Source organism: Saccharospirillum sp. (assembly GCF_040881935.1).
Classification (GTDB): Bacteria; Pseudomonadota; Gammaproteobacteria; order Pseudomonadales; family Natronospirillaceae; genus Saccharospirillum.
Map to the genome: position 1 here is coordinate 22,018 of NZ_JBBECH010000078.1, position 49,294 is coordinate 71,311.

The following is a 49,294-nucleotide window of genomic DNA, read 5'->3' on the forward strand; positions in this document are numbered from 1 at the left end:
CGACGGTGGCCAATGCCCTGTTGCCCGGCTATCCTCTGCGATTCACTCTGCTTTTCAGGATCGGACTCATGCGAATTTTATTCACTGGCGGCAGTGGCAAGGCTGGTCGCCACGCAATCGCCCACTTGATTGAACAGGGTCACCGCGTGACCAATGCTGACTTGGTGCCGCTGAACATGCCCGGGGTTGATTCACTGCAGGTTGATTTAACCGATGCAGGCCAGGTGTTCAATGCCCTGCATGCCTACGCCGGTTTTGATGAGCTCGAGCCAGGCACCGGAGTACCGGCCTACGACGCCGTGGTGCACTTTGCGGCCATTCCCTGCATTCTGTTGCGGCCAGACAATGAAACCTTCCGCATCAATACCATGAGCACTTACAACGTGCTGGATGCGGCCACCAAACTCGGCATTCGCAAGGTTATTTTTGCTTCTTCGGAAACCACCTACGGCATTTGCTTTGCCGATGGCGAAATGAAACCCGAGTACATTCCCATCGATGAAGACCACCCGACTGTTCCCCAGGACAGCTATGCCATGTCTAAGGTGGTCAACGAAGCTACCGCCCGTTCCTTTCAGGCTCGTAGCGGTTTCGATATATACGGCTTGCGCATCAACAACGTGATTGAACCGCACGAGTATGCCACGAATTTTCCGGCCTTTATGGACAACCCGGCACTGCGTCGCCGCAACATTTTCGCCTACATCGACGCGCGCGACCTCGGCCATATGGTCGACTGCTGCCTGAAAACCGACGGCCTGGGTTATGAAGTCTTTAACGTCGCCAACGACGATCTCTCGGTCGGCATAAGCAGCCAGGAAGTGATCGATCGCTTTTACCAGGGCGTGCCGCAAAAGCGGGAAATGGAACCGAATGAGACCTTCTTCGCTAACAATAAAGCTAAGCGTCTGGTTGGGTTTGCACCCCGGCATTCATGGCGCGAAGTACTGAAGAGCTGAGGATGGCTGCCGCACACTGAAGCAAAGTTGAAGTCCGTGCTGCCAGAAAATCATAATATGCCCGGTACTCCTGCTTAGTGTTGAGTGGTAACCAACCACCGCCGTAGCGTCTTTAAACGGTGATGTCGCCGCGGATCACATCAACCACCTCACCGCCAACCCAGACATCGCCTGCTTGCTCGCGCAACGTAACCCGCCCTGCGCGCTCCAGCCGGGTGCCCTGGGCTGCGACATAAGGCGACGACACCAACCCGGTGGGAATCAGCCATTGCGCCAGGCTGGCATTCAGGCTGCCCGTTACCGGGTCTTCATAGCCGCCGTCACCGATTAACGAGCGGACTTCAACCGTCGCCTCTGCGCCCGCTTCATGCAAGCCGATAACGCCAAGATTAAGCGGGGCCAACGCCGCCCACTCGGGTTCGAGCGCCAGGACATCTCGGGCTGAGTGCAACATGATCGCGCACCAGCCTGGTCCGTTATCCACCCATTGGTGATGGGCAATGTCCGATGGCACCAGACTAAGCGCTGCCATAATTTGACTCAGGACCTCGTCTTCGAGCGGGCCCGTTCGCATCAGCGCAGGCGCCGCAAACTCAAGCTGTGCGCCATCCTTGCGGATGTTAACCAGGCCTACCTCACACTGCTGCACCACTCGGTCTGCGTTTTTGGGCGTCCCGCCCGCCGCAAGCCAGGCATGGCAGGAGCCCAGCGTCGGATGCCCGGCAAATGGTAATTCAACCTGGGGCGAAAATATGCGTACGGCATAATCTGCAGCCGGGTTTGTTGGTGTTATTAAAAATACGGTCTCAGACAGATTCGTCCACCGTGCAATAGCCGCCATCTGGTCAGTGCTGAGATCGTCTGCCGCATGCACCACGGCGAGTGGGTTGCCAAGAAACGGATCGGCTGAAAAGACGTTAACCTGCGAGAACTTAAAACAGGGCATTAAAATTTTCCCTTCTAGTTAGAATCGAAACTGGAACGCCCTATGATGTAGAGAGTTCGCTTAATCTCACAAACATCTACCTACTGTATGTTCTTCACATTCTGGAGCCCCATTTAACCGAAAAATCCGATCCACTGCCGACCTCCTCCGGTTGCCACGAATGCAGAGAATTTATCAAGTATCCGGGCGGTCCGGCCCTGCACCCGGGTATTGGGGAAGGTCATCGTTTATCTGCAACCAGTCGACCTTGCTGGCCACCCAAATGTGATACTGCGGCTGAATCGTCGTGCGATCATCCAGTGAAGCCAAGGTGACATCCAGCGTCTCCGGTTCCAGAGCGTGCCGGAACACCAATTGAGTACCGCACTCGGTACAATGCTCCCGCTGCCCCTGATCGCTGGAGGCATAAACGCCTGGTGCGCCCCGGGTATATTCAAACGCAGCACGCGGGAACGTGGCCCAGGCTACAACAGGTGCACCGGTTGAGCGCTGGCACAGCCGACAATGACAATAGCCGGCACCATTAGTCTCGGCCACAATACGGTAACGAACAGCCTGGCACAGGCACCCTCCGGTAAGCGTCATTTCATTAGCCCTCGATAAACGACTTCTCAGTTTAGCCCAGGTTAGGGTTTAAGCGATGCCTGGCTGGAGGAGACGAGTTAAACGTGATCATCCACCTTAACTGACTATTCTGATTGTTTTCCAGCGATACTGCTTTTCAAGAAACCCTGCAACATAGCCCACCTTTGGCGATCGAAACCGCATGGCTGCCCAGGCGCCAAAAAGCCTCGCGTAAAAGGAAAGGGTGTGGTTTTCGGGTTGGGTACGTCGTCTGGCAGTTCGACACCCTCGGGACGGCTGCGAGTCATGGTTCTGATCTCGGGCGGCGGAAAATTGGCCGCTGACCGCGGACGCAAGGGCTATTGCCTTAATACTCGTTAAAACCTTTGCCATCGAAAATTTTGTCGCGGCACTTCTCAACCCGCGCCTCACGTGTCTTTGCCTGCTTGGCCCCATCAATATGAATAATATAGCTGCGTTGGCGACCGGGCGTCAGTGCGAAAAAAGCATCTTTCAGGGCCGAGTCGACATCCATGGCCTGCTGCAATTCATACGGAAGAGGGTAGTCATCCGCGGTCTTGAAGTCGACACGAAGGCCCGCCTTCTCAACGTCGATGGCTTCCAGAATATAGTTTTTTAGCACCGGAGCTAAATCTACCACCCGCGCAGCATCGGTAAAGCGGATTACCCGGCCGGATTGAGTATTTTCACCGGGCGCGACCAACAGCTTGTGTTCATCCTTCAACAAGGCGCCTTTCATAAAACTCAGCACATAGTTGGTCTTGAACGCGCCAATCATCACGACGTTCTGGCCGTTGTAGGTGTAACAGGGCGAACCCCATTTACGGTCTTCAATCAAAGGCGTTGCCAGAACCACCTTGCGCAGTTCGACCAACCCATCCCGCCAGGTATTAACCTTGCAGTCAAGCGTACCCACCTTGTCGCAGCGGCCACAACCTTCGTCCAGATACTCGTCAACGGCCGGGTTCTTTGAGTTCATAATCTCTCACTCCAGATGTAGGGCCAGGTAATCCGTTTGGTCAGGAATACTACCCCGCAAGGCAAAGACCCTCTTAAAGCCCGGCTTCCACCATTACCCTGATCTTAGCGGCTTTCTCGAAATGGTCCAACTTGTGAGTCTGAATCCATCAGGTAGCCGCTTCCATAAGCAACTCCGGATCGATATTCCCAAACGTTCCGGACGCACCTCTACATGCAGGCTGAACCCCGCGATTGGAAAAGCGAGGTGGGTCCAGGTAAACCCTTTCAGCGATGTGAACTCTGACATGCCGCTCGTCTTGGCGGTCTTACCGAACCGGCGATCACCTGATACCCGGCTAGGCAGAGGAATGCGCATGGCTCCGGAGGCCTATCCGAGCACCCAGGTCCATGGTTCCGGATAAACGAACGCACCATCAGTTCGGTAGCGTACAGACGATACGGCTCCTGACGAACGATTATGAATTGAATTAGATACCCATGGATGCGAGCTTGAGCACTATGCAGGTCGAATTTCATGCATTGGTAGAATAAATCTATATCGCTCCACCCTGGGGGAAATGAAATGCCTTTAACTCGTACAAAAGACAGCTTGCTGGGTGACTTGCTCAAAATCATATTGGCAGTAATATTGCCGCCCCTCGGTGTATTTCTCGAGGTTGGGTTTGGCAAGCATTTCTGGATCAATATCATTCTGACATTGCTCGGGTTTATACCAGGTATCATTCACGCCGTTTACGTCATCGCTTCACGATGAAAGCCAAACATGAATACCGACGAGTACTCTGAACCCTTAAGTCGAGAGGAGCTGGCAAAACTGCAACAACTGTCCAACCTGATGGACAAGGCTTTTACCATTCCTGGAACCAGTATTCGTTTCGGTGTTGATTCTATAATTGGGTTAATTCCAGTGATTGGGGATACATTATCCATCTCAGTTTCAGGGTATATCTACAGTTTTGCCAAGCGAGCTGGCGTTCCGTGGCATAAGCGCATGCGGATGGTGTGGAATATTTTTGTAGACTGGCTTATCGGCCTCATCCCCCTGGCAGGGGACATATTTGATATCGGATTCAAAGCAAATAGCAAAAACGTACGCATCATCCTGGCGCACGTTGATGATCAACCCAAGGCTGCTATTATCGACGTTGAAGAGTAACAATCCGGCCGGTAGTAATCCGAGCGCTGTTTCAGTGCAACCTCATAGCACTTTTTGGCGACCTTTTTGTCGCCTTTTTTCGAACCAGCCGGTGTGCCCAAAAACCAATAATTCCCACCAATCACTAACGCCTAGGCTCAGTCACCGATTTCAAACCGCTTGCGCGACCAGCGTGTAACACAGTGGAGTCTGAGCAGTCTAGTTCTCGTACATGGCGTAGTCTACCTCGCGATTCAAATGAGGGTGTTCTTTAATATGCTGCAGACTGAGACCGCTTTGCACGCACGCGGTCACGATCTCGCCCAACGTTGCACAAACCAATAGCCAGTTTCACCGATATTGCCAACGCTGCCATCCGCAAGCTAGCGCGACCTTCTAGTGGAAGCGAACGTCGGAACGACAAGCTATCGCTTCGACTTGCATTTTTTAGGCATTGAACCTTACCTGGAACCCATACTTGCTCGGGGTGAAGCCTGAAGACTCGTAGAACTTATGCGTAGCCGGATCTTTTGAGCCGGTCATAAGTGAAACCTTATAACAATCAGCTCGTTGCGCAAATGCTTTTGCGTATTGCAAGATTGCCTTTCCAACCCCCTGATTCCTGTAGCTCTTAACAACGATGACATTTTCTATAATCGCGTAAGGCCGACAAGACCAACTCAGATTGGCACAAACGTTTACGGTGCAGGTTCCCACCAGACTAATTTCTTCAAACGCTCCTACAACACACCCACCAGACTGAAGTATGGATGAGTAGGCGGTTCGCACTTCAACATCTGTGGGTCTTGGTGATCGGGGTCGATTATATTGATCAAGCAGGTGTAGTATGCCATCCAGTTCCGCTAGCTGTACTTGCCGAATTTCCACTGTGGCTATCTCATGTTTAACGATTGGCTACGCGACGTTCCGGAGAACAGTGCGTACTTCTTTCGACAACAGCCAGTGGTCAATTGGATTTTATCGAACGGTGGTTCTCCTTCCAGCTTTGTATCTCATCCAAACGCTCACTAAACCGGCATCAGACAAGTCACCTGCAGTAACCTGAACATCAATGATGTCCTTTGCTGGCAGACCGGGGACTGCGGTAGACCCTATATGATCAATTCTCAGCGCCCGGCTTCCCAGGGTTCTTCGAAGTATTTCTTCAATAACGCGACATTCAGCTGGCCAAATCGGACTTGGCCTTATGAATCACAGTAGCCAGCTCCGGTTCAATTGGCATTTTCTTGAACGGGCTGACATTGGCACCACCGGTATTGCCTGGTGGCACCAATCCAAATGCTGTTTTAGTCGCAGCACCAACAATCCGAAAAATCTGACCTAGCAGTTCTCGGATTGATCGATTACGAATAGCCCATACCAGCATCAACATATGAACCTTAACGTGCCAATACGTTGATTCCTGCCCTAGCACATGCGCCCGTTCCAGGTGGGCAAATTCAAGCTGAGTATCACTCAGTGACCTTGCCCGCTCGGCATTAGCCAGCTCGGCCTCAACAATGGAGGCTATTCGTTGTGAAAAAACAAGTGGCATGCAAACCTCCTTGTAGGGGTATTACGCCCAACTATACGTCACTGACCTCTAGGCGTTAAGAGGCGTCGGAGCAGACTAACAACCTATTCTTTTTGAATCTTGCACATGATCCAAATAGTTCGGTATTAACTAGCGGTGTGAAGTGGCGGTGCCATCATTGTTAGTACCGCTCACTCTATCACTTAACGTTTCCTGGCCACCATAAACACCGCTTTTTTAGCATCAGGCTGCCATTGGTATTCAATAGCAAAACCAGCCTCGACCATGCTGTATTCCAGCTCGGCTACGGTAAACACCTTTACCAGTGGCATCTTGCCAAAAAACCGTGCAACAGGCGCGATGTATTTGATATACGCCATGCGGTCACCCAGACACGCCGTACTGGAAATGAAAACACCACCGGGTTTCAGAAAGCCGTGTATCCGCGAGATTACGGCTTCTTTGTCTTCCAACAAATGCAGCAGACTGAGCGCCAGTACTGCATCGAATCGAATCTCAGGTGAGCGGAATTCATCGACCGTTGCTTGCTCGAAATCAAGGTTGCCAACCCCGGCATCCTTTGCTTTGGTGCGTGCCAGATCGAGCATGCCAGACGAGCAGTCCACCGCCAGGTAGTGCTTCACATTGGGCGCATGCAGCACTGCGGTCGAGCCGGTGCCGCAACCGAGCTCAAGTACCTCGCTGTTAGGTTGCAGATACTGGCGCGTTATCTCAAGTTTCTTCTGATAACCAGCTTCATCCGCAATCGGCATCGCCGCATAGCGCGGTGCCAGTTTGTCCCAGAACTTGGCTGTGGTGTTCATCCTTGCCTCCTGTAAGCAGGTGATGCTTCAGGTTATGCCAGTTAGCAGAAAGCGCTATGGGCCAGAAGTCCTGAAATGCGCAGAGCCAATAAAGCTCTGCTTATGGCTTTTGACTCCCCCCTAGGCTCCTGCCACTCAAGTGTCAGAGTATCAGGCTGGTCATCTGAAATAACCGGTCGGACTTTCTCATACAGGCAAACCCGGTCGTTAGCGTCGGGGAATGGTTGAGGCATCCTGACCAAACAGTATTTTCTTCTCGTCGTCGGTAAAGCCCTGTTTGGCCTCTTTTATCTGGTCAGCCACGGCATAGGCGCGCTTCGTCGCCGGGCGTTCACTGATCGCGGCATGCCAGCGCTTGACGTTGGGGAAGTCGTTCAGGTCCTGTTTCTGGCGCTCGTGCGAAACCACCCAGGGGTAGCTGGCCATATCGGCGATTGAATAGTCGCCTGCCAGGAATGGCCGGTCAGCCAAACGCCGGTCCATCACTGCGTAGAGCCGGGCGGTTTCTTTCACATAGCGGTCAATCGCATAGGGCACTGGCTCGGGCGCATAAACGTTGAAATGATGGTTCTGCCCGGCCATTGGGCCCAGACCACCCATTTGCCAGTACAGCCACTGCATGACGTCCAGTCGCTGGCGCCAGGTCTCACCATAGAACTGGCCGGTTTTCTCGGCCAGGTAGGCCAGAATGGCACCGGACTCGAACACCGAGATCGGCTCACCGCCGTCTTCAGGTTCGGTATCGACAATCGCCGGGATCTTGTTGTTCGGCGATAATTGCAGAAATTCAGCCTCAAACTGGTCGCCTTTGCCGATGTTGACCGGAATAACGTCGTAAGGAAGCCCCATTTCTTCGAGGCAGAGTGTGATTTTGTGACCGTTCGGGGTCGTCCAGTAATACAGCGTAATCATGGTCGGACTCCAGTTACCCTAAAAGGGATATTTTGCCCTGTTTTGGCGCTTAAAATAGGTAAATCAACGGCTTTTTAACCCAGTCACCCTCTGTAACTGAGTTGACTCTTTTTTATTCAGCTTTAACAGGTATAATGCGCGCCCTAATTTAAAGCCGGACACCCTGCTTGTGATCGAGAAACTTCGTAATATCGCCATTATTGCCCACGTTGACCATGGTAAAACCACGCTGGTCGACAAACTGCTTCGACAATCCGGCACTCTGGGCCGTAAAGACCAGGGCACAGAACGCATCATGGACTCCAACGACCAGGAGCGTGAGCGCGGTATTACGATTTTGGCCAAAAACACCGCCATCAACTGGCAGGATTACCACATTAACATCGTGGACACCCCGGGACACGCCGACTTCGGTGGCGAGGTTGAGCGGGTACTGTCGATGGTAGATTCCGTACTGTTGCTGGTCGATGCGGTTGACGGCCCGATGCCGCAAACGCGTTTTGTGACCTCCAAGGCCTTTGAGCAGGGCTTGCACCCCATTGTCGTGATCAATAAGGTCGACCGCCCCGGCGCCCGGCCAGACTGGGTAATGGATCAGGTCTTTGACCTGTTCGACCGCCTCGGCGCCACCGACAAGCAACTCGACTTCCCGGTCATTTACGCCTCGGCTCTGAACGGCGTCGCCGGTGACGACCCCGAGAACATGGCCGAAGACATGACGCCGCTGTTCGAGATGATCGTCAGCCAGGTGCAGCCGCCGGAAGTCGAGCGTGATGGCCCGTTGCAAATGCAAATTTCCGCGCTGGACTACAACAGCTACGTCGGCGTCATCGGTGTCGGCCGCATCAAGCGTGGCCGCCTGCGGACCAACGAACAGGTTATCGTGGTCGGCAAAGACGGCAGCCAGAAAAAGGGCCGTATTCTGCAAGTCATGGGTTACCACGGTTTGGAGCGGATTGAAGTGCCTGAAGCCGAAGCTGGTGACATCGTCTGTGTCACCGGTATCGAAGGCCTGAACATTTCCGACACCCTGTGCGACCCGAACCACCCGGAAGCCCTGCCTGCGCTGACGGTCGATGAACCGACGGTGAGCATGAACTTCCTGGTTAACGATTCGCCGTTCGCCGGTCGTGAAGGCAAGTACATTACCTCGCGCAACTTGAAAGACCGCCTCGAACAGGAACTGATTCACAACGTGGCGCTGCGGGTTGAACAGGGTGACACCCCGGACAAGTTCAAGGTATCCGGCCGTGGTGAATTGCACCTCTCGGTTCTGATCGAGAACATGCGTCGCGAAGGCTTCGAGCTGGCAGTATCCCGCCCGGAAGTGATTCAGCGCCTGGTCGACGGTGAAATTCAGGAGCCGTACGAGCAAGTCGTAATCGATCTGGAAGAACAGCACCAGGGCGGCGTGATGGAAGAACTGGGTCTGCGCAAGGCCGAGATGACCAACATGGAAAACGATGGTCAGGGCCGCCTGAAACTCGAATTCATGGTGCCTTCGCGTGGGTTGATCGGCTTTCGTGGCCAATTCCTGACGCTTACGTCCGGCTCCGGCATCATGACCAGCATTTTCGATCACTACGGCCCGGTCAAGGGCGGTGACATGTCCGGTCGCCCGAATGGTGTGCTGGTCAGCATGGCCAAGGGCAAAACCCTGGCATACAGCCTGTTTACTTTACAGAGTCGTGGTCGTCTGTTCCTCGGTCACGGTGTGGAGATCTACGAAGGCCAGGTCATTGGCATCCATTCGCGCGACAGCGACCTGGTGGTCAACCCGACCAAGGCCAAGCAGCTGACCAACATTCGTGCCGCCGGTACCGATGAAGCGCTGACGCTGTCGCCGCCGATCCATCAGACCCTGGAACAGGCGCTCGAGTTCATTGAAGACGATGAACTGGTCGAAGTCACACCGCTGTCAATTCGTATCCGCAAGAAACTGCTGACCGAAAACGAGCGCAAGCGCGCCGGTCGCGGCCCCAAGTAAAAACAGCGTTATCATTCGCTAAACCACCGCTCCAGATCGTGCCACAGGCGCTTTCTGGAGCGGTGACGTTTCTCCCGAAACTGAGCTACACTGCCTAAAAGCTTAGCGGAAGAGCGACATTGAGCACACCTTCCTTGCCTAACCGGCACCCGCTTTCACTATCGCGCCGTCTGCTCGTATGGATAGCAGGCATCTTTATTGCACTCGTCAGCCTTACCACCGCCCTGCAGCTCAGCCTCGAATACTCCCTTGAAGAAGAATCCGGTGTGCAACAAATTGGCTTTGCCCTCTTTGGCTCGCGCGATGTACTGGCCAATGCCCTGTGGAGTTTCGACCCGGTCCAACTGACGGCAACCGCCGACTTACTGATCGCCCACCCGTTGATTGAAGGCGTACTGATCGAGTCTGAAGACCCGGCGCTGAACCAGATTCGCGGGCATCTGCCTGACCCCTCGGGTTACCTTCCCACCTCAGAGCTGGATCCGGGATACCCCGATATCGTCATTGCCAGCCAGGGCAGGTTGCTGCAGAAAGCCCTGCAATTTACCGAATCCGTCGACTTCGACACTGGAGAGAGCCTTTACCCGGTTGGCACCGTAACGGTTTACTCCAATGTACGGCTCATACTGAGCCAGAGCTCGCTGAATTTTGTATTTACCCTGACCAGTGCGATTTTTCTATGCGTGCTCGTCGTTGCGGTAACCGCCTGGTCGGTGCACCGGCTGGTCGCTCGTCGACTGACGGTGGTTGAGCGCGTATTGGCGGCCATCGAGCCTGAAGACGATGTCTTTCGTGCCCGCCTGATTCCAGACTGGATCGGCCGTGAGCGCGATGAAATAGCGACGCTGTGCGACACCCTAAATCAGTTGCAGGTGCAGCTGGCGGAAAAATCGCAACGCATTCACCAGCACCAGAGCAGCCTGGAACAGAAAATCCAGGCGCGCACCCATGAGCTCGAAGAAACCCTCGAAGCCCTGCAAATCAGCACTGATCACAAGAACCAGTTTCTGGCCAATATGAGCCATGAAATACGAACGCCGATGAACGGCATTATTGGCATGGCGGAGCTGTTACAGGACACCCGCCTGGATCAGCGCCAACGCGATTACCTGACCACCATTCTCAATTCCGGACATACCCTAACCACCATCATTAACGACATTCTGGATTTGTCGAAAATCGAAGCAGGGCACCTGGAACTGGAATCCATCCGCTTTAATCTGCCGGAACTGGTTGAAGAAACCCTGGCACTGTTTATCAAACCCTCTGAAGAAAAAGGGCTGTTGCTGATCGCAGACATCGAGCCTGGCACCCCCGACACCATTGTCGGTGACCCCATTCGTATGCAGCAATTGCTGCTGAATTTGCTGGGTAACGCCTTTAAATTTACCGACGACGGTGACATTGTGGTGCATCTACAATGGCACCCCGATCGGCAGCGGCTGGGTGTGGCCGTTAGCGACACCGGGCTCGGGATTGAGCCGGATAAACTGACCGTATTGTTCGATGCCTTCTTCCAGGCTCACAAAAGCACCCACCGGGAGCGTGGCGGCACTGGTCTTGGGCTGGCTATTTGCAAGCGGCTGGTCGAACTGATGCAGGGCGAAATCGGGGTGGAAAGCGAGCCCGGCAAAGGATCGACGTTCTGGTTTGAGATACCGATTAATACCATCGACGCGACCCCTAATCCGAAAGGGCCATTTTCAGCGACTGAGTGCAATGGTCTCAGCGGCAACGCTCTGCTGATCACCAGCAATCTGACACTGCAACGCCTGTTCAGTCACCACACCGATGCCACGGCGCTGACGCTCACCTGTGCGTCCAGCGGGGTTGAAGCCCTGGCGCTCTGTGATCAGCAACAGTTCAATGCCATTCTGGTGGATGCCACCGTGGATCACGACACCGGGCTGATGCTCGGCCCGACCTTGGCAGGCGCTCAGCCAAAGGCCCTGCTGGCCCTCATCGCCAGTCGCATGGCGTCGCCGGACTGGCAAACCCTCACCCGTCATCAATTTAAACGGTTGATGGAAAAGCCGTTGTCACTGCCGCGCAGCCTGCTGAACCTGGGTGAAAACCGGTTGCCGAGCCCGTCTGGCCAACCTGACGAAGAACCTGGCCTTCAGTCACCCACCTTTCCCCAGTCCCATCTGTTGTTGGTGGAAGATAACCACATCAATCAACGCGTCGCTGAAGGCATGTTGAGACGGCTGGGATTAACCGTAACGGTAACCAGTAACGGCCAACAGGCGCTCGACTATCTGGAAAACAATGTGCCAGAGAATGAATTGACGAACGCCATCAACGGGGATGTTACAGAGCGCGGCCTATTACCGACACGTGTCGACCTGGTTCTGATGGATTGCGAAATGCCGGTGATGGACGGTTACGCCGCCACTCACGCCATCCGCCATTCCGACAACGACCGGATCCGGAGCATTCCGATCATCGGGCTCAGCGCCCACGCGATGATGGAACAACAGGAAAAAGCGCTGGCCGCCGGTATGGATGATTATCTAACCAAACCGTTGCGCCGCCGCTCGCTGGAACTGACGTTGAGTAAATGGCTGCTCGCCAACGACTGAGACCGGGCGCAGGACGCTGTCAGGATGGCAAGATGCCGATGTCGGTGAGTGAAATGCCGGCTTTGCGCAATGCCAGGCGCAGCGTTGAACGCACTACCTTGGGGTCATCCAGATGCAGCAGGCCGGAGGCGATGGTATGCGCCCAATCGCTGTCGATCTGACGCAATACAGATTTAACCCGCAGCAAGTTGGAGCTGCTCATCGACAAATGCCGATACCCGAGGCCCACCAGAGTTACCGCTCCCAGCGGGTCACCCGCCAATTCGCCACAGAGGCTGACCGGAATTCCGCTTTCATTGGCAGCATCGATCACCATTTTCAGTGCCTTGAGCACAGCCGGATGCAGGGAGTCGTAGATGTTAGCGACGCGCGGGTTATTGCGATCAACCGCCAGTAAGTATTGGGTCAGGTCGTTGGAACCCACCGAAATAAAGTCGATCTGGGTGGCAAATTCCTTAACCAGATACACGGCGGACGGTACCTCAACCATAACCCCAACTTCCGGCAAGGTGACCTCTACGCCCTCTTCGTTCAACTCCAGCACCGCCCGGTGGATGATCGCCAAAGCTTCTTCCACTTCGCTGACGCTGGTTACCATTGGCAGCATGACTTTCAGGTTATTCAGCCCCAGGCTGGCACGCAGCATGGCGCGGATCTGCACCATGAACAGTTCCGGGTGGTCGAGCATCACGCGGATACCACGCCAGCCCAGAAAGGGGTTGTCTTCAACGATCGGGAAATAATCGAGGCTTTTATCGCCGCCGACATCCAGCATGCGCATAGTCACCGGCAGGGGTGCGAATGCTTCCAGTTGCGCGCGGTAGATGGTGGCTTGCTCTTCTTCAGACGGAAAGCGGTCACGCATCATAAACGGCACTTCGGTGCGAAACAGTCCAACGCCATCGGCGCCCTTGTTTTGCGAACGCACCACATCGGTTTGCAGACCGGTGTTGACCATCAGGCTGATGGTGACACCGTTGATGGTTTCACTGGCTTCGTCGGTCAGGCTTTCGAGGTCTGCTTCGCGCTCGGCCTCTTCCTCGCAGATGGTTTCAAAATACTGGCGCTTTTCCGCCGACAAGCGGTAGTACACATGGCCACGGTAGCCATCGACCACCAGTTCCTCACCCTGCAAGCCCTGCCAGGGCAATTCCTGCACACCCATAATGGTCGGGATCGCCAGGGCACGGGCCAGGATCGCCACGTGCGAGTTGGCTGAGCCAGTGGTACAGACGATGGCCGCAATACGCCCGGCGGCCAGGTCGCCGAACACCGTCGGCGAAATTTCCTCGCCGACCAGAATCGCGTGTTCAGGTATCGCCACCTCTGGCACTGAGGCCTGTAAATGCGACAACACGCGTCGCCCCAGGTCACGCATATCGGCAGCGCGTTCACGCAGGTAATCGTCTTCGATGCTTTCAAAATGGTCGATGTAGCGACGCATTACTGTGGCGAGTGCGCTCTGAGCCCATTCGCCTTTTTTAATCAGTTCAACCACAGCGTCGCCCAACGCCCGGTCTTCCAGAATACCGACGTAAACATTGAACAGCGCCAGTTCTTCCGGACGCAATTCGCTGCGCAATCGCTCGCGGGTGGCGGTGAGTTCTGAACGGACTTTGGTCAGCGCATTTTCAAACAGGTGTAATTCCGCGTCGATGTCGCGGGCTGGCCGGTAACGTACCGAATTGAGATCGGACGGCGGCACCAGCACATGGGCATTGCCAATGGCGACACCCTGCGACCCGGCCACGCCGGCAAACCGAACATCCAGTTGTTCGCCGCCCATCAGGTTCAGCCCCGACAGCGCGCCGGTGGCTTCGGCATGGGCGATCACCCCGGCCAACTGGGCCGACAGCGTCACCATAAAGGCTTCTTCGGAATCCCCGAACCGGCCAGCCTCGGAGCGCTGAATCGTCATTACCCCCAGCACCTTGCGGTGGTGGATAATGGGCACAGCCAACAGACTCTTGAACGGTTCTTCGCCCAGGCCAGGTACATGGTGATAATTGGGATGCCGGGTGGCGTCACTGAGATTCAGCGGTTCTTCACGCTTCCCGACCAGGGCAATCAGGCCTTCATTCTGGGTCAGCGTCACTTTGCCGATGGCATCGGCACTCAGGCCATCGGTGGCCATCAGCACGTAGCGGTTGACGTGGGCATCCCAGAGGAAAACCGAGCAGACCTGAACCTTCATGCCCGCTCGTATGCGGCCGACTACGGTGCTCAAAGAGGCTTGCAAGTCCCGGGTGCTGTTTACTTCTTCCACCACCTGGCGGAGTAAATGCAACATATCAACCACGTCGTCTGAGCTCCTTGTGCACCCTGGGTACCAGTTCCGCCAATGCCTGACGGTAGACTTCCCGTTTAAACGAGACCACCCGGGCCAGCGGATACCAGTAGGATACCCACTCCCAGCCGTCGAACTCAGGATCGTCGCAGTCGTTGAGAATGATGCTGTGATCCTGCCCGGTCATACGCAGCAGAAACCATTTCTGTTTTTGGCCGATGCAGATCGGCAGGGCGTTATAGCGAATCATCCGCTTGGGTAACCGATAGTGCAGCCAGCCGCGCGTACAGGCGAGGATCTCAACGCTGTCCGGGTGCAGGCCCACCTCCTCCTGTAATTCACGGTAGAGGGCGTCGGTTGGGGTTTCATGGGCACGAATGCCACCCTGCGGAAATTGCCAGGCATCCTGCCCGATGCGTCGGGCCCAGAGCACCTGGCCCCGGGAGTTGGTTAATATGATGCCCACATTGGGGCGATAGCCATCGGAATCGATCATGATCGCCAGCATCCCCCTGTGGCCGGATCCGTACCAGGTACGAATCAATGAATGTTGGTGACCGCCGCAGCCTGGCCGCTGGCGTGCACGACTCGTCCCCTCCCCCCCCTTCCCTGAATAACCGGTGAAAAGTACGGTGTAGAGTCCTGAGGTAGAGTCCGTCTGTTCTGACTGCATTGTTCCACATCGGCCTCAAAACACCAAACAGGTCACATTCAAGACAGGCGCCGGAGCTGTCAGGCGGGTTGTGCAGAGGCTCCCTTGTACCTTGCTGGCCTTGCCCGTATTCTTTGCAGCCATCGGATCCCCCAACCCGGAGACCCACCGCGCTTACCCTGCATAGGGAGCCATGCGTGAAGTTTGGTTACACAGGAGCTCTGCCTTGACCCTCGCTATCTTTGATCTCGACAACACCCTGCTGGCCGGGGATTCAGACCACGCCTGGGGTCAGTTTCTGATCGATCAGGGTCTGGTCGACAGCGCCGTGGTCAAAGTGGCCAATGAAACCTTTTACGCCCAGTATCAGGCGGGCGAGCTCGATATCGACCGCTACCTGCGCTTTTCCCTGTCGTTTCTGGCCAACAAACCGCTGGAGGAGCTGGCCAGGCTGCACCGGCACTTTATGACGACAGTCATAAAACCGATGATTGCCCCCGGAGCTCAGGCCCTGTTGAACCAGCACCGCGAGCGCGGCGATACGCTGATGATCATCACCGCGACCAACCGTTTCGTCACCGGTCCGATTGCCGAGTACCTGAACATTCCGCATCTGATCGCCTGCGAGACTGAAATGGCAAACGGCGGTTACACCGGCTTGCCCACAGGCATCCCCAGTTATCAGGAAGGCAAGGTGGTGCGGTTAAAGGCCTGGCTCGATGAACACCGGGAATCGCTCGAGGGTGCCTGGTTTTACAGCGATTCACTGAACGATTTGCCGCTGTTGCGTCTGGTCGATCATCCGGTCGCGGTTGATCCGGATGCCACACTGGCAGCCGAAGCACAGCGCCAGAACTGGCCCATCATTAGCCTGAGGGATTAACCCATGCGCCATGCAACTCCCGCCCATGCACTGATCGCGCTTTTTATGTTGGTTTTGCTCGGCTGCTCTTCCTCGAATGAGCCGGACAACCAGACTGAAGATTCCGCTCACAGCAGCCCGGCGGATGCTGAGGTTACCGAGCCCGGTGTTCAGTTCGCCGCTGTCGCCCGGGCTTTTCAGGCCCAGGCAGACGCAGCTGGCCAGGCGATGCAAACAGCCTGTCAGCCACTCGGTACCTCCGTACAGGCATTCCTCGATAACCCCGAACCCGGGCTGCAGGGTGATGCCCACTCGGCCTGGCATGCGTGCTATGAAAACTGGCAAGCCTTTTCGCTGTTTCATCAGGTCGCGTTTAACCCGGCCGCCCAGGAAGCACTGGATCGCTCGCGCCGGCTGATCAATGTGCGTCCTTTTCTGCCGGGGTACATCGACGCCCTGCCCGAATACCCCTACAGCGGCCTGGTGCACGAAACGGGCATGGTTTTAACCCTGGATAACCTGTTTGAGCAGCATCAGCTGATGGATCTGGAATCGCCCGCACTGGGGTTTCCCGTGATCGAAACCCTGCTCTGGCAAACCGACCGGGATACTTATTGGCTGACCTCCGGCGAAGATGAGGATCTGACCATCACCCGCCGACATCAGTATCTGACGCTGGCGACTGATCATCTGCTGCAACAACTGGAGCAAGCGCGCCTGCGCTGGGCGGGTCAGGTTGGTTTTACCGGTTTGCCTGAGCCCGCTCAGCAGCGCATTGTGCTGACCAGTCTGGAGCATCAGATTCGCCGCGACTTGTTCGATTTAACGTTTGTCGCCGACGCCCCGCAGGAGCCAGACTGGCATCACCCCAGTCTGGTCGCAGGCCAGGGCAAGCGCCATCTGCAAGCCAGGTTGAAGGGGCTCGAAACGCTGCTCGTCAGCCCGGATGACGGCGTCAGTGCATTGGCCTCCTGGCTTGAGCGCCGTGGTGGCCCGGTCACCGGTGAGACACTGGGCGACCAGCTGGCCGTTGTACTGCAAGCTCTGGACGCCTTACCGGAAAACGTCCCGGCCGGAGACCCGGATGCGGAAACCTGGCAACAGGCCGTGGCGGCCGTTACCGGGCTGGCGGACCAAATCAGCCTGTTACGGGCTTCATTAGCGACACAAGATCCGCAATAACGCCGGGTCGGACACGGCGACAAATTCGGGGTTAAGAGTAGACGTTTTGCCATAGGCCAGCGGCGCGCCGTTCCACTGCACCAGGCTACCACCTGCGGCTGTCAATATGGCCTGGGGAGCGGCGGTATCCCACTCGCTGGTTGGGCCCAGCCGGGGATAACAATGCGCGCTGCCATTGGCGAGCATCATGAATTTGAGGGCGCTGCCAACAGAACGGGTTTCCACCTCATAACCCGCAGCCTCTAACCGGTCGCGCCATTGGCCTTGCCAGGCGGAGCGCCGACTGCCCAGCACCCGCACGCGTTCGGTCACCGTATCGGCGGTTATCATTGTGGATTCGCCAGGCTTGCCCTGCTGCGCCTGAACACCACGGCCACCCCACCACCCAATACCGGTTACCGGCTGAAACAGCATGCCGAATACGGGCTGATGCTCGTGCATCAAAGCAACATTGATCACAAACTCATCGCTTTGGTGTAGAAATTCGCGGGTGCCATCCATCGGGTCCACCAGCCAGTAGTCCTGCCAGCCATGCCGTTGTTCATAAGGCACCAGGGCTTCTTCCGACAGCACCGGGCACTCAATAATGGCGGGCAACCCCGCCACCAGCCGACGCGATGCCGCCAGGTCTGCCGCCGTCACCGGCGAAGCGTCCGCTTTATGATCCGTCTGCCAGAGGGACTGGTCGTTATAAACGGCCAGAATGTCGTCTCCGGCTTGTTTCATCAGTTGAAACAAAGCGCCAATCTGCTGATCCGACAGGTCTGGCGTAGGTGTCATGGAGTGCCCTCGTCGCGATAACGGTTTTGAATTCAACACCGCTCAGTCTACCATGAACCTGGTCGGCCCCTTGTAACTCGGTGGCTCCACCCTTATTAAAGGCTGCCCGGTTTAATTGGGTGCCAGATATTCGTGCAAGGCAGTGGGTCAGCCTGTCCAGGGTCGGCGTAAACCCTTCCCTGGGGCCTAGACCGCAACATCCATGTTGCGGACTACCCTGGACAGGCTGACCCACTACCCCGCACTCGGTATGAGGTTTACTTACATAACTCAAGATATGGAGTTTGCTGGGATGACAAGCGGTGGATGCCGGGGGTGCCCCTGTGGGGAAGTCCGCAGCAGGGATGCTGCGGCCTAGGCTCCAAGGACGGATCTACGCCGACCCCACAGGGGCATTCCCGGTATCCGGCGCGGACCAATGCCACTTAGCCAACCCAATCTCTGAAACTAGAGTTATTTGCGATTACTTGGCATGAAACGATACTGAGAGAGGTTATGACTGATACCGCCGTACGTCTCGACAAATGGCTTTGGGCCGCGCGTTTTTTCAAGACGCGGGGCCTGGCGAAAGACGCCATTGAAGGCGGCAAGGTGCATTACGACGGTGCCCGCGCCAAACCGAGCCGCAATGTTGAAGTCGGCGCCATGCTACGTATGCGTCTCGGCTTCGACGAAAAAATCGTCGAAGTACTCGCCCTCAGTGATAAGCGCCGGGGCGCACCGGAGGCGCAGCTGCTGTACCGGGAAACCGAAGAGTCGGTCGAGAAACGACTGGCCATGGCGGCGCAGCGCAAGGCACAGAATGCCGGTCAGGCCGCGCCCGATCACAAGCCGAGCAAGAAAGACCGGCGCGATATCCGCAAAATGAAAGATTCCTTTAACGCCTAGGGCCCCGTATCAATCGCCCTGGCCCATAACGAGGCCTGCATGAGCAACCCCGACCAGACCCAACGCTTTTTGTTCGACAACACCCATATCCGGGGTGAAATCACCGGGTTACAGCGCAGTTACCAGGAGGTGCTGGCCAAACACAATTACCCCGAACCGGTGCGTCTGCTGCTGGGTGAGTTCATGGCGGCGGTGGCGTTGCTCAGTGACACGCTGAAATTCGATGGCACGTTGAGCCTGCAGGTTCGGGGCGCTGGCCAGGTGCGTATGTTAATGGCCGAATGCCGCGACAACAGAGCCCTGCGCGCCATTGCTCAATATAACGATGATTTCAGCGCCGATCAGGCGTTACTCGGTAACGGCCAGTTAGCGATCACCATTGAACCCAAAAACGGTAAGCGCTACCAGGGCATTGTGTCGATCAACGATGGTGATCATAGCTTGAGCCATGCGCTGGAAGACTACTTCCGTCAATCGGAACAGATTCGCACCCGGGTCTGGCTCTTTGCCGACCCGCAGATCGCGACCGGTCTGCTGTTGCAAGCCATGCCGCACTCGGCCAGCGAGGGCAGTCTTGAGGTGGATGACGATGCCTGGAACCGGGTGGTTCATCTGGCCGAAACGCTGACTCCGGAAGAGATGCTGACGCTCGACAACACCACGGTATTGCAGCGTCTGTTTCACGAAGAAAAGGTCCGGGTTTACGAGGCTCGATCACTCGAATTTGAGTGTACCTGCACCCGCGAACGCTGTGCCAACGCCATTCTGATGCTGGGTGAAGAGGAAGCTCAGGTTGTGTTGGCCGAGCAGGGGAAAATTCGCAGTGACTGTCAGTTTTGTCACCAGCACTATCAGTTTGGGCCAGAGGACGTTACCGAGTTATTCGAGTCCTATAAGCAACAGTTGAACTGAATATTCAGCCCCGGCATCAACACCAGGGCTGCCAATCTTTAATCAAAGATCCGGTCACCCAACTGGTCGATCATCAACCGGGCCTTTACCAGGGTAAAGTTGCAGGCTTCGTCTTCACCGGCCACTAGGTCAGATCGAATAAAGGTATGTCGCTGCTCCGGTTCACCCGGCTTCACAATAATGCCGCTCACCCGATACTGACCACCCTCGGGAATAGGGGTAGGCGTCACCTGGTACCCCTTGTACTCAATTGTCTCACCCTTCACTTCGCGCGGGCTCGCCGGGCCACCGGCCATCGCTTTCTTTAACCATCCAAACATCGTTCATCCTTACTGCTACGGCAGTCATGCTTTTTTGTTATGACGACTGAATTCAGCCACCTGTGCACGGACTCTTGAAAAAATAGTAGACCCAGCCTCCGAAAGCCAGGATTGTACCGTCTTATTGTTACCAGGGCGTCAAATACACTGCACCAACTGTAAAGTTAAGTTACTGAGTCGGGTGTTAAGCTCGAACGGGATTCTAAAAGTGTTACTGACACTTTCCAAGTGTTACCTATACACACGTCAGTTCCGTGTAAAGCGATCTCACAATGGATACCTTCTGGTCAATTTTTGATCTATTATTTTTAAGTCATTGTTTTATATGAATTTTTTAAAACTGGCACGCAGACTGCAATCTTATACGCACAACGATAAAGACACCCACAAACAAAAACAAAAACAGGGTGAGATAAGAACGATACGTGCCTGCCCAAAAACAATAACAAGGGCACAGTTTTTATTTAGGGCCTTCTAAAAACAACAACAGGGCCAGCTTAGCTGTTTAGCTAATCACGTGTTTATAACGCGCTTTATCCGCATCGATTCTCTGTACTGATCGAGTCGCCCCATCCGGGCGATTTTGCTGTGTCTGGCTATTTTGCCTCGCTGTTGAACCTCACTCGCTGGCCTACCTTCAGGCTTGCAACACGTCCATTGCTTTGCTCGTAACGCCGACGTGACATTTCATTCGGGTGTCTCCGTTGCCCCTGGCCTGTGCAGTACCCTGGTGAAAGCCTAAGGTAATCCCATGCTTTCCACAGGAGACTTGAATGAAACTGCATGCCCTGCTCGGAAACTCCCAGAAGCTGGACGGTGGCGCCATGTTTGGCAATGCGCCCAAGGCACTGTGGGAGCGCTGGTTACCCAGCGATGACCAAAACCGCATTGACCTCAACTGCCGTTGCCTTCTGGTTCAGGAGGCTGGCCGGAACATTTTGTTTGAAACGGGTGTGGGGGCTTTCTTTCCGCCGGATCTGCGCAGTCGTTACGGGGTTCAGGAAGAGCGCCATTGTTTGCTTGAGGCTCTGGCCGACATAGACCTGGGGCCCGATGACATCAACATCGTTGTGCTCTCCCACCTGCATTTCGATCACGCCGGTGGCCTGCTCAGTGCCTGGCAGGAAGGCCGGTCACCGCAGCTGGTATTCAGCAACGCCTGGTTCATCGTCGGGGAGCAAGCCTGGCAACGGGCCATACAGCCGCACCCGCGCGACAAAGCTTCGTTTATTCCCGAGTTACCTGCTTTGCTTGAGGCCTCGGGTCGGCTTGAGCGCATTAACGGAACCCGCTCGAAACGACTGGGTGATGCCTATCGCTTTCACTTCAGCGATGGCCATACCCCGGGCATGCTATTGACGGAGATTCAGACCGATGACGGCCCGCTGGTGTTTGCGGCCGATCTAATACCCGGCAAAGCCTGGGTGCACCTGCCGATTACCATGGGTTATGACCGTTTTCCGGAGGCTCTGATCGATGAAAAACGCCGCTTGCTGTCTGACTTGGCCCAACGAAACGGACGGTTGTTCTTTACCCACGACCCGAACATTGCTTCGGGCCGGGTGGTTAAAGATGAGAAAGGGCGGTTCACTCTGGCCGACGAAGCCGTGGTTATCTGAACGGCTATTTGACTATCGGGTCAGCCAAGCCTGACCCGATTGCTTGCTTCAGGAAAAGACGGATCAATTAAGAATCGACACCACCAGCCGACCCGCCAGAGTGACGAGAATGACTCCGAAAATCCGCTCGAACCACACCGAATAGCGCTTCAGCCGCGCAAGCCAGGTGGGTGTGGAAAACAGCCAGGCCACCACCAGATACCAGCCGCCATCGATCATCATGGCGGTGGCGGCATAGCCCAGTTTGGCCAGCACCGAGGTATCGGCACCGACTACCTGACTGAACAAGGCGATAAAAAACACCGCTACTTTGGGGTTCAGAAATACCACCAGAAAACCATCCCGGGCGGCGCTGGCGGTCGTGGGTACGTCTGGCAATTCGGCGTTGGAGTTGGCCCGGGCGCGCAGCCCCTTTACACCCAGCCAGGCCAAATAGAGAGCCCCGCCCCACTGCAAGGCGGTGAAGGCCAAAGGTGAGGCGGTGATCAGCGCAGCCAGCCCAAAAATACTCAGCAGGGCGTAGAGCCCGATGCCCATACCGTGCGTAAGCGCAACAACGACGCCATTGCGGCGCCCACCCGCCAGGGTTTGCTTTAGCACTACAGCGAGCGACGGGCCCGGCGACATGGCGCCCAACATACAAATACTCACCACCGCCAACCAGGTCGTCCAGGTCACAGTTCACCTCTACAAAGTGTTGATTTGATCATCGGAATTCGGATTACAGCGACCCGGTCGCTGATACCCTGTCAGACTAACCAATGCCAGGGGCAAAGTCATCCGCTTGAACAGCCAGTGTCTTCGAGCTGTCACCCCTCACCCCGAGCAACCTGACGCGCACCGGATACCGGGTTAATAATGGGGTTAAACGGGCCAGCGCATGCAGTATTGTGCGTTTGGCCCGTCTGTCGGAGCCTCCGTTTCCGGAACAATTTCGAACCCCATCGCAAAATAAAAACGCTGCGCCTGATAGTTCTCCTGAAAGACCTTAACCCGCAACTCATCGTGCAACTGCTTCACATGTTCGACCAGCTGGCGGCCAATACCCTGGCGCTGATGATCCACCTTGATGAACAAGCCGTTGATTCGCGTACCTTCCAAAGCAATGTAGCCGGCTATATCTCCGTGTCGCTCCCACAAAAATGCCTGCTCCAGTGGTAGCCGGTGCTCGCGCAGGTGTCGCATGTCACGGGCGATATAGTCCGGGTCGATGAAGGGATGGGCGATCAGGCTGGCATCGTGGTACAGCTCGGCCAGTTCATAAAAGTCGGTATTGGTGGCGTGTCGGATCATTGGTCACTCCTGCCCACACAGGGCTTCCTTAACTGGCCAGAGAGGGTAGTGGCCAGTCTAGCAGTAAGGTCCGGTTTCACCATCCATAAAAAAACTCCCGTTTACGCTCCTTTGATAAAGGAGTTAAACGGGAGTTTTAGTACAGGCCAGACCGGAGCCTGGCACTAGCAGTCAGTCGTCAGACGGTATTTCAGCGCCAGCCGACGCGGTCAAAAATACGCACGGCCGTAGGGTTATTCTCGCCCAGAGCGCTGATGTTCACATCGTCGCGATTAAAGTTGCCAAAAGATTCCAGCACCGGATCACGCTTGACGGACTCAACCACCGGGAACTCGTTGTTGCCCTGTGCGAAAATTTCCTGTGCCGCATCGGACGCCAGGAATTCGAGCAAGCGCACCGCATTGTCACGGTTCGGCGCAGTCGCAACAACACCGGCCCCGCCGACGTTCACGTGAGTACCGCGACCGTCCTGATTCGGGAAGATGATTCCGACACGCCGTGCCTGTTCGCGGTCTGACACGTCATCTGATTTGAGCAAACGAACATAGTAGTAATGGTTCGCGATTGCGACGTCACACTCGCCAGCGGCTACGCCAAGAATCTGATCCGTGTCGCCACCCTGGGGCTGACGGGCCATGTTGTCCACAATGCCCTGAGCCCATTCCTCGGCTGCTTCTTCGCCATGGTGCTCAACCAGAGAGGCCAGCAGTGACTGGTTGTAGATGTTGCTCGAAGAACGAATGCAAACTTCACCTTCCCAGCGAGACTCGGCAAGGTCTTCATAGGATGCAATGTCAGCAGGGTTGACCGTCTCGCGGTTGTAGTAGATGGCGCGCGCGCGCTGGCTGAAACCGAACCACAGACCCTCGGGGTGCTGCATGGCTTCTGGCAGCCGGTCTTCCAGCACATCGGAGTCAACACTCTGGAAGATGCCTTCCTGCTCGGCGCGCCAGAGGCGACCGGCGTCTACCGTCATCATCACGTCGGCCGGGCTTGCCACACCTTCGCGTTTGATGCGCTCAATCAACTGATCGGAGTCGCCTTCGATCACATTGACTTCAATACCGGTTTTCTCTGTAAATGCGCTGTACAGAGCCTCATCCGAGTCGTAATGACGGGCAGAGTACACATTCACTTCCTCTGCAAGGGCGCTACTGCCCAGGACGGCACCCGCCACGGCGGCCACCAGAATTCGTTTTGCTACAACAACATTACTCATTTCATGCTCCCAACATCAACCATATTTCAGTTATCAAACACACTAATGATAACAATTTTTATTCGCGCTTAGATTTAACCACCGGAACAGACCGCCGTCAACACTCAAGACAATTGACACTGATTTAGGTTATCATTCGCTAAATAGTCGCGTTAATGTGCCTGTGCATCCCATGACATTATTCACCGCCAAACAACCCTCTTTCGAGCAGCCCGGCGCCGCAACAAACCCGGTGCCGGCGCTGGAACTGCGTAACGTTGCTCATTGCTATAGTGAGGGCGCCCTGGCGGTCAGTGACGTGTCTCTATCGCTGCGGTCTGGCGAAGTGGTGTGTCTGCTGGGGCCTTCCGGGTGCGGGAAAACCACCCTGTTAAGGCTGGTCGCCGGGCTGGAAGCATTGCAGACTGGGGAGATTCATATCGAAGGTGAACTCAAGGCCAGAGGCGGCGGCCAGCAGACACCGCCCGAAAAGCGCAATGTTGGCCTGGCGTTTCAGGATTCAGCCTTGTTTCCGCACCTCACCGTGCTCGATAACGTCACCTTCGGCCTGCGTCATCTGTCCGCCATAAAACGCCAGGAACGCGGCATGTCGTTGCTGGGCAAGCTGGGCATGGCGAACCACGCGACCTCATTTCCGCACCTGTTGTCCGGTGGTCAGCAGCAACGGGTGGCACTGGCACGGGCGCTGGCGCCTGCTCCCCAGGTCATGCTGCTCGACGAACCCTTTTCCAGCCTCGACAGCCGGCTCAGAGACCAGATTCGCGACGATACCTTGCACGTACTGAAATCGGTAAATGCCGCCACCCTGCTGGTAACGCACGATCCGGAAGAGGCCATGTTCATGGCCGACCGCATTTTCCTGATGCGCGATGGCAAGCTGGTTCAAGCCGGGACGCCCACCGAGCTTTACACCCAGCCAAAAACGCCCTTTGTGGCCACCTTCTTTGGCACCGTGAATGAGCTTGATGGCGTTGTCTGCAACGGTCATGTCGCCACACCCGCGGGCCGGGTGGCGACTCCGAATCTCGAGGAAGCCACGGCGGTCAGCGTCTACATTCGCCCTGAAGCACTGACGGTAAAGCCGATCGGTAGCCCGACCGAGGAGGACCACCACCGTCACAGCCATGTGCTGATGTCCCGCCTGCTGGGGCCGGTGAGCCTTATTCACCTGTGTGCACACAGCACCGGCAGCACCACCGAAGTGCATCTGCACGCCCGCGTGCCCGGGGTGTTCCTGCCAACACCCGGTCAGCCGGTTCGTCTTGAATTGAACCCGGACCTGGTGTTTGTATTCCCCCGCTACCCAGCTGCCGTTTCCGGCGAACGAGCCGAATAACCGACCTGCCGCCTATCGCCCGGTCAGCGCCCCGGGCGCGAGCGACGCATCGCAATACTCAACAAAATCACCGGTATGATTCCGACCGCGACGATGGCCAGCGACGCCGTCGACGCTTCAGCAAGGCGTTCGTCGGACGCCAGGTTATGGGCGCGTATGGCCAGGGTGTCGAAGTTGAATGGCCGCAGAATCACCGTCGCCGGCAACTCTTTCATCACATCGACGAACACCAGGATGCCCGCGGCAAACAAGCTGCCCTTCATGATCGGGGTATGCACCCGGCGCAGCGTTCCGCCAGCGGTCTGACCCAGCGTTCGGGAAGCGGCATCCATGGTCGGGGTTACCTTGCCCAGGCTCGCTTCCACGGTGTTAAAGGAGACCGCGAGAAACCGCACAATATAGGCGTAGATCAGCACGAAGACGGAACCACTGAAAATCAGCCCGATGATGGCGCCGAAATAGTCGCGGGTGAACAGATTCAACTGCCGGTCCATCCAGGCCAGCGGAATCAGAATCCCCACGGCTACGACTGACCCCGGAATGGCATACCCCATGGCCGCTGTTCGGGTTGCCAGGCGCGTCGCCGGGCCCTGTTGCAGACGCGCGCCGTAACTGAGCAGCACCGCCAGCAGCACCGCGGCGGCGGCGGCCAGAGCCCCCAGCACCAGAGTATTGCGAGCGTACTCAAAAAACGGCCATCCCCACCGCGAATCACCGGTCTCTATCGCCATCCAACCCAGCAGCAGGCTTGGCAACACGAACCCGACCGTGACCGGCACCGCACAGACAGCCCAGGCCAGCCAGGCTCGCCAGCCGCGTAGCGCATACTCCGGCAACGCCTGATGCCGGCCGGACGTGTTGTAATACTGCTTCTGGCCGCGTGATGCACGCTCCAGCAAAACAACGGCAAACACAAAAGCAAGCAGACAAGCCGCCAGTTGGGCCGCCGCTACCGGCTCGCCGAGGCCAAACCAGGTGCGGTAGATACCGGTGGTGAAGGTATCAACTCCGAAAAACTGAACCGCGCCGAATTCATTCAGGGTTTCCATCAGCACCAGCGACACGCCGCCGACCAGCCCCGGGCGTGCCATTGGCACGGCAATGCGCGCAAACATTTTCCAGGGGCTCAGGCCCAGGGTACGCCCCACATCCAGCATGCCGACCGTTTGCTCCATGAATGAAGCACGCGCCAGCATGTAGACATAGGGGTAGAGCACCAGTGTAATCAGCGTGGCAGCACCGCCCAGCGAGCGAATGGCTGGAAAATAGTAATCGTCGCGCCCCCAGCCGAAGGTGTCACGCAGCAAGGTTTGGATGGGCCCGGTGAACTGAAAGTAATCGGTATAGGCATAAGCAATAACATAGGTCGGCACCGCCAATGGCAGCAACAGCGCCCACTCGAAGAGTCGGCGGCCGGGAAAACGGCACATCACCACCAGCCAGGCGGTTCCGGTGCCAATCAGCAAGGTTCCTATGCTAACGCTGAGCGCCAGCACGACCGTGTTCTGTACATAACGGGGAAGCACGGTACTGGCCAGATGCCCCCACACCTCTCCGGACGGGAGAAAAATATGGACCAGCACCACAACCACAGGCAGTGCCACGACCAGTGCTATCGCAAAGGTGAGCCAGGACCAAAGGTTGAACCGGGGCCGGCCAGCACCGACTTTATTGCCCGGCAGAGCTCCTGTCGTCTGCGACACAGTTGACCTCGACCTCGAATGGAAGAAAGAGAAAGGGCGGGAGTATAGAGAATGAGGCCTTCCCTGACCATGAGTTAGCACCTTCAGGCTTTGCCGCTAAGCGCTGCGATTCCCTGAGATAACCCTTCCACTGTTAATGGATACATCCGGTCTTCTGTTAGCTGTCGCACCATGCCGATGCTCTGGGTGTAATTCCAGTATTCCCGGCCGATCGGATTCAGCCAGATACTGCGCTTGAAATGCCGGCGCAGCCGTTCGAAAGACACCGCGCCCGGTTCTTCATTCATGAAATCGATGCTGCCGTAGGCGGCCGCTATTTCATAGGGTGCCATGGCGGCATCACCGACGAAGATGACTTTGTAATCCGGACCATATTTGCGCAGCACCTCGTTGAGCGGGGTGACGGCCTGGCGGCCCAGGCTGTTGTCGTGCCAGACGTGGTCGTAAATGAAGTTGTGGAAGTAGAAATGCTCCAGATGCTTGAACTCGCTACGACAGGCGGAAAACAGGGTTTCACAGACGCGAACGTGATCGTCCATCGACCCGCCGACATCGAGAAACAACAACACCTTAACCGCATTGTGCCGCTCCGGCCGGGTTCGAATATCGAGCATTCCGGCGTTGCGGGCGGTGTAGCGAATGGTATCGTCGAGCGCCAGTTCTTCCCGGGCACCGGTGCGCGCAAACTGGCGCAACTTACGCAACGCCATCTGAATGTTCCGTGTGCCGATATCCACGTTATCGTCGAGGTTACGATACTGGCGTTGCTGCCACACCTTGGCCGCCCGCCAGTGCTTGCCGGGCCCGCCAATACGAATGCCCTGGGGGTTATAACCACCATGTCCGAACGGGCTGGTGCCGCCTGTGCCGATCCAGCGGTTTCCGCCTTCGTGCCGACCTTCCTGTTCTTTCAGCCGCTCTTCCAGCGTGGCCAGCAGTTCATCCAGACTGCCCATGGCTTCAAGTTCGGCTTTCTCGTCTTCACTCAGGTCACGCATCAGCTGCTGCCGCAGCCAGTCCTCTGGGAGATCCACATCCAGCGGGTTTGGCAGTGCTTCCAAACCGTCGTAGAAGTCGGCAAAGGCGCGGTCAAAGCGATCGAACTGGGTTTCATCTTTTACCAGGCACAGCCGTGCCAGTTCGTAGAACGCCTCAGCATCGGCCGAGCCGAGGCCTGCTTCGAGCGCTTCCAGCAAGGTCAGCAGCTCTTTGGGTGTGGCACTAACACCGTGTTGGCGTACCGTGGTAAAAAATCGAATCAGCATAACAACTCAGCGCTCGCGCCGGCTCATAAAGGCCAGCCGCTCCAGCAGGTGCACGTCCTGCTCGTTTTTCAGCAAGGCACCATACAGGGGTGGCAACGCCTGACGAATATCACCGTCTCGCAAAGCATCGGCCGCGAGCCGGTCGCTGACCAACAGCTTCAGCCAGTCGATCAGTTCAGAAGTGGAAGGCCTTTTCTTCAAACCGGGCACCTCCCGAACCTGAAAAAACACCTGCAGGGCATCACGCACCAGTCGGGATTCGAGCTCCGGGAAGTGCACATCGACAATGGCCTGCAAGGTCCCGGCATCGGGAAACTGAATGTAGTGAAAAAAGCACCGCCGCAAAAATGCATCGGGCAGTTCTTTCTCGTTGTTGGAGGTAATAATGACTACCGGACGCTGCACCGCCTCGATGGTCTCCCCAGTTTCATACACATGAAACGCCATACGATCCAGCTCAACCAACAGGTCGTTGGGAAACTCGATATCGGCCTTGTCGATCTCATCAATCAGCAACACCACGCGCTGCTCGGCGGTAAAGGCTTCCCAGAGTTTACCGGGGCGAATGTAATGCCGGATATCATGAACCCGGTCATCCCCCAACTGACTGTCGCGCAAGCGCGACACCGCATCGTATTCATACAACCCCTGTTGCGCTCGCGTGGTTGATTTAATGTGCCACTGCACCAGCGGCATCCCAAGCGCGGCGGCTATTTCTTCAGCCAATAACGTTTTACCAGTACCCGGCTCACCTTTTACCAACAAGGGCCGCTGCAAGGTAATGGCGGCATTCACCGCACGCTGTAACTCGCCAGTGGCAATATAACGATCAGACCCGGAAAACGTCGACATTCAATAACCTGTACAAAGCGGATTTCCCCCGAGTGTAAGCCGAGCCGGGCACAGAATAAACGCCTGCAGTGTCAGCGGGTCGCTCAGGTTGGTAATCGGGCTGGTTGCCTGGGATTGTTTACTGGTTGAACCAAACCATCGGTAAACTGTGGCTATGGGTTGTCAGTAGGTTGCCTCTACTAAGCAGTCGCTTTGACTGAAGTGGCAGTGGGCCGTTGGATCAACCTCGCAGACAAATTACTGGGAAAGCGACCAGCAAGCCAGTGTATCGCCTATGGGCGCGTTCAGGGTCAGATCCATCAGGGCATCTGCCCGGGTGGCGCCGAGGTTGAGTGTTGCCATGGGGATGTTGGACTGGTGGGCGTGGCGGCAGAAGCGGTAGCCGGAGAACACCATCAGGGAGGACCCGATAACCAGCATGGCATCGCTGGCTTCCAGTGCGGCCATGGACTGTTCTACTCTGTTTCTGGGGACATTATCGCCGAAGAAGACGACATCTGGCTTTAAAATGCCGCCACATTGTGGGCAGTCGATGACCTTGAATTGGCTGAAATCCAGTTCTAGGTCGGCATCACCATCGGGTGCGGTTTCTGCGCTGTAGCCGCTGAAGGCAGGGTTAGCGAGGCGTGAGCGGTCGTGAACTTCGTCGCGCGGGCAGCGGTAATGGCAGCTCATGCACGCCACTTCGTCGGCCCGGCCATGCAAGTCGACGACCTGTTGGCTGCCCGCTTTCTGGTGCAGCCGGTCAACGTTCTGGGTGACCAGTGCCGACACCTGCCCGGCTTGTTCCAGTGACGCCAGCGCCTGGTGCGCCGCATTCGGCGCGGCGCTTTGCATAACCGGCCAGCCGATCAGGCTGCGCCCCCAGTAGCGCTGGCGTACCGGGTAGCGGGTCATAAATTCCTGGTGTTGAACCGGCGGGCGTCGCTTCCAGCCGCCCTTGTCGTCCCGGTAGTCCGGGATGCCCGAGGCGGTGCTGATGCCCGCGCCGGTGAGAATAAACAACCGGGAATGCCGGTTGATAAAGTCCGAGAGCCGGGCAGTCGCCTCGTCGACCGCCAGGACCCGAGGGTCACGGCTGGAAGGCGGCATGGCGACGCTGCGAAACCCTGGCTCTGTTGCCCTCATGCTGCTTCCTTTTCCACTGTTTGTAATTCAACTCTATTGCAGTTGGTTACGGAGATCACCGTCGACTCGATCACGCAAACACCGTAATGGTTTGTCGGCTGATGGCAATTAAATCGCCATGGGCATTCCAGACATTTGCCTCGGTGTGACCATAGCCTTCACCGGCCTGACGGGTAATGGCGCGATACCCAAACCAGGCGTCGGCCGGCACTTCGGCATGCGGGTGCAGAAATTCCAGATTCCAGGCCAGGGTGCTGGCCGGGGCCGGTGTTTTCAATTGCTGCAGCAGCGTTGGCGGCCAGGCGTCGATCAGGGTGATCAGATGGGCATCGGTGAGCGTGGCCGGGGCCTCCCTGAACTGCATAAAACCGCCGTGGTGCGAGGTGTCGGCTCCGGTGAAAGCCAGGTTGCCGTCGATCAGGTTAACGTCGATGTTCTGAAAGAACTGCGGCGTTACCTTGGGAATGAACGGCAGGCAGACCGGTTGTTCCGGTCGGCTAAACGGTGGCGTTTCGGTGTTTTTGACCCCGGTAACGGAGGTGCGCGCCTGGCCGAAGCTGGCCAGCATGGCCACCCCGACCTGGCCGTCCTGCACCACGCGGGCCTCCACCTGGGTGACGTTTTTACCTTCACGCAACACTTCAACCTGAAACCCGAGCGGCGCATCGGTGGCCACGGGGCCAACAAAGCTGACACTCAGCGAGCGCAGAACCCGGTCTGCAGACACAGAAGCCCGCATCACCTGATAGGCGAGACCAGCTGAGAGACCTCCGTAAACGGTGCGCCCCTGGCCCCAACTGTCCGGCACGCTCATGGTGTTTTCGGTGCCAGCCTGGCGAGCCTGCTCCAGGAGTTCATCTATCGTCATTGTGGTCGATCCTCTAATTGGCCAAACCGGCCTGTTTCATCGTTGCGGCGGTTCAGCGCCACAGGCCCAGCACACCTCGAAGCTGCCAGCATTGCGCTCGCCACACTGGCTGCAGTACCAGTCGGCTTTGTCAGCCTCGGCTTCGGCGGTGTCGATTAATACCCGAGCGCGCTCTTCATCGTCGCTTGCAGCGACCCAAAGCTCAGGCCACACATCAATAGGAGCAAGCTCGCCCATGGCCCCAACAGCAAATTCATTGCGCACCTCGCAGTCGATCCCGTGGGATTCGAGCAAGTGGCGCACGTGGATCACGGCAAAGTGGTTGGGATGGGTGAACACCAGCTTCATAAAGTCTCCTGTCTCTAACCTCAAGCTTAGGGAAGGCCGGGGCCCGGTGCAATGCAGACACTATCTTTTCACATCCAATCGCCAAGATCATAGGATGTGCCGCATTGCCCCCGTATAATCGCCACTTGAGAATTCTGGAGTCCCTGCATTATGTCTGGTGTGTCTTCCCAATCACTGGCGGCACAATTGAAACACGTCGAATCGAGCCGCCTGTTTCAAATTGTGGTGATCAGCATCATTATTTTGTCGGCCATCACCATCGGGGCCAAAACCTACGACCTGCCACCCCTGCTGAGCCGAGCTTTATCGGTGATGGATTACGCCATCACCTACTTTTTCCTGGCGGAAATCCTGTTTCGCTTCGCGGTCTGCGAAAACAAGAAACGCTTCTTTCAGGATGGCTGGAATCTGTTCGATACGCTGGTCGTCGTTGGCAGTTTAGTCCCGCTGGAAAATGCCGATGCGGTATTAATTGGTCGCCTGTTGCGCGTATTCCGAGTGTTGCGTCTGGTGTCGGTGGTACCGGAGTTGCGCTCGCTGATCAATGCGCTGCTCAGAGCAATTCCGCGCATGGGTTACATCGCACTGCTGATGTTCATTATTTTCTACATCTACGGCGCCATTGGTTCATTGTTTTTTGCCAACATCAATGAGACCCTCTGGGGCGATGTCTCCATCGCCATGTTGACGCTGTTTCGCATCGCCACCTTTGAAGACTGGACCGATGTGATGTACGAAACCATGGCCGTCCACCCGCTCAGCTGGATCTTCTACCTGACGTTTATTTTCCTGACCGCTTTCGTGTTTCTAAACATGATGGTCGGTGCCATTCTCGACGTCATGACCGCCGAACAAAATGCAAGCAGCCGCGAAGAGGCGCATCAGGAACGCCATGACATGGCCGCGCAATTGAACCAGATGCAGGCACAAATGCAGCGGATGGAGCAATTGTTGGAAGGAAAATCAAAATCCAATTCAAACCACTAATTCGGCTTTGGTGGTTTGTTTTTCTATTCTATCAGTCGTTCATGCCAGTCACCGGGTTGGCTTATCCGGGGTCGGCGTGAACCCATCCATGGGGCCTAGACCGCAGCTCCCTGCTGCGGACTTCCCCGGATAAGCCAACCCGGCACCTGGCACTGATTTGGTTGCTCATTTCAGGCTCAACCACTAGAACAACCGCTTCAATTTCCGGTCCGTCAGGTTGGTATCACGGCGCGACTTTACCTGGGCAAGAAACAATTCCGCCGTTGCCAGTGCATCACTGAATGCGTGGTGTGATCGATAGTGTGGCAAGCTGTAACGGTGGCGGCAGGCATTCAAATTAAGCGTTGCATGGGTGCCTAGCCGGTCCGGTGGCACGCGTCGTTTTTCATAGAGCATGGTGTCGAGCGTTTCCGGTTTTGGCCAGTGCACTCCGAGGCGCTGGCTGTGCATTTTCAGAAAACGCAGATCGAGCGGCGAATGGTGCATCACCCAGACATCGTGCTGATGTTGCGACAACTGTTGTTGCAGCCAGAGCCGCAAGTCGACGCCCTGTTCGCGTTGCTGATCGGTAATGTGATGCACATGAGCGCTCTCGCTGACATCGTCGCCCATCAGGGCGCTTTGTTTGAACAGGCAATAGCCGGCCTGGTCCAATTGAATAACACCCTCTTCAATGCACACCCAACCTGCGCTCAGAATGTGGCTGTCCACCGGATCCAGACCGGAAAGCTCCAGATCCAGTACCCAATAACGACGAGACTCCCAGCCTTCGCCCGAGCGAAGCAAGTGTTTGATCCAGTTAACCAAGCTGACCTCGCGCAAAGCGTTGCAGGGCCAGTGACTGGGCGCGCTTGATGGTGGCGAAAGCGTCTTTCAGGTGGGCGCGCGTCAGGGAACTGAGTGTATCCGGGTCGACAAAGCTGGTTGGCTCTTCACCCTCGGCCAGGGCATTGCTCTGCCCTTCGATGCGCAGATGCGCAATTAGCGACCAGGCTTCCATCAGGCTTTCGGCCAGTTCGGCGTCGATGCCACCGATGGACTTTACCGCGAGCAGACGCTCCTGGGTATTGGCCACAGTAACGCCCGAGGCCAGGGCATAGACCCGCGCGAGATCGTTCACCAATGCCACGCCTCTGTGTTTCAGGTCGAGCGCATCTTCGTGCTCGCCACTGCTTTTCAGCACGAACTGACGAAAAAAGCCAAGCGGTGGGCGACTGCGCACGGCGGTCTGGGTAAGCATGGCCAGAAAGATATCGGCCCTGGGGGTACGCGTGGCCAGATGGGCCTGAATCGGGTCGAGCAGGCTGGCATCGCCATCGATCACCCGCACATCAAAGAAGATACTGCTGTTAAGCAAGGCCTCTGGCGTTGGCTGATCAATCCAGTCATCGAAAGCCGACTGCCAGCCAGCGACACTGCGCCGCCATTTTGGATTGCGCGCCATGATGTCACCGGGGCACAGCACGTAACCGCAGCGATCCAGCGCTACGCATACCCAGTCGGACATGGCGGCAAAATAGTCGGCTTCTTGCGGCGTCGGTTCGCGCGCAAGAATCAGAGCGTTGTCCTGATCGGAGGCAAAGGTCTGGTCCATTCTGGCCTGGGAGCCGAACGCCAGCCAGGCAAATCGCATAGGCGCCTCGCCGACTTCCAGTTTGGCCAGGCGCAGACATTGCTGCACAAAGGCATCGCCTATGGCAGCCAGAATATGGCCCATTTCATAGGGGCTGGTATCGACCTGCACCCAGTTGTGGATCAGCCGGGGAATGCGGTGGCGCAATTCGGCCAGGGCCTCCAGTGACGACTGACGCTGAATGTCGTTAATCAGATACAGCGGCGAAACCTGCTGAGCCCGCACCAGATCGGTGGCGGAAATCATGCCGACTGGTGTGCCCTTCTCCATGACCGGCAGGTGATGTATTTGCTGTTGGGTCATCAGTTTCTGGGCATCGAACAAAGGTGCATCGGCATCGATGGTCGAGGGTTCATCGGTAGCGATACTCGACACCGGCAGGGTTAAATCCATCCCTTCGGCCACGGCGCGGTTGCGCAAATCCCGGTCGGTGACAATGCCAGCCAGGGTGTCGCCGTTCATCAGTAACAGCGACGACACCCGGTGTTCGCGCATGATGCCAGCCGCGGCCTTGATGCTGATATCACTCTGGCCGACCACCGGCCCCAGGTGTGCAAACTGGCGTACTGACTGGTTCAGCGGTTGCTCGAAGCGGGGTTGGGCATCGCGGTCGAGAATCAGCCGGTTCTGGCGGTGACGCTGCTCACTGATTTGCTGAAAGAATTGCCGCATCGGCTGATAGCGCTCGCACAGCGAGGTGAAATCCTCACTCGATAACTTGAACACCAGCGCATCTTCGATGGCGAACACCCGGATGCCGCCGGTATTGCCTTCGAGCAGGGTGTTGACGCCGAATATCTCGTGCTCACCCAGTCGGTCAATCAGTTCATCATGCTGGGTGCGTAACTCGAAAGCGCCAGTGCGAATCAGGTAAAGGTAGCCGGTGAGGGTGAGGGCCGATTGCTGCTGCCGCGGTACGTAGTCGATGCTCAACCGCCGGGCAACTTCCGAGCGTTCTTCGGCCGACAGCGCCGAAAACGGCAGGGTCCGGGCGAGAAATTCCACCACATCGTGCAGGTCGTCGCTGTTCATAGTCCATCCTCTATCCGGGCGACTCGTGGAACTCCCGGCAATTTACCATGGCTGCCGCTGTTTTTCCCGGTCTTCAGCCGCGCAAAGCGGCAACGTTGCCACCGGTGCCCGGCCCGGAACGCAGCCTGAACCGGTTACCCACCGCCATGCATCGCATTCTGACGCAGTGGGCCAGCCAGTTGGATGCACAGATGCGCGACAGCAATCGCGCTGCCGATCAGGCGTTGCGCCAACTGTTAGCAGAGGTGTCAATCGCGCCCCCCTTCCTGAGGTCAATCTGAGGTCAATCTGAGGTCAATTCGCTCAGAATTGGTCCAATCGGTCAGTTCGGGTAACGGTTCGTAACACAGAGTGTAGGGTTGGGTAACAACAGGGAGCACAGTATTAAGGCTTTATGTCGGAATTGAGTAAGCTAGCGGCGGCGTAGAGAAAGCATGGCGCCTGACCGAAATCGGCGGGTATGCGCCGCTGGCAAAAGGCAGACTGATGAGCGTTCTATCTTTTGCCAGCGGTGGCTTTTAAGCCAGGGTCTCCAGCCTGAACAGCTCGCTTAGAACAACTCCAGATCCAGATCGTCCAGGTCCTTGCGCAAACGTTGCTGCTCCATATGATCTTCAATAGCGCGGCGGGCAGCCAGACGACGATGGTTATTGGAACGCTTGTTTTCGCTGGACTCTGTGGGCTTATGCAACTGATCGTCTTCGATATTAGCCAGTTCAAGATCGAACAGATTAACCGACATAAGTTGAACTCCTTAGGGCGACTGCCGTTTTCTTATAGTTGATCGTGCATTTTCTTGTTGCTAATCGCATAAGTAACAAGGGTATGGTTCGGGGAGCTTCCGTTTCAGACGTGAGTGTTGGCGCTGAACCGGGCGGAATTATATCCGCTCCATATGGCGATTCAGTGACGCCGGTCAAGGTCTTCGTCGAACAGGGAGCGACCCGCTACCGAGCCATCCATATGCAGTTTGTATGCCCAAATTGGTACTGCTATTTAAGCCCAAAGGCCAGAACGTGTCTGCGAGACTTAGTGCACCCGAATCGGCGACACCGCCAGATGCGTCTGGTGTCGTTGCTGCACCAGGGCCAATAGGGTATCGGCCTTCATCGACTGGCTAACCAGGCCACCCTGAGCGATGTCGCAGCCCAGGTCTTTTAGCAACCGCAATTGCGCCGGTTGTTCAACCGGGCTGGCGATCACCGCCAGGTTGAGGCTGTGCGCCATCTCGATCACCGCTTTGAGCACTGGCTGCTGCCCTGCGGAGACCGCCTCACGCACCAGGGTTGGGGCCAGGCTCAGCGCATTGACCGGCACGTGCTTGAGGTGGCTCAGCGACGACTGGCCTCCCCCGAAGTCACCCAGCACCAGATGAACGCCCAGCCGGGATAGCTTATCCAGCACACTGCGAATGTGGGTTACATCGGCCATCAACTGGCTTTCGGTCACCACCAGTTCGAGCGCATCGCTGGCAAGGCCAGTATGAGCCAGCATCGCGGCCACCTGCTCGACAAAGTTTTCATCATCGAGCTGGTTCGAAGCCAGACGCAGTGACAGACGCACTGTTTCGCAACCCTCACGCTGCCAGCGCACTGCCTCAGTGCAGCTCTGTTGGAGACACCAGCGTTGCAACGCCGGGCCCATCCCAACGGAGCTGGCCATCGACAACAACACCTCCGATTCGAGCCGACCATACACCGGGTGATGCCAGATCACCCGGGCATCGACCCCTTCCAGGCGCCCACCCACCAAACGCGTACGCGGCCAGAATTCGAGGTGCAGCACCTGCCCGGCCAGTGCTTCCCTGAGTTCCAGGGCCCAGGCTTCGCTCAGCTGTGGCAGCCCGGGCGGGTAGGCGGCATGGTAATTGATGCCATTACCACCGGTGGCACTGGCCTGAATCATCGCCTGTTGCGCCAGCGTCAGCAGGGTATCGATGTTGTCGGACTGTACTCTGCAAACCCCGATGCTGGCGGTCAGCGATACTACCTGATCGTCAATCAGCATCGGCCGGGCCACTTCCTCCAGCAGAGTCGTCAGGCACTCTTCCAAGCTGCACCGGTCGCCTTCGTATTCGAGAAACAGTCCAAACCGATCGCCGCCAAGCCGGGCCACCCAACGCAGCGGGTCGTTCTGGTTGGTCAGCCGCGCCGCAACATCGCGCAGCAACTGATCACCCACCGTGGTACCCACGTGGCGGTTCAGGGCAGCAAAGTCATCCAGGTTCAGAATGGCGATGGCGTAGTGGTCCGGCAACAGCGGGTCGTGCTGGTGGAATCCGGCCAACAACTCCTGGAAAAAACGCCGGTTATAGACGCCCGTCAATGCGTCGTAGGCGTCTTTGTCGGTTGGAATGAGGCCATTATAACGCTGCGACAAATCCTGACAGATGCCGAGAAAGTGGCTGATGCTGCGGTCTTTACTGCGCACCGCAGTGAGCGTCAGCAGCACCTGGATGCGCCGTGACCCGCCAATTCTGATCACTAGATCGCCGTGCCAGCGACCGTTGTTGAACAATGCCTTGGCAATGTGCTGAGATTGATGCGTGGGCATCACCGAGAACAGGTCGCGCCCCAGTAACTGGCTTTTCTGCATCCCCACAATCTGGCTGAACATCCGGTTGGCCGTTCGAAAGCACTGGTCCCGGCCGAGCACGAAGACCCCATCGGAGCTGTTGTTAAACAGCGATGCCGATAAGCTCAGCTCTTCGCGCTGGCGCATGTCGGCGCTGATGTCCCGCCGGGTACCGACCATGCGCACCGCCTGGCCAGTTGGGGAACGCTCAATCACCTTGCCACTGTCTTCGAGCCAAACCGGTTCGGTGTCATCGCCGGTCAGCAGGCGGTAGCGGGCATGGTAAAAGTCGCTGCGCCGGGTCAGGTGAGCGGACAGGGCGCGCTTGACCCGGCCGCGGTCCTCCGGATGCACCTTATCAATCAGATCCCCCCCGTCCTCGGCTTTAGTCACCTGGCCAAAAAACCGGTGCTGGTCGGAGTGATAGACCCGCCGGGCGGTGATGTCCCAATCCCAAAATCCAATGCCGCTGGCAGTCATGGCCAGATTCATCTGCTCTTCGTGTTTGATCAGCGACTGATTAACCTGCTTGCGCAGTACCACCTCTTCCTGCAAGCGTTCGTTGCTCCGGTTCAGCGCCCGGGTGCGCTCCTGAACGGTGGCTTCGAGCCGATCCCGGTTGCGTACCAGCAGTGCGTTCAGGCGTTTGTTGACCAGGGCTCGTCGCGTGGCCCGGCGCGCCATCAAATGCCCCTGCCAGGCCCCAAGCAGCACCAGACTCATCAGTGGCAGATGCACATCGATCAGGGTCTCGGCAGGCAGCGGCGGGCCAACAAAAATCGGCAGCATCATAACCGGCCCCCAGGCGGCCAGTAACGCCCGCCAGTAGGCATAAAGCGCGATGGCCGCGAGCCCGACATAGGCGATCGACAGTGTCAGACACAGCCCACCGTAATGCGCTTCATAACCCCACACCGAGGATTGCAGCACGGTCACCACCACCACAGCGGGCATGGCCCGGAAGCGCGGATACCGGTCTTGCCAGACAAGGCCAAAACGAGACACCGCCAAGCCTGCCAGCGCCAGCACCGCCACCAATCCGGCGACGACCAACGCGTCCGGCCGACCAGGATGCACGGTCGTGCACACCAGACCCAGGGCCAGGGAGGACACCCACAACAAGTTACTGTGGCGCAACACCTGGCGTTGGCGTTCCTGACGAAAAGAGTGTCTGGCCAATGGTATGTTCAATCCCGGTTGATTTGGGCTGGAGTATAGACCAGTCCACAAAGGCCGCAGGGCAAACGGCCTGAAAGGCCCGGGTCTTCGACTGAAGATTAATGCGCAACCCGCCCATCCACAAAGGCGGATGCCTTCTGGTACACTACCCCTGTTTTTTTGTACAGTGAACTTACCGATGAGCCTGAATGCCCTGCTAGACCAACTCAACCCCGAACAACGCCAGGCCGTAGAAAGCGATGCCCAGCATTTACTGGTGCTGGCGGGTGCTGGCAGTGGCAAGACCCGGGTACTGACACACCGCATCGGCTGGCTGATTGCCGCGGGCCTGGCCTCGCCTTACAGCGTGCTGGCCGTGACCTTCACCAACAAAGCCGCCCGGGAAATGCGCAGCCGGGTTGAGGAATTGCTGGAGACTCCCTCCAATACACTCTGGATCGGTACCTTTCACGGCCTGGCGCACCGCCTGCTAAAGCACCACAACAAACTGGCCAACCTGCCCGACAACTTTCAGGTAATGGACAGCGACGATCAGTTGCGGCTGGTCAAACGCTTGTTGGTCGATCTGGGCATCACCGACGATCGCGTTCAACCCAAGCAGGTGCAGTGGTTCATCAACGGCCAGAAAGACCAAGGCCTTCGTGCCGAGTTTATACAGACCCACGGCGACTGGTATCAGGAAACGTTAAAAAACATCTACGTGCGTTACGAAGAAATCTGCCAGCGCAGTGGCCTGGTCGACTTTGGCGAACTGCTGTTGCGCGCTCACGAGCTCTGGCTCAACAACCCTGAGTTGCTCGCGAATTACCAGCAGCGTTTTACCCACTTGCTGGTCGACGAATTTCAGGACATCAACACCATTCAATACGCCTGGCTGCGCGTGCTGGCCGGCGACAAACTCAGCCTCACCATCGTCGGTGACGACGACCAGTCGATTTACGGCTGGCGTGGTGCCAAAGTCGAAACCATTCAGACGTTTAATCAGGATTTCCCCGGCACTCACCTGGTGCGACTGGAACAAAACTACCGTTCCACCGCCACCATTCTGGACGCCGCCAACGCCGTTATCGCCAACAACCCGGCCCGGCTCGGCAAAAGCCTCTGGACCGAGGGCGACCGGGGCGACCCGATCCGGCTGTATGCAGCCTTTAACGAGCAAGACGAAGCGCGTTACATCGCCGACGAAATCAACCGCCTGATGGAAGGCGGCACCAATGCCAACACCATCGCCATGCTGTACCGCTCCAACGCGCAAAGCCGGGTGCTGGAAGAAGCGCTGATTCACAGCCAGATACCCTACCGCATTTACGGTGGGCAGCGCTTCTACGAGCGGCTGGAGGTCAAAAATGCCGTGGCTTATTTGCGGCTGATCCTGAACCGTCAAGACGACGCGGCAATTGAACGCATCATCAACGTACCAACGCGCGGCATTGGCAATAAAACCATCGAAACGCTGCGCGTGATCGCCCGGGATCAGGGGTACTCGCTGTGGGAAGCCTGCCTGTCGGCACTGGAAAACTCGGTGCTGCCCAAGCGTGCGGCCAATGCCCTCGAAGACTTCATGTTGCTGATCGCCGACCTCAAAAAAATTGTCGCCGACAAAGAAGAACTTGGCGACATGGTCAAAGACGTAACCGCAGCCTCCGGGCTGATTGAACACCACGAAAAAGAAAAAGGCGAGAAGGGCCGGGCCCGGGTCGAAAACCTGCAGGAACTGGTCTCCGCCGCGCAGAGCTTCGCCGGTAACGACGAAGCCGACACCCCGGTCGCGTTACTCGCTCAGTTTCTTGGCGAAGCCTCACTCGACGCAGGCGATAGCCAGGCCGATGAATTCGAAGACAGCGTGAATTTAATGACACTGCACAGCGCCAAGGGTCTGGAATTCGACCATGTGTTTCTGGTCGGATTAGAGGAAGGGCTGTTCCCGCACAAGATGTCGATGGACGATGCTTCTGGCCTGCAGGAAGAGCGACGACTGGCCTATGTCGGCGTCACCCGCGCCCGCCAGATTCTGACGCTAACGTACGCCGAAAGCCGTCGCCTGTATGGTTCGGAAACCTTCAATTCATTGTCGCGCTTTGTGCGCGAAATTCCGCAGGAATTGCTGACCGAAGTGCGACTGCGCTCGACCGTCAGTCGGCCGGTCAATTTCGGTTTGCAACAAGACATGGCAATGGACCACGCCGGTTTCAGCCTGGGCCAGCGCGTGCTGCACCCCATGTTCGGTGAAGGCACCTTAGTCAACGCTGAAGGCGGCGGCGCCCACGCCCGGGTGCAAGTCTCATTCGACGACGGCAGTGAACGCTGGCTGATGATGCAGTACGCCAAACTCGAAGCGATTTAATATGAATGGCGCGACGATTAACAGCTTTGCTCCGGTCGAACCGGACCAGGCCAAAGTACTGATCATCGGTTCAATGCCGGGCAAAGCATCGTTAAACGCGCACCAGTATTATGCCCACCCGCGCAACGCCTTCTGGCCAATACTCGGGCACTGGCTTGGTTTTGATGCAAACCTGCCCTACGAGGAACGACTGGCTCAGTTAACCCAGCGCCACATTGGCTTATGGGATGCACTCTACCAGTGCGAACGGCCTTCCAGCCTCGATTCTGATATCGTGAAAACCAGTATTGTACCGAATGATTTTGCCGGATGGTTTGCACGCCACCGGCAAACACAGGCGGTACTCTGCAACGGCACGGCGGCATTCGATAACTATCGCAAGAAAGTCCTGCCAACACTGAGCGCCGCTGACCAGGCCCTGCCACTGCACAAGCTACCCTCAACCAGCCCGGCACACGCCAGCCTAAACTTCGAGCAAAAGAAAGAACAATGGCGGATATTGCTCGACTATTTGTAAAACACGATTCGAGTTGGCAACCAATTAAGTGTCAGGCGCCGGGTGTACCTATCTGGGGAAGTCCGAAGTATGGATGCTGAGGTCTAGGCCCCATGGATGGGTTCACGCCGACCCCTGATAGGTACACCCGGTGTCTGACACGGGCACTTGGCAACACAGAAGCATGAGCCGAGCTCAGGGCGCCAAACTACCCGAGCCGATGGCTTCTTCGAGCAGCATCATTTGGGCTGACAAGGGATCGTGACCGTTGGGTTGTTGCTGCTGATAGCGTCCGTCAGCATCGAGCTCCCAGGCCTGCAGATTATCGGTCAGGTAGAGTTCCAGATCCTTAATCACTTTATCGCGCAGTTTTTTATTCAGTAGCGGGAAGCCGGCTTCGACGCGGTGAAACATATTGCGACTCATCCAGTCGGCACTGGCGAGAATCACCTCTGGGTCGTTGTCGTTGTGGAAACAGAATGCCCGGGTATGTTCGAGAAACCGACCAACAATAGATCGAACTCGAATGTTATCGGAGATGCCTTTAATGCCAGGTCGGATCTGGCAAATGCCACGAATGATAAGATCCACCTGAACGCCTGCCTGGCTGGCTTCATACAGCTTGCGCACCAGTTGCTCTTCATACAGCGAATTCATTTTAGCCAGCACCCGGGCAGGCTTTCCGGCTTTGGCAAATTCGATCTCACGTTCAATCTTGCGAATCAGGTTTTTGTGCAGCGTAAAAGGCGCTTGGAACAGACATTCCAGCTTCCCAACCTTGCCCAGGCTGGTCAGTTGCAGAAACACCCGGTAGACATCGTCACCGACCTGTTTATTACAGGTCATCAGTCCATAATCGGTATAAACCTGTGCGGTTTTGGGATGATAGTTACCGGTGCCCAGATGCACATAATGGCGCAGTTTTTCACCTTCGCGCCGGGCAATCAGCAGCATTTTCGCATGCGTTTTATAACCGACGATGCCATAGACAACGTGAATGCCATATTCCTGCAAGCGCTCGGCCAGGGCCACATTGGCCTCTTCGTCGAACCGGGCCAGCAGTTCAATGATGACCGTCACTTCCTTGCCCGCTTTGGCGGCCGAGACCAGCGCCTCAACGATGATCGAATTCACCCCGGTACGATACAGCGTCTGCTTGATGGTCAGCACCTGCGGGTCCTTCGCCGCCTGGCGAATCAGATCCACCACCGGCATGAATGAATCGAATGGATGATGCAGCAGGATATCGCCCTTGCGAATGGCGTCGAAAATGGTGTCCTTGCGCTTCAGAATACGCGGCACCCGGGCATCGAAAGGTGTATACATCAGGTCCGGACGGTTGACCTGATCGATCAGCGTCGCCAGCCGGTTGAGGTTTACCGGTCCATCGGCGCGGTACAGATCGATCTCGCTGATTTCAAATTGTTTGAACAAAAACTGCACCAGTTCACCGGGGCAGTTAGTGGCGACTTCGAGGCGCACTTCATCGCCATACTGTCGATACACCAGTTCGCCTTCGATGGCCCGACGCAAGTCGCCGGTTTCCTCTTCGTCAACAAACAAATCCGAATTGCGGGTCACCCGGAACTGATAACAGCCAATCACCGTCATGCCAAAGAAGATCTCATCCATAAAATAATGAATGATCGATGACATGAAAACGTAATCGTTCGAACCGGATTGGGGTTGCTCTGGCGGTAGTTTGATCATATCCGGCAGCGCGCGCGGGCACTGTACAATGGCCTGACCGCTGTTGCGGCCAAAGGCATCTTTGCCATCGAGCTTGACGATGAAATTAAGACTCTTGTTCAGAATGCGCGGAAACGGGTGCGCCGGGTCTAGCCCAATGGGGCTTAGCAGTGGCAGTACTTCATGCTCAAAGTAATACTTCAACCACTGTGTTTGCTGCTCGCTCCAGTCTTCGCGCTTGATCACGCGGATGTCGTGCTCTGCCAGCAGCGGCAGCAAGGTGGTGTTGAGCGTATCGTACTGGCGCTGTACCAGGTCGTGGGCCCGACTGGCGATTTGGTCCAGCTGGGTGCGCGGTGAAATGCCCTCAGGCCCGGTAACCATGGAACCGGCCTCAAAGCGTTCTTTCAGACCCCCGACTCGAATTTCAAAAAACTCGTCCAGATTGGTACTGGAAATACAAAGGAACCGCAGCCGCTCCAGTGGTGGGATCTGGTCGTCCAGCGCCTGAGACAGCACTCTGTCGTGAAATTCCAGTAACGACAACTCGCGATTGATAAAATGCTCGTGCGTGATTGGTTCGGCCATGACCCACCTCTGATTCAATGATGATCAGTGTATGACAAAACTGTTGCAGAGATATGACTGAGGGCGGGATTTACGCTTTTCGTTCTGTTTAGGGGCGGTAGCACAGGTGCACCAGTTAGTAGCGGCCCCGGCCAATCGAATTACGAGCAAGAAACGTAGCATCTCAACCCGGCCAGAGCTTACTTTACTTCTGCAATTTCAAGAAACGCTTGGATTTTTAGTCCATACTCAAGACTGGCCGAACATCAACTTCCATGCTTTCGAAGAGCCCGCTTTCCATGAAGAGTTCCTGAATGACATGAGCATTCTCGGCATCCAGTACCATGTAATTTACATGCGCTGGCGGATCAGCCCACCTTCCCACGATTTTTACACCACGCTGCTGAATTAACTCTTCCATCGAGTTCAGACATAAATGAACTGATTCGTTACCCTGGCGACCCGGGCAAGATTCCGGACTGTGTCGCGCAATCACCATATGAAGCATTTGCTACCTCCTGAGTCGTAATTTACCCGAAAAACTGGCAGTGTGAGAACTCAATGTTAACCTGAAACGTGCAACTCCAGAACCTCATCACCGTGGCACCTACAACTTACTCGCCCACACCCTGCCTCGCCAGGGCATTGAAACCCGCTTTGCCGACAAGGACGACTTTGCAGGCATTGCCAAGCTGATCGATGAGCGCACCAAAGCCGTTTTCTGTGAGTCGGTCGGTAACCCGTCCGGCAGCATTGTTGATATTAAACGCCTGGCAGAGATTGCGCACGCCGCCGGCGTTCCGCTGATCGTCGATAACACCGTTGCCACGCCCTTTCTGTGGCGGCCGATTGAACAGGGTGCCGACATCGTCGTGCACTCTGCCACCAAGTATATGGGTGGACATGGCACCACCGTGGGCGGTGTGATAGTCGATTCCGGCAAATTCCCCTGGGCCGATCAGCCCAAACGTTTTGCACTGCTAAACGAACCGGATGTGTCTTACCACGGTGTCAGCTACACCCGCGATGTGGGTGAGGCCGCCTTCATTACCCGGGCCCGGGTCGTGCCACTGCGCAATATGGGTGCCGCCCTGTCGGCACAGGCTGCCTGGAATATACTACAGGGTCTGGAGACTCTGGCGCTGCGTATTGAACGCGTATGCGAAAACACTCAGAAGATCGCCGAACATCTGAAGCAGCACCCCAAAGTCAACTGGGTGAATTATGCGGGACTGCCCGATCACAAAGATCACGCCCTGGCTCAGCAATATATGAACGGTACCGCCTCGGGGATTCTCAGTTTCGGTATCGAAGGTGGCCGCGATGCCGGAGCCCGCTTCTATGATGCACTGGAACTGATACTGCGCCTGGTCAATATTGGCGATGCCAAAAGCTGCGCCGCCATACCCGCCTCAACGACGCACCGCCAATTGAACGACGACGAACTCAAAGCCGCCGGCGTCAGCGCCGACATGGTTCGGCTATCCATCGGCATCGAACACGTTGACGACCTGATAGCCGACATCGACCAGGCACTCGCCAAGTCGGCTGGCTAACCATCGACAAGGGATACCCGGTTCGGGGCGAGACCCCACCCGGATATCCCCGGCATTGGTTGCGACGCAATGGCTGCGCACAAGGTCTACTGAAAGGGTAGTAGCCACAACGGTTAGCGCTGCTATAGTGGGTTAACAGTGATTGAATTGAGAAAAAACGATCTAATGCTATGACAACTCGCACTAACAGGATTCGGATTCAACGCTTGAAAATGATCGCTTGCGCACCGACACCAGTAGTGTCGTAAAAACAACCTCCGTCATCCAAACAAAACAGGGAGACTGACCATGTCACTACGCATCAATGATGTAGCACCGAACTTTACCGCCCAAACCACCGAGGGCGAGATCAACTTTCACGACTGGATCGGCGATAGCTGGGCGATTCTGTTTTCCCACCCCAAAGACTTCACGCCGGTATGCACCACCGAGCTCGGCTATATGGCTGGCCTGAAGCCGGAGTTCGACAAACGCAACACCAAGATCATTGGCCTGAGCGTCGACCCGGTCGAAAACCACGCCAAATGGGCCGACGACATTGAAGAAACCCAGGGCCACAAACCCAATTACCCGATGATTGGCGACACCCAACTGGAAGTGGCCAAACTGTACGATATGTTGCCGGCAGAAGAAGAAGGCAGCAGCGAAGGCCGTACCCCGGCCAACAACGCCACGGTGCGCTCAGTGTTTGTCATCGGACCCGACAAGAAAGTCAAACTGATGATGACCTACCCGATGACCACCGGTCGCAACTTTGATGAAATTCTGCGCGCGCTGGATTCGATGCAACTTACCGCCAAACACCAGGTCGCGACACCGGTAAACTGGAAAGACGGCGAAGACGTGATCATTCCACCGGCGGTTTCCGATGAAGAAGCGCAGAAGAAGTACCCGCAGGGTTACCGCACGCTTAAGCCCTATCTGCGCATTGTTGATCAGCCGAAATAAGGCGGATTCTAGGGGCCACCCGGTTCAGCCCGGGCTGGCTCCCCTGTCACACGTGCGGGTCGATTAGAATTGCGTTGCCGTCCGAGTCTATCACCGAAAAGCTGGCAGGGCCGCGCTCACTGGACGCTAACACGGACACCCACAATAGCACTTGACCCTAAAACATTCATCCAGTGGTTTATACAGTTCCATCAAAACAGGCCGTCAGGTTCCTTTCAGAGCAGGTAACAGAATGGCGCGAACGCTTGATGTCAATCAGTTGGTTCATGCGAGCCTTGAACGAAGACATCGCGCGCCAGGCCAATGCAGAAGATGTCTGCACTGGCCGATTTTTATGGAAACCATCCATGGTTTCCACCGCTGCGCGGCAGCTAAAGCCGCGCCAATTTGTTCCGGACAAATTGGTGGGAAGGTCGCTTCAAATGCCAGGCGTTGCTCGATGAAACCGCCCTGGCAACCTGTCTGGCTTATGTCGATCTAAATCCCATTCGCGCGCAGCGGCCTAAGCTCTACTTTTGACCTCCTTTATAAAGGGGGGATTACCCTTCCTCTTGGGATAACAAGGAAATTCGAAAGAATGGATGCATATAAAGAAGAGTCAAAGCTACCACTTACACCCTCTACAAAAAGAACAGGTTTTCTGCTCCCCAGTATCTCAAGTGTAAGCTCATCTGGCATGCCTGAAGATGGTAACAACTGCTCCCAATCCCATGATGTTCCATCGAATGATTTCAACCAAATCTTTGTTGCTAATTCATTGGCCGCTGCAAAGTCTACATCATGTGTTAAATATACAAATAAGCAGTCACTTCTTAGACTCTCAATTTCAGCCCACAGCGGGGCTTGGACAGATTTATGTAAGTGCAACTCAGGCTCATCAATTACAACAATCCCGTATTTTGGAGCTGCCAGACACTGACCAATTAAATAGAAGATTACTCGTTCGCCGTCGCTCATATCCGAAGAATTGTATAAGTTTCCGTTTCCACCTTTAACTTTAGTCTGAATGCGTAGACCGCCGACTACCAACTCTCTATGAGGTAGTATTCTTTCCCAAATTTCTTTTACGCGATCAAGTTTTGTTATGGGAGGCTCAATTTTATCCGAACTCGATTTACATTTTACTTTAAATTTGGCGTTCTCCTCTGTTTCATCAGAGAATAGACAAACAAGCAATTTATCTAAATCGCTGAGCATGGTGGTTGCTGGCTTTTTACTCCACTTATGTACTTTGTGTTGGTGATTCCAATCCTTATTGCCAAATAAAAGTGTATTTTCCGCAATTTCTATTGATACAGGCGTTGTCGAGTCAGGCATTGCTAATGACTTTTGCGCTGATATTCGATGAACAAGATTCTTATTCGGTGAGTCTATTTCAATCCACGTACCTAACCTTTTCTTACCTGCACCATTAGCTCCAACAAGCAGTAAACTCTGTGTCGTTTCAATCTCTACAGTATTTCCATTTTCCTTCGGAAGGCTAATTTTTCTTTTTTGATCCATTAGTTCGTTCTCGATTTGATTGAGGCATAACGCAGAGCGCCCCGGCGAACTTGGCGCAGCGAAGCGGAGACAAGGGCGTCCGAGGGCCGCGTTTGGTTAACTGGTTTGCTGGATATTGGCACGGCGCTTCCGCTCCTGCTCAGCCATTTGTTCCAGGCGCTCCTCTAGGGAGTTTAGCCCAAGGCGCGAACGACGTTCATTGACAGTATCAGAGTCTTCTATGGGAAACGGAGTTGGCCACCCATTTTCATCACGATCAAACTGGGTCCCGTAGTATTGAGGCTTGCCAGATAAAGTACGCACCCGATCCTGAAGAAATGCCAGCTGCCATCCCTCCACATCGTCTCTTGCAACGGCATCCTCCAGCAAGCAGGCACACTCGGCCATGAAGTCAGTATCTGAAACGGAATGCTGAGCAATAAGCCAGGCAGCTTCGGCAGCCTCTTCCCCAACCAACGAAATGACGGGCCAGCCGTGACGGCCAATAACCTCTTTCAGGCGGGAAGAATTATGTTCATGCAGGGTTTTCATTTGGGGATGATAAGACTCAGAAGGCAACTCACCTGATTCGAAGAGCTGCCGCAGCACAAGCTGATCTTCCTGCATCATTTCAATCAATTCTTCTGCAAGGCTCTGATCCATGCACGCCTCTCTAGTTAACGCCAATGTTCAGCGGCGGCCTTTACGCAGTGAAGCGGAGAAAAGGCCGTCCGGCGGAGGCCCGCGAGGGCCGGAACGAACTGCAACTAATTGTTAGAGCTTGCCAACTGGTCCGCATGAACCACTTGCAGAATCCATAGCCCGAAAAGAACTCCGATTCCCAGCGA

At 56.1% G+C, this 49,294-nt stretch carries 46 protein-coding genes and 2 pseudogenes; 18 read left to right on the top strand and 30 right to left on the bottom strand.

Going from position 1 to position 49,294, the window contains the following annotated elements; translation table 11 throughout:
* Positions 1-68: 68 nt before the first annotated feature.
* Entirely contained in the window at positions 69-959 is an 891-nt protein-coding gene (locus tag WEB54_RS14390) for an NAD-dependent epimerase/dehydratase family protein (protein WP_368056465.1), read from the top strand.
* Positions 960-1,071: 112 nt separating this feature from the next.
* Here the strand turns inward: WEB54_RS14390 and WEB54_RS14395 are convergent, their stop codons facing one another.
* The 4 genes from WEB54_RS14395 to WEB54_RS14410 form a co-directional block, all read right to left on the bottom strand.
* A complete protein-coding gene (locus WEB54_RS14395) occupies positions 1,072-1,905 on the bottom strand; it encodes a PhzF family phenazine biosynthesis protein (protein ID WP_368056424.1) in 834 nt (277 codons plus the stop codon).
* A 174-nt stretch (positions 1,906-2,079) separates the two neighbouring features.
* Positions 2,080-2,490: a GFA family protein gene (locus tag WEB54_RS14400; RefSeq protein WP_368056422.1), complete on the bottom strand. Its 411-nt coding sequence runs from the start codon at positions 2,488-2,490 to the stop codon at positions 2,080-2,082.
* A gap of 346 nt (positions 2,491-2,836) precedes the next feature.
* Positions 2,837-3,469 (bottom strand): YdeI family protein, encoded by a 633-nt coding sequence (locus WEB54_RS14405; protein WP_368056420.1) that lies wholly within the window; start codon positions 3,467-3,469, stop codon positions 2,837-2,839.
* A 73-nt stretch (positions 3,470-3,542) separates the two neighbouring features.
* Complete coding sequence (locus WEB54_RS14410) at positions 3,543-3,614, bottom strand: hypothetical protein (protein ID WP_368056447.1); 72 nt, start codon at positions 3,612-3,614, stop codon at positions 3,543-3,545.
* Positions 3,615-4,033: 419 nt separating this feature from the next.
* Between WEB54_RS14410 and WEB54_RS14415 the strand changes: the two genes are divergently transcribed.
* The gene (locus tag WEB54_RS14415; RefSeq protein WP_368056417.1) at positions 4,034-4,225 is read left to right on the top strand and encodes a YqaE/Pmp3 family membrane protein; all 192 of its coding nucleotides are present in this window, start codon (positions 4,034-4,036) and stop codon (positions 4,223-4,225) included.
* Positions 4,226-4,234: 9 nt separating this feature from the next.
* A complete protein-coding gene (locus tag WEB54_RS14420) occupies positions 4,235-4,627 on the top strand; it encodes a DUF4112 domain-containing protein (protein ID WP_368056415.1) in 393 nt (130 codons plus the stop codon).
* Between the two features lie 426 nt (positions 4,628-5,053).
* On the opposite strand, the gene WEB54_RS14425 is transcribed toward WEB54_RS14420, so the two are convergent.
* The 5 genes from WEB54_RS14425 to WEB54_RS14445 all read right to left on the bottom strand — a co-directional run bounded on the left by WEB54_RS14425 (position 5,054) and on the right by WEB54_RS14445 (position 7,876).
* Complete coding sequence (locus WEB54_RS14425; protein ID WP_368056413.1) at positions 5,054-5,494, bottom strand: GNAT family N-acetyltransferase; 441 nt, start codon at positions 5,492-5,494, stop codon at positions 5,054-5,056.
* Between the two features lie 90 nt (positions 5,495-5,584).
* Positions 5,585-5,815 carry a GrpB family protein gene (locus tag WEB54_RS14430; RefSeq protein ID WP_368056500.1) on the bottom strand — a complete coding sequence of 77 codons (231 nt, stop codon included), beginning with the start codon at positions 5,813-5,815 and terminating at the stop codon, positions 5,585-5,587.
* Positions 5,787-6,161 (bottom strand): DUF3703 domain-containing protein, encoded by a 375-nt coding sequence (locus WEB54_RS14435; protein ID WP_368056468.1) that lies wholly within the window; start codon positions 6,159-6,161, stop codon positions 5,787-5,789. The genes WEB54_RS14430 and WEB54_RS14435 overlap by 29 nt, the downstream gene beginning before the upstream one ends.
* Before the next feature lie 182 nt (positions 6,162-6,343).
* Positions 6,344-6,964: a class I SAM-dependent methyltransferase gene (locus tag WEB54_RS14440; protein ID WP_368056470.1), complete on the bottom strand. Its 621-nt coding sequence runs from the start codon at positions 6,962-6,964 to the stop codon at positions 6,344-6,346.
* A 207-nt stretch (positions 6,965-7,171) separates the two neighbouring features.
* Complete coding sequence (locus WEB54_RS14445; RefSeq protein WP_368056472.1) at positions 7,172-7,876, bottom strand: glutathione S-transferase N-terminal domain-containing protein; 705 nt, start codon at positions 7,874-7,876, stop codon at positions 7,172-7,174.
* 169 nt (positions 7,877-8,045) lie between these two features.
* Between WEB54_RS14445 and typA the strand changes: the two genes are divergently transcribed.
* Together typA and WEB54_RS14455 are read left to right on the top strand one after the other, a co-directional pair.
* Positions 8,046-9,863, top strand: a complete 1,818-nt coding sequence (typA, locus tag WEB54_RS14450; protein ID WP_368056407.1) for a translational GTPase TypA — start codon at positions 8,046-8,048, stop codon at positions 9,861-9,863.
* Between the two features lie 119 nt (positions 9,864-9,982).
* The gene (locus tag WEB54_RS14455; RefSeq protein ID WP_368056406.1) at positions 9,983-12,445 is read left to right on the top strand and encodes an ATP-binding protein; all 2,463 of its coding nucleotides are present in this window, start codon (positions 9,983-9,985) and stop codon (positions 12,443-12,445) included.
* Between the two features lie 19 nt (positions 12,446-12,464).
* Here WEB54_RS14455 and ptsP read toward each other — a convergent pair whose 3' ends face one another.
* Together ptsP and WEB54_RS14465 are read right to left on the bottom strand one after the other, a co-directional pair.
* Entirely contained in the window at positions 12,465-14,735 is a 2,271-nt protein-coding gene (gene ptsP / locus WEB54_RS14460; RefSeq protein ID WP_368056404.1) for a phosphoenolpyruvate--protein phosphotransferase, read from the bottom strand.
* Between the two features lies 1 nt (position 14,736).
* The gene (locus WEB54_RS14465) at positions 14,737-15,228 is read right to left on the bottom strand and encodes an RNA pyrophosphohydrolase (RefSeq protein WP_368056402.1); all 492 of its coding nucleotides are present in this window, start codon (positions 15,226-15,228) and stop codon (positions 14,737-14,739) included.
* 382 nt (positions 15,229-15,610) lie between these two features.
* On the opposite strand from WEB54_RS14465, the gene WEB54_RS14470 reads away from it, so the two are divergent.
* Positions 15,611-16,267: an HAD family hydrolase gene (locus WEB54_RS14470; protein WP_368056400.1), complete on the top strand. Its 657-nt coding sequence runs from the start codon at positions 15,611-15,613 to the stop codon at positions 16,265-16,267.
* A 3-nt stretch (positions 16,268-16,270) separates the two neighbouring features.
* Positions 16,271-17,428 carry an imelysin family protein gene (locus tag WEB54_RS14475; protein ID WP_368056474.1) on the top strand — a complete coding sequence of 386 codons (1,158 nt, stop codon included), beginning with the start codon at positions 16,271-16,273 and terminating at the stop codon, positions 17,426-17,428.
* On the opposite strand, the gene WEB54_RS14480 is transcribed toward WEB54_RS14475, so the two are convergent.
* On the bottom strand, positions 17,405-18,208 hold the full coding sequence (locus tag WEB54_RS14480; protein WP_368056396.1) for a 3'(2'),5'-bisphosphate nucleotidase CysQ: 804 nt from the start codon (positions 18,206-18,208) through the stop codon (positions 17,405-17,407). The two genes, WEB54_RS14475 and WEB54_RS14480, sit on opposite strands and share 24 nt — an antisense overlap.
* 495 nt (positions 18,209-18,703) lie before the next feature.
* Between WEB54_RS14480 and hslR the strand changes: the two genes are divergently transcribed.
* Together hslR and hslO are read left to right on the top strand one after the other, a co-directional pair.
* Positions 18,704-19,096: a ribosome-associated heat shock protein Hsp15 gene (gene hslR / locus WEB54_RS14485; RefSeq protein ID WP_368056394.1), complete on the top strand. Its 393-nt coding sequence runs from the start codon at positions 18,704-18,706 to the stop codon at positions 19,094-19,096.
* Positions 19,097-19,135: 39 nt separating this feature from the next.
* On the top strand, positions 19,136-20,008 hold the full coding sequence (gene hslO / locus WEB54_RS14490; RefSeq protein WP_368056392.1) for an Hsp33 family molecular chaperone HslO: 873 nt from the start codon (positions 19,136-19,138) through the stop codon (positions 20,006-20,008).
* Between the two features lie 38 nt (positions 20,009-20,046).
* Here the strand turns inward: hslO and WEB54_RS14495 are convergent, their stop codons facing one another.
* Positions 20,047-20,328, bottom strand: a complete 282-nt coding sequence (locus WEB54_RS14495) for an HlyU family transcriptional regulator (protein WP_368056390.1) — start codon at positions 20,326-20,328, stop codon at positions 20,047-20,049.
* Positions 20,329-21,101: 773 nt separating this feature from the next.
* Between WEB54_RS14495 and WEB54_RS14500 the strand changes: the two genes are divergently transcribed.
* Positions 21,102-21,947, top strand: a complete 846-nt coding sequence (locus WEB54_RS14500; RefSeq protein ID WP_368056388.1) for an MBL fold metallo-hydrolase — start codon at positions 21,102-21,104, stop codon at positions 21,945-21,947.
* A 63-nt stretch (positions 21,948-22,010) separates the two neighbouring features.
* Here WEB54_RS14500 and WEB54_RS14505 read toward each other — a convergent pair whose 3' ends face one another.
* From WEB54_RS14505 to WEB54_RS14515, 3 genes are all read right to left on the bottom strand, one after another.
* Complete coding sequence (locus WEB54_RS14505) at positions 22,011-22,625, bottom strand: LysE family translocator (RefSeq protein ID WP_368056386.1); 615 nt, start codon at positions 22,623-22,625, stop codon at positions 22,011-22,013.
* Between the two features lie 186 nt (positions 22,626-22,811).
* On the bottom strand, positions 22,812-23,240 hold the full coding sequence (locus WEB54_RS14510) for a GNAT family N-acetyltransferase (RefSeq protein WP_368056384.1): 429 nt from the start codon (positions 23,238-23,240) through the stop codon (positions 22,812-22,814).
* A gap of 190 nt (positions 23,241-23,430) precedes the next feature.
* Positions 23,431-24,459, bottom strand: a complete 1,029-nt coding sequence (locus WEB54_RS14515; RefSeq protein ID WP_368056476.1) for a Fe(3+) ABC transporter substrate-binding protein — start codon at positions 24,457-24,459, stop codon at positions 23,431-23,433.
* A gap of 172 nt (positions 24,460-24,631) precedes the next feature.
* Between WEB54_RS14515 and WEB54_RS14520 the strand changes: the two genes are divergently transcribed.
* Positions 24,632-25,795, top strand: coding sequence for an ABC transporter ATP-binding protein (locus tag WEB54_RS14520; protein ID WP_368056478.1), 1,164 nt, complete (start codon positions 24,632-24,634; stop codon positions 25,793-25,795).
* Between the two features lie 23 nt (positions 25,796-25,818).
* Here WEB54_RS14520 and WEB54_RS14525 read toward each other — a convergent pair whose 3' ends face one another.
* From WEB54_RS14525 to WEB54_RS14550, 6 genes are all read right to left on the bottom strand, one after another.
* On the bottom strand, positions 25,819-27,477 hold the full coding sequence (locus tag WEB54_RS14525; RefSeq protein WP_368056443.1) for an ABC transporter permease: 1,659 nt from the start codon (positions 27,475-27,477) through the stop codon (positions 25,819-25,821).
* Positions 27,478-27,581: 104 nt separating this feature from the next.
* Positions 27,582-28,763, bottom strand: coding sequence for a VWA domain-containing protein (locus tag WEB54_RS14530; RefSeq protein ID WP_368056378.1), 1,182 nt, complete (start codon positions 28,761-28,763; stop codon positions 27,582-27,584).
* Between the two features lie 6 nt (positions 28,764-28,769).
* Positions 28,770-29,615 (bottom strand): AAA family ATPase, encoded by an 846-nt coding sequence (locus WEB54_RS14535; RefSeq protein WP_368056376.1) that lies wholly within the window; start codon positions 29,613-29,615, stop codon positions 28,770-28,772.
* Positions 29,616-29,852: 237 nt separating this feature from the next.
* Positions 29,853-30,743 (bottom strand): NAD-dependent protein deacetylase, encoded by an 891-nt coding sequence (locus WEB54_RS14540; RefSeq protein ID WP_368056480.1) that lies wholly within the window; start codon positions 30,741-30,743, stop codon positions 29,853-29,855.
* 70 nt (positions 30,744-30,813) lie between these two features.
* The gene (locus tag WEB54_RS14545) at positions 30,814-31,611 is read right to left on the bottom strand and encodes an acyl-CoA thioesterase (protein WP_368056372.1); all 798 of its coding nucleotides are present in this window, start codon (positions 31,609-31,611) and stop codon (positions 30,814-30,816) included.
* Positions 31,612-31,647: 36 nt separating this feature from the next.
* Entirely contained in the window at positions 31,648-31,959 is a 312-nt protein-coding gene (locus WEB54_RS14550) for a DUF2007 domain-containing protein (RefSeq protein WP_368056370.1), read from the bottom strand.
* Positions 31,960-32,109: 150 nt separating this feature from the next.
* Here WEB54_RS14550 and WEB54_RS14555 point away from each other — a divergent pair, with 150 nt between their 5' ends.
* A complete protein-coding gene (locus WEB54_RS14555; RefSeq protein WP_368056368.1) occupies positions 32,110-32,946 on the top strand; it encodes an ion transporter in 837 nt (278 codons plus the stop codon).
* 183 nt (positions 32,947-33,129) lie between these two features.
* Here the strand turns inward: WEB54_RS14555 and WEB54_RS14560 are convergent, their stop codons facing one another.
* Positions 33,130-33,753, bottom strand: a complete 624-nt coding sequence (locus WEB54_RS14560) for an exonuclease domain-containing protein (RefSeq protein ID WP_368056482.1) — start codon at positions 33,751-33,753, stop codon at positions 33,130-33,132.
* Entirely contained in the window at positions 33,746-35,611 is a 1,866-nt protein-coding gene (locus WEB54_RS14565; protein WP_368056364.1) for a DUF294 nucleotidyltransferase-like domain-containing protein, read from the bottom strand. Before WEB54_RS14565 ends, WEB54_RS14560 begins: the two co-directional genes overlap by 8 nt.
* Before the next feature lie 47 nt (positions 35,612-35,658).
* Here WEB54_RS14565 and WEB54_RS14570 point away from each other — a divergent pair, with 47 nt between their 5' ends.
* Positions 35,659-35,892: a hypothetical protein gene (locus WEB54_RS14570; RefSeq protein ID WP_368056484.1), complete on the top strand. Its 234-nt coding sequence runs from the start codon at positions 35,659-35,661 to the stop codon at positions 35,890-35,892.
* Between the two features lie 269 nt (positions 35,893-36,161).
* Here WEB54_RS14570 and WEB54_RS14575 read toward each other — a convergent pair whose 3' ends face one another.
* Positions 36,162-36,353, bottom strand: a complete 192-nt coding sequence (locus tag WEB54_RS14575; protein WP_127560298.1) for a PA3496 family putative envelope integrity protein — start codon at positions 36,351-36,353, stop codon at positions 36,162-36,164.
* 287 nt (positions 36,354-36,640) lie between these two features.
* Positions 36,641-39,364: an EAL domain-containing protein gene (locus WEB54_RS14580; protein WP_368056486.1), complete on the bottom strand. Its 2,724-nt coding sequence runs from the start codon at positions 39,362-39,364 to the stop codon at positions 36,641-36,643.
* A gap of 178 nt (positions 39,365-39,542) precedes the next feature.
* On the opposite strand from WEB54_RS14580, the gene uvrD reads away from it, so the two are divergent.
* Both uvrD and WEB54_RS14590 read left to right on the top strand, forming a co-directional pair.
* Positions 39,543-41,708 (top strand): DNA helicase II, encoded by a 2,166-nt coding sequence (gene uvrD / locus WEB54_RS14585; RefSeq protein WP_368056358.1) that lies wholly within the window; start codon positions 39,543-39,545, stop codon positions 41,706-41,708.
* A 1-nt stretch (position 41,709) separates the two neighbouring features.
* Complete coding sequence (locus tag WEB54_RS14590) at positions 41,710-42,225, top strand: DNA-deoxyinosine glycosylase (RefSeq protein WP_368056488.1); 516 nt, start codon at positions 41,710-41,712, stop codon at positions 42,223-42,225.
* Positions 42,226-42,399: 174 nt separating this feature from the next.
* Here the strand turns inward: WEB54_RS14590 and ppk1 are convergent, their stop codons facing one another.
* Together ppk1 and WEB54_RS14600 are read right to left on the bottom strand one after the other, a co-directional pair.
* Positions 42,400-44,481 (bottom strand): polyphosphate kinase 1, encoded by a 2,082-nt coding sequence (ppk1, locus tag WEB54_RS14595; RefSeq protein WP_368056490.1) that lies wholly within the window; start codon positions 44,479-44,481, stop codon positions 42,400-42,402.
* A 217-nt stretch (positions 44,482-44,698) separates the two neighbouring features.
* On the bottom strand, positions 44,699-44,968 hold the full coding sequence (locus tag WEB54_RS14600; protein ID WP_368056492.1) for a DUF3303 domain-containing protein: 270 nt from the start codon (positions 44,966-44,968) through the stop codon (positions 44,699-44,701).
* A gap of 88 nt (positions 44,969-45,056) precedes the next feature.
* Here WEB54_RS14600 and WEB54_RS14605 point away from each other — a divergent pair.
* The 3 genes and pseudogenes from WEB54_RS14605 to WEB54_RS14615 form a co-directional block, all read left to right on the top strand.
* Positions 45,057-46,016, top strand: a pseudogene (locus tag WEB54_RS14605) (O-acetylhomoserine aminocarboxypropyltransferase/cysteine synthase family protein); the annotation flags it as partial.
* A gap of 288 nt (positions 46,017-46,304) precedes the next feature.
* Positions 46,305-46,964 (top strand): peroxiredoxin, encoded by a 660-nt coding sequence (locus tag WEB54_RS14610; protein WP_368056494.1) that lies wholly within the window; start codon positions 46,305-46,307, stop codon positions 46,962-46,964.
* A 233-nt stretch (positions 46,965-47,197) separates the two neighbouring features.
* Positions 47,198-47,459: pseudogene (locus WEB54_RS14615) on the top strand (hypothetical protein); the annotation flags it as partial.
* 30 nt (positions 47,460-47,489) lie between these two features.
* On the opposite strand, the gene WEB54_RS14620 reads toward WEB54_RS14615, so the two are convergent.
* Positions 47,490-48,467, bottom strand: a complete 978-nt coding sequence (locus tag WEB54_RS14620) for an AAA family ATPase (protein WP_368056496.1) — start codon at positions 48,465-48,467, stop codon at positions 47,490-47,492.
* A gap of 96 nt (positions 48,468-48,563) precedes the next feature.
* The gene (locus tag WEB54_RS14625; protein WP_368056498.1) at positions 48,564-49,109 is read right to left on the bottom strand and encodes a DUF6624 domain-containing protein; all 546 of its coding nucleotides are present in this window, start codon (positions 49,107-49,109) and stop codon (positions 48,564-48,566) included.
* Between the last annotated feature and the right edge of the window lie 185 nt (positions 49,110-49,294).

Coding starts and splice junctions, on each gene's coding strand:
- WEB54_RS14480 (WP_368056396.1), bottom strand. CDS start 18,208: ATGACACCTACGCCAGACCTGTCGGATCAGCAGATTGGCGCTTTGTTT.
- WEB54_RS14535 (WP_368056376.1), bottom strand. CDS start 29,615: ATGTCGACGTTTTCCGGGTCTGATCGTTATATTGCCACTGGCGAGTTA.
- WEB54_RS14610 (WP_368056494.1), top strand. CDS start 46,305: ATGTCACTACGCATCAATGATGTAGCACCGAACTTTACCGCCCAAACC.
- WEB54_RS14395 (WP_368056424.1), bottom strand. CDS start 1,905: ATGCCCTGTTTTAAGTTCTCGCAGGTTAACGTCTTTTCAGCCGATCCG.
- ptsP (WP_368056404.1), bottom strand. CDS start 14,735: ATGTTGCATTTACTCCGCCAGGTGGTGGAAGAAGTAAACAGCACCCGG.
- WEB54_RS14510 (WP_368056384.1), bottom strand. CDS start 23,240: ATGATCCGACACGCCACCAATACCGACTTTTATGAACTGGCCGAGCTG.
- WEB54_RS14575 (WP_127560298.1), bottom strand. CDS start 36,353: ATGTCGGTTAATCTGTTCGATCTTGAACTGGCTAATATCGAAGACGAT.
- WEB54_RS14625 (WP_368056498.1), bottom strand. CDS start 49,109: ATGGATCAGAGCCTTGCAGAAGAATTGATTGAAATGATGCAGGAAGAT.
- WEB54_RS14445 (WP_368056472.1), bottom strand. CDS start 7,876: ATGATTACGCTGTATTACTGGACGACCCCGAACGGTCACAAAATCACA.
- WEB54_RS14590 (WP_368056488.1), top strand. CDS start 41,710: ATGAATGGCGCGACGATTAACAGCTTTGCTCCGGTCGAACCGGACCAG.
- uvrD (WP_368056358.1), top strand. CDS start 39,543: ATGAGCCTGAATGCCCTGCTAGACCAACTCAACCCCGAACAACGCCAG.
- WEB54_RS14570 (WP_368056484.1), top strand. CDS start 35,659: ATGGCTGCCGCTGTTTTTCCCGGTCTTCAGCCGCGCAAAGCGGCAACG.
- WEB54_RS14565 (WP_368056364.1), bottom strand. CDS start 35,611: ATGAACAGCGACGACCTGCACGATGTGGTGGAATTTCTCGCCCGGACC.
- WEB54_RS14420 (WP_368056415.1), top strand. CDS start 4,235: ATGAATACCGACGAGTACTCTGAACCCTTAAGTCGAGAGGAGCTGGCA.
- WEB54_RS14530 (WP_368056378.1), bottom strand. CDS start 28,763: ATGCTGATTCGATTTTTTACCACGGTACGCCAACACGGTGTTAGTGCC.
- hslO (WP_368056392.1), top strand. CDS start 19,136: ATGAGCAACCCCGACCAGACCCAACGCTTTTTGTTCGACAACACCCAT.
- WEB54_RS14400 (WP_368056422.1), bottom strand. CDS start 2,490: ATGACGCTTACCGGAGGGTGCCTGTGCCAGGCTGTTCGTTACCGTATT.
- WEB54_RS14440 (WP_368056470.1), bottom strand. CDS start 6,964: ATGAACACCACAGCCAAGTTCTGGGACAAACTGGCACCGCGCTATGCG.
- WEB54_RS14500 (WP_368056388.1), top strand. CDS start 21,102: ATGAAACTGCATGCCCTGCTCGGAAACTCCCAGAAGCTGGACGGTGGC.
- WEB54_RS14545 (WP_368056372.1), bottom strand. CDS start 31,611: ATGACGATAGATGAACTCCTGGAGCAGGCTCGCCAGGCTGGCACCGAA.
- WEB54_RS14515 (WP_368056476.1), bottom strand. CDS start 24,459: ATGAGTAATGTTGTTGTAGCAAAACGAATTCTGGTGGCCGCCGTGGCG.
- ppk1 (WP_368056490.1), bottom strand. CDS start 44,481: ATGGCCGAACCAATCACGCACGAGCATTTTATCAATCGCGAGTTGTCG.
- hslR (WP_368056394.1), top strand. CDS start 18,704: ATGACTGATACCGCCGTACGTCTCGACAAATGGCTTTGGGCCGCGCGT.
- WEB54_RS14520 (WP_368056478.1), top strand. CDS start 24,632: ATGACATTATTCACCGCCAAACAACCCTCTTTCGAGCAGCCCGGCGCC.
- WEB54_RS14540 (WP_368056480.1), bottom strand. CDS start 30,743: ATGAGGGCAACAGAGCCAGGGTTTCGCAGCGTCGCCATGCCGCCTTCC.
- WEB54_RS14555 (WP_368056368.1), top strand. CDS start 32,110: ATGTCTGGTGTGTCTTCCCAATCACTGGCGGCACAATTGAAACACGTC.
- WEB54_RS14475 (WP_368056474.1), top strand. CDS start 16,271: ATGCGCCATGCAACTCCCGCCCATGCACTGATCGCGCTTTTTATGTTG.
- WEB54_RS14405 (WP_368056420.1), bottom strand. CDS start 3,469: ATGAACTCAAAGAACCCGGCCGTTGACGAGTATCTGGACGAAGGTTGT.
- WEB54_RS14435 (WP_368056468.1), bottom strand. CDS start 6,161: ATGCCACTTGTTTTTTCACAACGAATAGCCTCCATTGTTGAGGCCGAG.
- WEB54_RS14415 (WP_368056417.1), top strand. CDS start 4,034: ATGCCTTTAACTCGTACAAAAGACAGCTTGCTGGGTGACTTGCTCAAA.
- WEB54_RS14390 (WP_368056465.1), top strand. CDS start 69: ATGCGAATTTTATTCACTGGCGGCAGTGGCAAGGCTGGTCGCCACGCA.
- WEB54_RS14465 (WP_368056402.1), bottom strand. CDS start 15,228: ATGATCGATTCCGATGGCTATCGCCCCAATGTGGGCATCATATTAACC.
- WEB54_RS14550 (WP_368056370.1), bottom strand. CDS start 31,959: ATGAAGCTGGTGTTCACCCATCCCAACCACTTTGCCGTGATCCACGTG.
- WEB54_RS14620 (WP_368056496.1), bottom strand. CDS start 48,467: ATGGATCAAAAAAGAAAAATTAGCCTTCCGAAGGAAAATGGAAATACT.
- WEB54_RS14495 (WP_368056390.1), bottom strand. CDS start 20,328: ATGTTTGGATGGTTAAAGAAAGCGATGGCCGGTGGCCCGGCGAGCCCG.
- WEB54_RS14600 (WP_368056492.1), bottom strand. CDS start 44,968: ATGCTTCATATGGTGATTGCGCGACACAGTCCGGAATCTTGCCCGGGT.